The organism is Streptomyces cucumeris, from assembly GCF_024295805.1.
Classification (GTDB): domain Bacteria; phylum Actinomycetota; class Actinomycetes; order Streptomycetales; family Streptomycetaceae; genus Streptomyces; species Streptomyces cucumeris.
The window spans coordinates 285,868-339,094 of record NZ_JANCLX010000005.1 but is presented as its reverse complement, the minus strand read 5'-3'; the positions used below and the strand labels follow the sequence as shown (position 1 = coordinate 339,094).

Genomic DNA, 53,227 nt, shown 5'->3' with positions numbered 1-53,227 from the left:
GGGGTGCCCCCCCCCCCCCCCCCCCCCCCCCCCCCCCGCCGCGCCCCCCCCCCCCCCCGGGGCCCCCCCGCCCCGGCGGCGCAGGGGGCTCCGCATGCCTTCGGGTGACTGCCGCTCCCCTGTCGTCAGCGGAAGGGTCGGAGCCGGGCGAATGCCCCATGCAGGACATCCAGTTGTGAAGTTGTGTTCATGCATTGAAGACATTCGCTGATCCATTGACCCGTTGTGTTCACCTCTTTATGGTCGCTGCGACCGTCATCGGCGAACCACGACGGAGAACAATGACGTACTCCACCCCCCGGCCGCCCCGCGCCGCCCGGCTGATCGCACCGCTCGTCGTCTGCGGGCTGATCGCGGCGGTGCCCACGGCTTCGGCAGGACCCGTGTCCGCACCGTCCGCGGCGGAAGGGGGTGCCGCCGGGTCCTGTACGGATGACTCCGGCGGGCGCCCGTCCGACGGCTGGTCGCTGTCGTCCCACCGGATCGATCCGAAGGACAGCTACCACGCCTACGTCGGCAACGGCTATCTCGGACAGCGGGTGCCGCCCCAGGGCACCGGCTACTCGGGAGGCGGTGACAAGACCGGCTGGCCGCTGTTCACCCCGCGCTACGACGGCTCCTTCGTCTCCGGGCTCTACGCGCACAACAAGAAGACCACCGACGACCGGCAGGTCGCCGCGGCCATCCCGAGCTGGACCACCCTCGAGGTGGCCACCGGGGGCGCCGCGGGCGAGACCTTCGGCCCCGGGACGTCCCCGGGCCGGATCTCCGACTACCGGCAGACCGTCCTGATGCGCTGCGGTCTGGTGCGCACCTCGCTCACCTGGACCGCGTCCGACGGCCGGGCCACCGATCTCACCTACGACGTCCTCGCCGACCGCCGCGATGCCCATGTCGGCGCCGTACGGCTGCGGATGACCCCGCACTGGAGCGGCCGGGCCACGGTCACCGACCGGCTCGACGGACGCGGCGCCCGGCGGCTGACCGGGACCGGCGGCGGTGCCCACCGGGGCGGTTCGGTGGACGTCGGATTCCGCACCGACGGCACCCGTACCGACGGGGCCGTGGCCTCCACCCTGCGCCCCGGCCACGGGGTGCGGGCGCGGGCCCAGGGAACGCCCGGCGCCTCCGGGAAGCTGAGCGCGCATCAGGGTTTGCGCTTCCCGGTCCGGCGCGGCCGTTCCTACGCCTTCACCAAGTACGTCGGCGTCGACACCGCCCTGACCTCCCGCGCCCCGCGCGCCGATGCCCTCGCCGCCTCCCGGCGCGCCGCGGACCGGGGCTGGGACGCGCTGTTCGCGTCGCACACCGCCGCCTGGCGGAAGCTGTGGCGCTCGGACATCGAGGTGGCCGGGCGCGACCAGGCCGAACTGCGCTCCTGGGTGCGCTCGGCCCAGTACGGACTGCTGTCCGCCACCCGTGCCGGATCCCGTAACAGCATCGCGCCCACCGGGCTGACCAGCGACAACTACGGTGGTCTGGTCTTCTGGGACGCCGAGACCTGGATGTACCCCGGGCTGCTGGCCACCCATCCCCAACTGGCCAGGTCCGTGGTGGAGTACCGCTACAAGACCCGCGTGGGCGCCCGGGCGAACGCCCGCAAGCTGGGCTACTCGGGGCTGTTCTACCCCTGGACCAGTGCGAGCAAGGGCGGGCTGTGGACCGAGTGTCATAGCTGGGACCCGCCGCACTGCCGCACCCAGAACCACCTCCAGAGCGATATCGCCCTCGCCGCCTGGCAGTACTACCAGGCGACCGGGGACCGTGGCTGGCTGCGCGACCGCGGCTGGCCGGTGCTCAAGGGGATCGCCGAGTTCTGGGCGGGCCGTGCCACCCGGAACGACGACGGCAGCTACTCCGTCAAGAACGTGGCCGGACCGGACGAGTACAGCAACGGTGTGGACGACGCGGTCTTCACCGACGCGGGCGCCGCCACCGCACTGCGCCACGCCGCTCGCGCCGCCCGGCTGCTGGGCGAGGACGCCCCCGCCGCCTGGACCCGGATCGCCGGCCGGCTGCGGATCCCCTACGACAAGAAGAAGGGGGTCTTCCAGCAGTACCGCGGCTACAAAGGATCGATGATCAAGCAGGCGGACACCGTGCTGCTGATGTACCCGCTCCAGTGGCCCATGAAGGGCCGGACCGCCGCCCGGACCCTGGACTACTACGCCGGGCACACCGACCCCGACGGCCCGGCCATGACGGACTCGGTGCACGCCATCGACGCCGCCGCCATCGGTGAGCCCGGCTGCTCGTCGTACACCTATCTGATGCGCTCCATCAAGCCGTTCGTCCGCGGTCCGTTCCACCAGTTCTCCGAGGCGCGGGGGCGGAAGGCCGGTGCGCAGGACCCGTTGTCCGGTTCCCCGGCGCAGGACTTCCTGACCGGCAAGGGCGGTTTCCTCCAGGTCTTCACCCACGGGCTGACCGGGCTGCGGGCGGAGGAGGACCGGGTGCGGCTGGACCCGATGCTGCCGCCGCAGCTCCACGACGGTGTCACCCTGCGCGGACTGCGCTGGCAGGGGCGCACCTACGAGGTGGCGATCGGCCCGCGGGAGACGACCGTCCGGCTGACCGGCGGTGCGCCGTTCACCATCGAGACGCCGCGGGGCGGGAAGCGGACCGTGCGCCGGGACGCCCCCGCGGTGCTCCCGACCCGCCGTCCGGACCTGAAGCCGACGGACGATCTCGCCCGCTGCGGGAAGGCGACGGCGAGTTCGGAGGAGCCGGGGATGTACGCGGGCGCCGCCGTGGACGGCGGCAAGGCCACCGCCTGGGTGCCGAACGCCGCCGAGGGCACGCTCACCGCCGACCTCGGCCGGGTGGTGCGCGGGGCGAAGATCAGCCCCGAGTGGACCTCGGTGCGGCCCGCCTCGTACCGGGTGCGGACCTCGCTCGACGGGCGCCACTGGCGTCCGGCGGGTGCGGGACCGGCCCGCTACGTCCGGGTGACGGTGCGCTCGTCGGACGACAAGAAGCGGGCGGGCGTCGCGGAGTTGAGGGTCACGCGCGAGCACTGACCGCCCGGCGGCGGCATGCGCAGCGATGGCGTGCACAGGGTGTCAAGAACTGTGCAAGGTATGCCAACGACACCCCCGCCCCCGGCGGGCCATGCTGATCAGGTCAGGTAGGCAGGGTTTCGACGGGGGGAGCCCTGCCTGCCTGCGACCAGCGCCTCCTGGCGGAAGTCCCGGGGCGCGACGCCGTAGGCGCCGCGGAAGGCGCGGCTGAAGTCCGCGGCGTGGCTGAACCCCCAGCGGGCGGCGATGGCGTGGATGGGGGTGGCGCTCTGCGCGGGATCGGCGAGATCGCGGCAGCAGCGCTCCAGCCGCTGGGCGCGGATCCACGCCGAGACGGTGTGGCCCCGCTGTTCGAAGAGGCGGTAGAGGTACCGCAGCGAGATGTGGTGGGCGGCGGCGACCGAGGCCGGGCTCAGCTCCGGCCGGTGCAGATTGCGCTGGACGAAGTCCTCGATCCGCAGGAACAGGGCGCGCCGCCGGCTCTCCGGGGTGACGGCGGTGGTGTCGCGGCCCTCCCCGGCGTCGAGTTCATGCGCGAGCAGCGCGGTGAGCAGATCGAGCAGGACGGTGCCCAGCCGCGGCGCGTCGGAAGGACGCAGCCGGTCGCCCTCGGTCGCCAGCCGGGTGAGGAAGTCGGCGAGCATCGCCCCGATCCCCTCGCGCCCGGACAGGGACCGTCCGAGCAGCCGGTCGAGCTCACCGGGCGGGAACGGCAGCAGTGCGGGGCGGATCGCCACCGACATCTCCTCCACCCGGCCCCGCACACTGGCCCCGTGGTACGGCCGGGAGGTGGAGGTGAGCATGAACTGCCGTCTGCCCAGCGTGGTGTTGCACCCCGCGTGCGACAGATCGGTCTCCCCGCGCACCACCAGCAGCAGGTGGTAGAGCTCGGGGTCCGAGCGCCGTATATGCGCCGCCGACCGGCTGTTCCGCAGGGACGGTACGGAGGTGTAGGAGAGCGAGACCTCGCCCAGACCGACCCCCCGCATAGTGGCGTCGAAGTCGTCCTCGTGGTCCGAGCGCAGCTCCACCGGGATGGACACCTCCTCGGACAGGGCGCGCCACGCCGCGAACCGCTCGGCGGGCGGGATGTTGTCGTAGGCAAGCACCATCCCGGTCATCACCCTCCCGTATCGGGTCATCGCTCGGTGCGATCATCCCGAGCGGCCATCAATGTTTGATGAACGGTTCGGTGGTGAACAGTCCGCATCGGACCGATTCCGCGTGCATCCGTCCGATCCCCCGTGCGCCCTTGTCCGCAATCGTGCGCGGTGCGGCCCCGCCGCCGCGCCGGGCTCTCGGGGTCACAGCGCGGTCAGCACACGGGGGCCGTCCTCGGTGATGGCCACCGTGTGCTCGCAGTGGGCGGCCCGGGTGCGGTCGACGGTGCGCAGCGTCCAGCCGTCGGGGTCGGCGGTGTAGTCGTCCCGCCCGCCGGCCATGAACATCGGCTCGATGGCCAGCACAAGACCGTGCCGCAGCGGCAGGCCGCGGCCGGGACGGCCCTCGTTGGGCACCGGCGGGTCCTCGTGCATCCGGCGGCCGATGCCGTGACCGCCGAAGTCCGCGGGGATGCCGTAGCCCGCGGCACGGCCGACCGCGCCGACCGCGTGCGAGATGTCCCCGAGGCGCGCCCCGACGACGGCCGCCTCGATCCCCGCCGTCAGGGCCCGCCGGGTGGTCTCGATGAGCTGCTGGTCCTCCGGGCGCGGGGTGCCGACGATGAAGCTCACGGCGGCGTCACCGGCCCAGCCGTCCACCGTCGCGCCGCAGTCGATGCTCACCAGGTCGCCGTCGCACAGCCGGTAGTCGTTCGGGATGCCATGGACGATCGCGTCGTTGACCGAGGCGCAGATGACGGCCGGGAAGGGGGTCGGGGCGAACTGCGGGCGGTAGCCGAGGAAGGGGGAGCCCGCTCCGGCCTCGTGCAGCACGGTCCGCGCCGTCTCGTCCAGTTGCCGCAGCGAGACGCCCACCGCGGCGGCCTCCTGGACGGCGGCGAGGGCGGTGGCCACGACCCGGCCCGCCTCGCGCATGGCGTCCAGGGACGCATCGGTCTTGATCTCCACCATGGGGGTGCTGCCTTCCGTCACCGCCGGGGCGAGCCCCCGGCGACCCAATTCTTATACCGGTATTAGTATCACGGTCATGGTGCGCACCCCTCTCACCCCGCTGGAACGTGAACGCGGCCGCTTCCTCGGTGCCCTGCTGCGGCAGGCCCGGGGCGAACGCAGCATGGCCGAGATCGCCGCCGCGGCCGGGATCTCCGCGGAGACCCTCCGCAAGATCGAGACCGGCCGGGCCCCCACTCCCGCCTTCTTCACCATCGCGACCCTGGCCGCCACCCTCGGCCTCGGCATGGACGAGATCGCCACGCGCTGCGCCGCGGTCACCGCGCCACCGGAGGACAGCGCGGCGGCATGATCCGGCCACTCCTGGTGTCCGCCCGGGACGGCTTTTGTTGCGGCAGGATGAAATCCGCCCGGCCGTGTGTTGGTGCCTTCCGGCAGGACTGGAGAGTCGGAGGGACACGGGGTGACGGACGTGGCGGCGGATGAGCCGGGGACACAACAGGGCTGGGTGCGGCGGCTGACCCGCTGGAGCTGGCGGTACCGGCGCAATGTGCTGCTGGCCCTCGGCTCCTCGCTGGGCGGTATGGCCGTCATGGCACTGGTCCCGCTGGTCACCAAACTGATCATCGACGATGTGATCGTCGGCCATGACCGGTCGATGACGCCCTGGGCCACCCTCCTGATCGTCGCCGCCCTCGCGGTCTACGGCCTCACCTACGTCCGCCGCTACTACGGCGGACGGCTCGCGCTCGACGTCCAGCACGATCTGCGCACCGAGATGTACGCCTCGATCTCCCGCCTCGACGGCAGACGCCAGGACGAGCTGTCCACCGGCCAGATCGTCGGCCGGGCCACCAGCGACCTCCAGCTCATCCAGGGCCTGCTGTTCATGGTGCCGATGATGATCGGCAACGTGCTGCTCTTCCTGGTCTCCCTCGTGGTGATGGCGGTGCTCTCACCCCTGCTCACGGTGGTCGCGCTGGCCGTCGCCCCGGCCCTGTGGATCATCGCCTCGCGCAGCCGGGTCCGGCTGTTCCCGGCCACCTGGTACGCCCAGGGGCAGGCGGCGGCCGTCGCCGGAGTCGTCGACGGGGCCGTCACCGGCGTCCGCGTGGTGAAGGGCTTCGGCCAGGAGGGCCAGGAGACCGGCAAGCTGCGCGGGGTCAGCAGGGAGCTGTTCGCCGCCCGGCTGCGCACCGTCCGGCTCAACTCCCGCTACACCCCGGCCCTCCAGGCCGTCCCCGCCTTCGGCCAGGTCGCCATGCTGGCGCTCGGCGGCTGGATGGCCACCCGAGGGCAGATCACCCTCGGCACCTTCGTCGCCTTCTCCACCTATCTCGCCCAGCTCGTGGGCCCGGTCCGGATGCTCACCATGATGCTGACCGTCGGCCAGCAGGCACGGGCCGGAGTGGAGCGCGTCTTCGAGCTCATCGACACCGAACCCGCCATCGCCGAGCGCCCCGACGCCCGCGAGCTGCCCGAGGACGCGCCCGCCACCGTCGAGTTCGACCGGGTCACCTTCGGCTACGACGCCGACCGCCCGGTGCTCTCGGACGTCTCGCTGCGCATCGAACCGGGGGAGACCCTGGCCGTCGTCGGCGCCTCCGGAAGCGGCAAGTCCACCCTGTCGATGCTGCTGCCCCGCTTCTACGACGTGACCTCCGGCGCGGTCCGGGTCGGCGGCCACGATGTGCGCGAGCTGAGCTACGCCTCGCTGCGCGCGGCCATCGGGCTGGTGCCGGAGGACAGCTTCCTCTTCTCCGACACGGTCCGCGCCAACCTCGCCTACGGACTGCCGGACGCCACCGAGGAGCGGATCCGGGCCGCCGCCCGCGCCGCCCAGGCCGACGGCTTCATCGCCGGACTGCCCGACGGCTACGACACCCAGGTCGGCGAGCAGGGGCTCACCCTCTCCGGCGGCCAGCGCCAGCGCCTGGCGCTGGCCCGCGCGATCCTCACCGACCCCCGGCTGCTGGTCCTGGACGACGCCACCTCGGCCGTCGACGCCCGTGTCGAGCACGAGATCCACGAGGCGCTGCGCGGGGTGATGGCCGGGCGCACCACCCTGCTGATCGCCCACCGCCTCTCCACCCTCGCCCTCGCCGACCGGGTCGCGGTCCTCGACCGCGGCCGGCTGGTGGACATCGGCACCGACGAGGAGCTGCGCGGACGGTGCGCGCTGTACCGGCGGCTGCTCACCGACCCGGACGAGCTCGGCGGCGTCAGCCGCGACCCCGCCGGCCGGCCGGTCCCGCGCGGTGGTGACGACCCGGACCACAGCGCCCCGGCGGCGGACCGGACCGACGAGCCCTGGCGGCTGACCGCGGCCGGGGCGTTGGACGGTGAGGCATCGGCCACCGGTCTGGCCGAACCGGAGCTCGACGGCCACCGGGACGCCTCCGCATGCCCGTTCCCGGCCGCCTCCGACGGACCGTCCGCCGACGAGCGGTGCGCCCCCGATCTGGCCGGGCTGACCGCGGCCGCACGGCGGCGTCCGCACGGCGGTGACGACCCCGAGCGGGCCGCCGCGGCCGACGGCGCCGTCCCCGCCGTGACCCCCGCACTGTGGGTGCGGCGCACGGACGAGGAGGACGCACCGGCCGGGCGGGACGGCGCCCCCGCCCCTGCCGCCGCGCCCGCCCCCGGGATCGCCGGGGCGCTCGCCGGGATGCCCGCCACCCCCGATCTGCTCGCCAAGGTCGAGGCCCTGCCGCCCGCCACCGACACCCCGGACGTCGACGAGGAGCGCGCCGTGCGCCCCGAGACGGCGTACGGGCTGCGGCAGTTGCTGCGCGGCTTCGGCGCGCCGCTGCTGATCTCCCTGCTGCTGGTGACCATCGACGCGCTCGCCGGGCTGCTGCTGCCGGTCCTCATCCGGCACGGCATCGACGACGGTGTCCAGCGGCTGGCCCTGGGGGCGGTCTGGGCCGCCTCCGGGCTTGCGCTCGTCGTCGTCCTCGCCCAGTGGGCGGCGCAGATCGGTGAGACCCGGATGACCGGACGCACCGGTGAACGGGTGCTCTACGCGCTGCGCGTCAAGATCTTCGCGCAGTTGCAGCGGCTCGGACTCGACTACTACGAGCGTGAGCTGACCGGCAAGATCATGACCCGGATGACCACGGACGTGGACGCCCTGTCGACGTTCCTCCAGACCGGTCTGGTCACCGCCGTGGTCAGCCTGTTCACCTTCTTCGGCATCCTGGTCGCGCTGCTGGTGATCGACGTCGAGCTGGCGCTGGTGGTCTTCGCGACCCTGCCGCCGCTGGTCATCGGCACCGTCTTCTTCCGGCGACAGAGCGTCAAGGCGTATGAGCTGGCGCGTGAACGGGTCAGCGTGGTCAACGCCGACCTCCAGGAGAGCGTGGCGGGTCTGCGGATCGTCCAGGCGTTCCGCCGCGAGGGCTCGGGCCGGGAGCGGTTCGCCGGGCGCAGCGACGACTACCGCCAGGCGCGGGTGCGCGGCCAGTGGCTGATCTCGGTGTACTTCCCGTTCGTCCAGCTCCTGTCGTCCACCGCCGCCGCGCTGGTGCTGATCGTGGGCGCCGGACGGGTCGGGGACGGCACGCTGACCGCGGGCGCGCTGGTCGCCTACCTGCTCTACATCGACCTGTTCTTCGCCCCGGTGCAGCAGCTCTCCCAGGTCTTCGACGGCTATCAGCAGGCCAGCGTCTCGCTCGGCCGGATCCAGGAGCTGCTGCGGGAGCCGACCAGCACCCCGGCGGCCGGGACACCGCGCACGGTCTCCGCCGTCCGCGGTGACGTCACCTTCGACGAGGTGCGCTTCCGCTACGGCGACGAGGGCGCGGAGGCGCTGTCGGGCGTCTCGCTCACGATCCCCGCGGGCCAGACCGTGGCCTTCGTCGGGGAGACCGGGGCGGGTAAGTCCACCCTGGTCAAGTTGGTGGCCCGGTTCTACGACCCGACCGGGGGCGCGGTCCGCGTCGACGGTACGGACCTGCGCGAACTGGACCTCACCGGCTACCGCAACCGCCTGGGCGTCGTCCCCCAGGAGCCGTATCTCTTCCCCGGTACGGTGCGCGACGCCATCGCCTACGGGCGGCCCGACGCGAGCGACGCCGAGGTGGAGGCGGCCGCGCGGGCGGTCGGCGCGCACGCCATGGTGGCCTCGCTGGACGGGGGCTATCTCCACCCGGTCACCGAGCGCGGACGCAATCTCTCCGCCGGACAGCGGCAGTTGATCGCGCTGGCCCGGGCGGAGCTGGTGGACCCGGACATCCTGCTGCTGGACGAGGCCACCGCCGCACTGGACCTGGCCACCGAGGCCCTGGTCAACCAGGCGACCGACCGGCTGGCGGGACGCCGCACCACCCTGGTGGTCGCCCACCGGCTGACCACCGCGGCCCGGGCGGACCGGGTGGTGGTCCTGGACCACGGCCGGGTCGTCGAGGACGGCACCCATGAGGAGCTGGTGGCGCGGGACGGCCGCTACGCCGCGCTGTGGCGCACCTTCACGGGTGAGGCGGCCCCGGTCGGCGCGTAGGCGGTCTCGCAGGCCGTCATACGTCCCGCGCCGGATGAGCCGACGCGGGGCGCGGCCGGTCCGCTCGTACGGGCCGATCGCCCCCGCCCGCCGTCACTCTCGGCGTTCGTCAGGAGTGACGCTGGGTGAGGGTCAGGGCTCCATCCCGCTGACCCGCGCGATGCCCTCCACCTCCAGGCGGTCCCGCTCCCGCTGCTCGGCCTCGGCGGCCACCCGCTGCTTGTGGCGGTGCAGATAATCGGGGTCACCCGCGCGCTCCTCGGGCACCAGCACCTTCATCCCCTTGGCGTGCGGACTGTCGCCGAGGTCGACCACCACCCGCTCGTCCTGAGAGGTGAGCAGACCGAACAGCACCAGCAGTTCGGCCTGCAGAGCAGGGGTGAACAGCTCTTTCTCCTCCGGTCCCATACCGAGCTCATAGGTGCCCCCACGGACGGCCGGTGATGTGCTCAGCTCGCGCAGCAGCCGCATCAGCAGCTCGAGCGAGCGCGGATCGATCCGTTCCTGCAGTTCCGTCAGATACCGCGTCAGCCGCTCGGCCCGTTCACTCCGGTCGTGCCGTTCGTCTCGGTCCATGTACGCAGCATGGGCCATCACAGCCCGCTACGAAAGAGGGCGGGGGTAACAACTCTCCGTATCCGGACGTGGGTTGGTATGGGGGAGAGACCACTAGCGGGTCCGGGTGTGGCCCGAGTAGGTTCTCGGCGACCTGTGCGAATTCATGGGAAACCAGGGGAAGAAGAAGAGGAGGCCGCATGGGCAAGGCGCTCAGATGGCTGTTGTCGCTGGTGATACTCGTGGGGGCGGCCGGAATGGGGGCGGGGAACGCCTCCGCGCGCCCGGCCGCGCCCCAGCAGTCGGACATCAAGGAACGCGTCCTCGCCATTCCGGGGATGAGCTTTGTCGAGGAGAAGCCCTACGAGGGCTACCGCTTCCTCGTCTTCAACTACACCCAGCCGGTGGATCACCGGCATCCGTCGAAGGGGACCTTCAAGCAGCGGTTCACCCTGCTGCACAAGGCGACCGACCGGCCGACGGTGTTCTACACCTCAGGCTACAACGTCACCACCACGCCGCGCCGCAGTGAGCCGACGCAGCTCGTGGACGGCAACCAGGTGTCGATGGAGTATCGATTCTTCACGCCGTCCCGGCCGCAGCCCGCCGACTGGTCGAAGCTGGACATCTGGCAGGCAGCCAGTGACCAGCACCGCCTCTACCGGGCGCTGAAGCCCGTCTACGGTGAGAGGTGGCTGGCCACCGGCGGCAGCAAGGGCGGGATGACGGCGACCTACTACCGCCGCTTCTTCCCGCGCGACATGGCCGGAACGGTCGCCTACGTCGCCCCCAACGACGTGGTGAACAAGGAGGACTCGGCCTACGACCGGTTCTTCCGCGGCGTCGGCACCGCCGAGTGCCGCTCCAAGCTCAACGCGGTCCAGCGCGAGGCGCTGGTGCGCCGTGACGAGATCGTGGCGCGCTACCAGAAGTGGGCCGACGACGAGAAGCAGACCTTCTCCGTCATCGGCAGCGCCGACAAGGCGTACGAGAACGTGGTCCTGGACCTGGTGTGGGCCTTCTGGCAGTACAGCCTGGAGAAGGACTGCGCGGATGTCCCCGCGGCCACCGCCACGACCGATGAGCTCTATGACTTCATCGACACGATCTCCGGCTTCTCGGCCTACACCGACCAGGGCCTGGAGACCTACACGCCGTACTACTACCAGGCGGGCACCGAACTGGGCTCGCCCACCTTCCGCACCCCCCACCTGGACGGGCTGCTGCGCTACCCCGGCATCTACGCCCCGCGCAACTACGTCCCCCGGGACATCCCCATGCACTTCAAGAACCGGGCGATGCGCGACGTGGACAACTGGGTGCGCCATGACTCGCAGCGGATGATGTTCGTGTACGGGCAGAACGACCCGTGGGGCGCGGAGCCGTTCCGGCTCGGCAAGGGCTCCGAGGACAGTTACGTCTACACCGTCGCGGGCGGCAACCACGGCTCGAACATCGCCGGACTGACCGCCGGTGAGAAGGCCAAGGCCACCGCGGCGGTCCAGCGGTGGGCGGGGGTCTCCCCGGCCGGGAAGCCGCTGGCGCCGTCCGACAAGCGGCTGGACAAGCGGGACGTCGAGCGCCATCCGGTGCTGCGGCCGTAAGCGGTCCGGATCCCTCGTCCCCGTTCCGGCGGGACGGGGGTCCACGGGGCCGGGGGCGGCAGCCCCCGGCCCCTTCCGTTTCTCAGGCTCTCCGCGGTCAGCCGGGTCAGTCGTAGGACAGACCGTGCCCGATCGGGTAGAGCACCCGGGACGGCTCGGCCGCGTCCCGGACCGCCACCGGCAGCCGTCCGCGCGGATCGGTCTTCCCCGCGATCACCCCGGCCGCCGCGCGCAGTTCCACGTCCGTCCACGAGTATGCGGCGAGCGATGCCCCGGGCTCGGTGTCCGCGCCGTGCAGCCGCGCGATGTCGTACGGGTTGCGGACGGCCAGGTGCACCACCGGCGTCCCGGTGGCCACCAGCGCGGCGACCAGGGTCCGCTGCGACGATCCGGCGCCCACGTTGTACGTCGCCACCACCACCGCGTCCCGGTCCCGGGCCTCCGCGACCGCCTCGTCGATCCGGGCGGGCGAGGGGTCCGGCGCGGTGCCCGTACCGGTGGACAGCGCCTCCGCCGTGAAGCCGAGCCCGCTCAGGGCGCGCGCGAGCACGGCCGTGGGCGGCCCGCCGGTGCCGGACGGCGCGGCAGGGTCCACCCCCACCACCAGGACGCGGCGGTGGCGTTTGCGGGACAGCGGCAGCAGCCCCTCGCGGTTGGTGAGCAGCGTGGTGGTGCGGTCGGCGATCCGGTCGGCGGCGGCGCGGTGCTTGGCGGTGCCCACCGTGCGGTCCACCTCCCGCGCGCTGGTGTACGGGTCGTCGAACAGGCCGCGGCGCGCCTTGAGTTCCAGGATCCGCCGCAGCGAGGTGTCGATCCGGGCCTCGGTGATCTCACCCTCCCGGACGGCCCGGTGCATCCCGCGCCAGGCGGCGGCCAGGTCCGGCGGATTCAGCAACTGGTCCACACCCGCCTTGAGCGCGAGCACCGGCACCCGGTCGTCCCCGTACTTCTCCCGTACGCCCTGCATGCCGAGCGAGTCGGTGACCACCACACCGTCGTAGCCGAGTTCCTCGCGCAGCACACCGGTGAGGATGGGCCGGGAGAGGGTGGCGGGGTCGTCGGCCGGGTCCAGGGCCGGGAACAGCAGATGCGCGGTCATGATCGAGTCGATGCCCGCCTCGATGGCGGCGCGGAACGGCGGCGCGTCCAGCCGCTCCCACTCCGAGCGGGAGTGGGTGATCACCGGCAGTCCCACATGGCTGTCCACGGTGGTGTCGCCGTGCCCGGGGAAGTGCTTGGCCGTGGCCGCCACCCCCGCGCTCTGGTACCCGGCGACCTGGGCGGCGACCAGCCGGGCGGCAGCCCGCGGATCGGCCCCGAAGGACCGCACCCCGATCACCGGGTTGGCCGGATTGACGTTGACGTCCGCGACCGGGGCGTAGTCCTGGCGGATGCCGAGGGCGGCCAGTTCGGCCCCGGCGATCCGGCCCGCGGTGCGGGCGTCCTTCGCGCTGCCGCCCGCGCCGAGCGCCATCGCGCCGGGCAGGAGCGTGGCGGGGGCCCCGACACGGGCCACGATGCCGTGCTCCTGGTCCGTGGAGAGCAGCAGGGGCACGGGGGCCCGGCGGTCCCGCAGTGCGGCCTTCTGGATGCCGTTGGAGAGTGCGGCGACCTGGTGGGGATCGCGGATGTTGTGCGTCCAGCCGAAGTAGATGATCCCGCCGACGTGGTACTTGGCGATCAGCTCGGCGGCGTTGGCGACGCCCAGCTCCTTCTGGTTCGCGGCGACATCGGCGGGGTCGGGTGCGGTGGCCGAGTGCCCGTACACCCGCATCACGAAGAGCTGGCCGATCTTCTGGTCGAGCGTCATCCGCCCGATCAGCGCGTCGACGCGGTCGCGGTGCCGGCTACGGGCGGTGCCCTCGCGGCGCGCCGCGGTCCGCTCCCCGGCCGCGCCCGCCCCGCCGCCGGAGCGGGCCGGGGAGGTGGTGGCGGAGGACGGGTGGCGCGCCGGGGCGTTACCGGACGCCCCCGGTGCGCAGGCGGTCGCGGCGGCGGCCACGGTGGCGGCGGTGGCGGCGAGCAGGGCGCGGCGTGACGTGGGCTCGGGCACCCGCACTCCTTCCGTCGGGGTGGAGGGGGCGGCTGGCGGTTGCTATGACACGGTTCAGTGCACAGCGGACCCGGGTCAATGGGAATCGCCTTTTCGGTTCAACTTCGGTCGGGAGAAGACCGGTTCTGATGGAAGTCGTTCCTTCGGTACGGTGAAGACGGCGATCAGATGGAACGGTACGAAGCATTCCGGCGGTGGTGGGGGATGCCGTCCGGCGATGAGGGTCAGCCGCTGACCGGACCGCCGCAGCGTCGCCGACGGCCACTTCGCGCATCCGGTGGTGAGGGACCAGCCCACCAGTGCGGTCCGTGAGAAGTCGGTGGTCCGGGCCGCGTCGGTGATGGCGTCTGCCCGGTTGCCGAAGCGGTGGGCGAAGGCGCTGAGCTCGGCCTCGTTCCGGAGCACGGCGTGGACCTCCGGGACCCCGCCAGAGCCGCTGGTGACATGGGCGGACCCGGTGTCGATCCGCCCGTCGTGACGGGACGGGGAGGTGCCGGAGGCGCTGGGGAAGCTGGCGGAGGGGTGCGTGCCGGGGGCGGGGTCCTGCCGGTCGCAGGCGGCGGAGACGGCGATCAGCGACACGGCCAGCAGCGACGCCGCCACCGCGCGGCGGGCGTGGCGGACGCGGTGGGCCGGTTCCGGGTGCGACGCGGCGCTCTCGCCGTGGTGAGGAGCGGGACTCACCCGCCCATGGTGACAGCGTCTCCCGGCCCGCGCCGGGAACCGGACCTTCTGCCGCGTCAGGCAGGCCAGTGGGCCCGGCCGGGCCGGCGAGCCGAGCCGGGGCGGCCGGGCCATGGAGCCCGGCCGGGGCAGGGGTTCACGTGGTGCGCTGGGGCCAGAGCTCGCGCAGCAGACGGACGGTCTCGGTGATGGCGGGACGGCGGGAGGCGCCGGTGCGCCACAGCGCGTACAGCCGTCGCACCGGGACCGGTTCGAGGGGCACCGCCGTCACCCCCTCCGGCAGCGTGCCGCGCCCCAGACGGGGCATCAGGGCGATACCGAGACCGGCCGCGACCAGCGCGACCTGGGTGTGGTTCTCCGCCGCCTGGTAGGCGAGGTCCGGTTCATGGCCCGTCGCCCGCAGCGTACGGACCAGCCAGTCGTGGCACACCGACCCCGGCGGCTGGCAGATCCAGCGCCGGCCCGGCAGATCGTCGCGGCTCAGCGGGCGCTCCCGGCCGCGTACGGCCAGCGGATGTCCGGCCGGGGCCAGGATGTCGCAGGCGTCGTCCCCGATGACCGCCCGCTCCAGGCCCTCCGGGGCGGGCAGCGGCGCGATGTCCCAGTCGTGGGCGACCGCCATGTCGATCACGCCCTGCGCCACGAGGTCCACCGACAGATGCGGGTCCACCTCCAGCAGCCGGGCGTCCAGCGAGGGGTGCTCCTCGCGCATCCGCGCCAGCACCGGGGGCATCAGACCGCGTGCCGCGGTGGCGAACGCGCCGATCACCAGCCGCCCGGTGGGCCGGCCGCGCCGCTCCTCCAGGGTCGTCTCCGCCTGCTCGACGATGGCCAGCAACTGCTGGGCGGTGGCGGCCAGGTGCCGGGCCGCGTCGGTCAGCGCGATGCCCCGGCCCTGGCGTTCCAGCAGGGTGGTGCGGGTCTCCCGCTCCAACTTGGCGATCTGCTGCGACACCGCGGACGGGGTGTAGCCGAGCGCCGTCGCCGCCGCGCTCACCGACCCGTGCACGGCGACCGCGTGCAGAGCCCGCAGCCGGGCCAGATCCAGCATGGGCCGCCCTCCCTCTCACCGGGTGCGCTGATGGCACCTTTCACATTCGCTGTATCCAACCATGCAGATATCCGCGCTGGTGCTACAAGGTCGAGGGACGTGATCCTCGACCCATGCGACCTGCACACATCGCCCTCGCCGTCCTCGTCGCGGCCGCGTGGGGCGTCAACTTCACGGTGATCGAAGTGGGGCTCGACCACTTCCCCCCGCTGCTCTTCTGCGCCCTGCGGTTCCTGGTGGCCGCGCTGCCCGCGGTGTTCTTCGTCGGACCGCCCAAGGTCGCCTGGCGCTGGGTCCTCGGGGTCGGACTCGCGCTGGGCGTGGCCAAGTTCGGGCTGCTGTTCATCGGGATGCACGAGGGGATGCCCGCCGGTCTCTCCTCACTGGTGCTCCAGATCCAGGCGGTCTTCACCGCGCTCTTCGCCGCCGTCTTCCTGGCCGAACGCCCCACCCGGGTACGGCTGCTGGGCATGGGCGTCGCCCTCGCCGGGATCGCGGTGGCCGCCGCCGACGAGGGCACCTCGGGACCGCTGCTCGGCTTTGTGCTGGTGATCGCGGCGGCGGCCTTCTGGGGCGTCTCCAACGTCCTCACCCGCAAGGCCGCACCGCCGGACGCCCTCGCCTTCATGGTGTGGGTGAGCCTGGTGCCGGTGCTGCCGCTGCTCGGCCTCTCGCTGATGTTCGAGGGCGCCGACCCCGATCTCCAGGCGCTGGCCCGGATCGACTGGGCCGGGGCGGGCACGATCGTCTATGTCGCCTGGGTCACCACCGTGTTCGGCTTCGGGGTGTGGGGTTTCCTGCTGCGTACTTACGACGCCTCGGCGGTCGCGCCCTTCTCGCTGCTCGTGCCGGTCTTCGGGATGTCCTCGGCGGCGCTGGTGCTGGGGGAGGGGATCAGCCCGGCGCGCTGGCTGGCGGCCGCGCTGCTGGTCGGCGGGGTGGCGCTGACGTCGCTCCCGGCGGCCCGGTGGCGCGGGGCGCGCGGGCCGCGCGCGGCGCTCGGGCAGCGTGATGCGTCCGGGCCGGGCCTGCCGCTCGGCCGTTTGCTCAGGCCGCGTCGGCCAGCAGCCGCAGCAGATGCTCGCGGCCCGGAGCGAGCAGTCCCGGCAGCTCCGGAGCCTGCGGGTACCAGCGCTTCTCGTACTCCCAGCACAGCCAGCCGTCCCAGCCCTCACGGCTGAGCAGCTCCACGCACTCGGTGAGCGGCAGCACCCCGGCGCCCAGCGGCAGCGGGGTGGTGTCGTCGGCCGAGGCGATGTCCTTGACCTGCACATAGCCAAGCTGCGGGGCGAGCGCCGGATAGCTGGTCGCGGGGTCCTCCCCGGCCAGCCAGGTGTGCATCACGTCCCACAGCGCCCCGACACTGCCGTGTCCGACGGGCCCGAGGATCCGTGCCGCGTCCGCACCGGCCGGATGCGAGTCATGGGTCTCCAGCAGCAGCCGCACCCCCAGCCCGGCCGCCTCCGGCGCGGCGGCGGCCAGCCGCCGGGCGGCGGTGGCGTCGGCCTCCGCGATGTCCTGGTCCCCGCCGCCGGGGAACACCCGGACGTGGGGCGCGCCCAGATCGTGCGCGAGCCGGACCAGACCGCTCAGCTCGGCCAGCACCGGCTCGTCGGGCCCCGCCGCGGCGACCCGCGCGTACCCGGCCACGGCCAGTACGTCGATCCCGCCCCCGGCGAACTCCTCCACCACCTGCGCCCGCTCCGCGCCCCCGATCCCCGGATGCACCGGCTCCTCGGGATGGGCCCGCAGCTCCACTCCGTGATACCCACTGTCGGCGGCGAGCCGGACCACGTCGTGCACGGCCATACCGGGGACGCCGAGGGTGGAGAAGGCGAGCTTCATGAGGGCTCCGTTGCTCGTCGGGGATCTTCAACGGGACGCTAAGCAGGGGCACGGGCGGGGTCAATCCCGCCGTGCCGGTCGGCCGGGCGACTGCCCGCCCCCGGCCGGCGGACCGGACCCGCCGGGGCGGTGGCTGATCGGGTGCCCGGCCCCAGAGCGTCTATGCGTCTCCGCCGCAGGCGGCGCGGCCCGCCGGGCCCGGCCCGGCAACGCCGGCCGGACGCGATGTCCGCGGCGGGGCCCTGCGGGCGGCATCCCGGCCGCGGGAGCGGGAGCGGGCGGTCGTGCGCCGCGCCCCCGGCGCCGGGGGAGCGGATGGCCCGCCCTCCCCGCGCGCCCGGCGTCCGGCGGCGGAGTGGCGTGGGACGCCGTCCGGGCCCGGCGGGAGTCGCGCGTCCTGCCGGGCGTGACCGTATGGCGGGGGCCTGCGGGTCATGCGGCGGCCCCGCACTGCGGAAGGTGCGGGCGAAACCCTGGCTCTGGCGTGCGTGTGCGCCCTGCGGGCCGGGTCGGCCGGGGAGCGAGCGGTGTTGTGTCCGCGCTCCGGCGCCGGGGAAACGAAGGGCCCGGCCCTCCCCCGCGGGCCGTGCGCCCTGCCGGGCCTTCGCGGCGTGACCGTATGGCGGGGGCCTGCGGGTCATGCGGAGGGTGCGGGCGTAACCCTGGCTCCGGCTGCGGGGCGTGCGCGGGCTGGGTCGGCCGGGGAGCGGTCATGTGTCCGCGTCCCGGTGCTGCCGGAAGCCCCTCCGCTTTCCCGCGACCGTCCGGCGGCGGGGTGGCGCGGGCGTCGTTCCGGCCCTCGGTGCGGGCCGTGCGCCCTGCCGGGCCTTCGCGGCGTGACCGTAGGGCGGGGCCCGCTGGTCATGCGGAGGGCACGGGCGTAACCCTGGCTTCGGCTGCGGGCCGGGTCGGCCGGGGAGCGAGCGGTCATGTGTCCGCGTCCCGGTGCCGGGGAAGGGCCCGGGCCTCCGCCGCGGTCCCTGTGCCCGGCGGCGTGGGCGGCGCGGGACGCGGGCCTGGCCAGGGCGGGAGTCGCGTGTCCTGCCGGGCCTTCCGGCGTTCCGCCGTGTGACCGTACGGCGGGAAGCCTGTCGGCCAGCGCGGCGGCCCCGCGCCGCGGGTGCGGCCCTGGTCGCCGCCGGGCGTGTGGGCTCCCGCCTCGCCCGGGGCGACGCGCTCGCACCCGCGGTTCCGCTCAGGACGTGGTCAGGCGCCAGAGGGAGGTGACTTCTGCCGCGCGGGCCGCGTGGAGGGGGTCGTCCGGGGCGGTCGCGCGGGGGTGGACGGGGCGGGTGTCGTGGCGGGCCCGTACCGTCAGGCCCGCCCCCTCGATCGCGGCCAACAGCTCCGCGCGCGACCGCAGTCCGAGGTGCTCGGCCAGGTCGGACAGGATCAGCCAGCCCTCCCCGCCCGGGGTGAGATGCGCGGCGAGGCCGTCCAGGAAGCCGTGCAGCATCCGGCTCCCGGGGTCGTACACCGCGTACTCCACCGCGGAGGAGGGGCGTGCCGGGACCCAGGGCGGGTTGCAGACGACCAGCGGGGCGCGGCCCGGTGGGAAGAGATCGGCCCGGACCACCTCCACCCGGTCGGACAGGCCCAGCCGGGTGACGTTCTCCCGGGCGCACACCAGCGCCCGGGGGTCCTGGTCGGTGGCCACCACCCGGGCGATCCCGCGGCGCGCCAGTACGGCCGCGAGGACACCCGTGCCGGTGCCGATGTCGAACGCCGTCCCGCCCGGGGGCAGCGGCGCGTCGGCCACCAGGCCGACGTACTCGCCGCGCACCGGGGAGAAGACCCCGTAGTGCGGATGGACGCGGTCGCCGCCCAGCGCCGGTACCTCGACGCCCTTGCGACGCCATTCGTATGCGCCGATCAACCCCAGTAACTCGCGCAGCGAGGTGACCGACGGCGCGTCCGAGGAGCCGTACGCCGCGGCGCACGCCTCCCGTACGTCGGGCGCACGGCGCAGCGGTACGCCGAAGTCGGCGTCCAGCGGCACGAGCAGCATGCCCAGCAGGCGGGCCCGCCGGGACTGCGCCTGGCGGTGCCGGTGGAACGCCTCGGCGGGAGAGGCGGGGGAGCCCGCCGGGACCCGCCGCCCCCGCGCCCGGCGCGGGCCCCGGTCGACCCGGCGGGCGACCGCCGTCAGTAGCTGCCGCGCGCCCCGGTAGTCGCCACGCCACAGCAGCGCCGTGCCCTCGCAGACCATCCGGTAGGCGGTGTCGGCGGCCGTCCGGTCGTCGGCGATCTCGACCCGCGCGGGCGGTGGGGTGCCGCTCTCGGAGCGCCAGTGGGCGGAGTGGGACCGGCCGTCCTCGGTCCAGTGGATCCAGTGGATGACGTGCTGCGTGGTCAGGGGACACCCTTTGCTCATGCGCGCGCTCACGCGCGTCCGTGTGGGCCGATCCTCGCCGCCCCGGCACAGCCGCGCGAGCGGTTTTCCGGACGGGTGCGCCGGACGGGTGACGGGGTGATCCACAAGACACGGCCTGAGCCAACCCGCCAGAGGGGAGCGTTACGTGAGAGGGCGTCAGCCGCGCGGCGTCAGCCCCGCGGCGGCGGCGCCGTGGACGCCCGCGCCATCAGCTCGCCGCGCACCATCGCCACCCCGCCCGGCGGCTGCGGTTCGCGCCCCAGCGCCAGCCGTCCCGCCCGTATGCCCGCCTCGTGCAGCGGCAGCCGGACCGTGGTGAGCGAGGGCACCGCGTCCGCGCTGAACGGCAGATCGTCGAAGCCCGCGACCGACACGTCCTCGGGTATCCGCCGCCCCCGGTCGCGCAGCGCCGCGCAGACGCCGAGTGCGATGGTGTCGTTGGCGGCGACGATCGCGGTCAGGTCACCGTCCCTGCGCAGCAGTTCGAGGGTGGCGTCATAACCGGAGGGGCGGTCGTACAGACCGTGCACCGTGAGCCGCTCGGCGTCCTCGTCCAGCCCGGCCGCGGCCAGCGCCGCGAGGTGGCCCTCCAGCCGGTGGCGGGTGGTGGTGCGCTCGGACGGTCCCGCCACATAGCCGATCCGCCGGTGGCCGAGGGTCACCAGATGCTCGGTCAGCCGGCGCGCCCCGCCCCGGTTGTCGAAGGCGAGGGTCACCGAGTCCTCCAGCGGCGGACGTCCGCACAGCACCACCCGGGTGCCGGAGGCGGCCAGCCGGGAGACCTTGGTGGCCACCGCGGCGGCGTGATCGGGCTGTTCGGCCGCGCCGCCGGTCAGCACGACGGCCGCCGCGCGCTGCCGCTGGAGCAGGGTGAGGTACATCAGCTCACGCTCGGGCGACCCGCCCGTACTGCAGATGACGGCCAGCTTCTCGCCCCCGCGCCCCGGTCCGCCGCCGGGCGCGCCCATCTCGGACTGCACCGCGCCCGCGATGATGCCGAAGAAAGGGTCGGCGATGTCATTGACCAGGACCCCGACCAGATCGGACGTGGCAGCGGCGAGAGCGCTTGCCGGGCCGTTGACCACGTACTCCAGCTCATCGACGGCACGCAGCACCCGGGTCCTGGTGGACTCGGCGACCGGGTAGTTGCCGCTCAGGACACGCGACACGGTGGCCGCCGAGACCCGAGCCCGAGCCGCCACATCGGCCAGGGTCACTGCCATGTTTCCTCCGTCGGTTGGTCACCGGGTGGTACGCCGGACGCGCCGGTGGGGCGGGCTCCATGGTCTCACTGCCCACCGTCACCGTGGCCGGGATCGGGGGCGTTGGCCCAACCGTTGCGGTCCGACGTCCGGTCGGCGCCACCCGGCACCGGACCCCGTCACATGGCGCGAACTGTCCGATGACGACCGGGGTGTCCCATCTGTACAGGGTGATGGGGGGAGACTAGCGTGAACGACCCCGAAAGCGCTTACCGTGCCGTCCCGTGAGGAGAAGAAGCCACGTGACACGCAAGACCGTGCGGATCGCCATGAACGGTGTGACCGGCCGGATGGGCTACCGCCAGCATCTCGTCCGGTCCCTGCTCGCCCTGCGGGAACAGGGCGGACTCGACCTGGGCGACGGCCGGGTGCTCTGGCCACGGCCCCTGCTCGTCGGCCGCCGGGAGGACGCCCTGAGGGCGATCGCCCAGCGCCACGGCCTCGATCCCGTCGCCGACGTGTCCACCGATGTGGACGCCGTACTGGCCGACGAGAGTGTGGACATCTACTTCGACGCACAGGTCACCGCGGCCCGCGAGGACGCGCTGAAGAAGGCCATCGCGGCGGGCAAGCACATCTACACCGAGAAACCCACGGCCACCGGTCTGGACGCGGCGCTGGCACTGGCCCGCCAGGCGAACGCGGCGGGGGTCCGGCACGGGGTCGTTCAGGACAAGCTCTTCCTGCCCGGACTGCTGAAGCTGAAGCGCCTGGTCGACGGCGGATTCTTCGGCCGGATCCTTTCGGTGCGCGGCGAGTTCGGCTACTGGGTCTTCGAGGGCGACTGGCAGGACGCCCAGCGGCCGTCCTGGAACTACCGCGCGGAGGACGGCGGTGGCATCGTCACCGACATGTTCCCGCACTGGGAGTACGTACTGCACGAGCTGTTCGGCCCGGTGCGCAGCGTCCAGGCGCAGTCCACCACCCACATCCCCACCCGCTGGGACGAGCGGGGCAAGCCGTACGACGCGACCGCCGAGGACGCCGCCTACGGCATCTTCCGCCTGGAGGGCGGCGCCATCGCGCAGATCAACTCCTCCTGGGCGGTCCGCGTCCACCGCGACGAACTGGTGGAGTTCCAGGTGGACGGCACCGAGGGCTCGGCCGTCGCGGGGCTGCGCGGCTGCCGCGTCCAGCACCGCTCGGCCACCCCCAAACCGGTCTGGAACCCCGACCTCCCGGCCACCGAGTCCTTCCGCGGCCAGTGGCAGGAGGTCCCGGACAACGAGGAGTTCGACAACGGCTTCAAGACACAGTGGGAGCTGTTCCTGCGCCATGTGGCGCTCGGTGAACCATGGCGCTGGGACCTGCTGGCGGGCGCCCGCGGTGTCCAGCTCGCCGAACTGGGGCTGAGGTCATCGGCCGAGGGCCGCCGGCTGGACGTACCGGAGCTGACCCTGTGATCCTCCGCCTCCCCGCGCCGGGCGGCGGGACCCGCCCCCACCGGCCGTGCGCCGAACCCGCCCGGTTCGCCCCGGGCGGCGCCCCGCTCACCTCCCGGGTGGTCTTCGCGGCCGCCCATGTGGTCGCCGATCCGTACGCCGACACCGCACCCGGCGGTCCGGCCGCCGTGGACTGGGACGCGACCCTCGCCTTCCGCCGCCATCTGTGGTCCCACGGACTGGGCGTGGCCGAGGCGATGGACACCGCCCAGCGCGGCATGGGGCTGGACTGGCCGGTGGCCGCCGAGCTGATCCGCCGCTCGGCCGCCGAGGCACGGGCGGCGGGCGGACGGCTCGTATGCGGCGCGGGTTCCGATCAGCTCGCCCCCACCGAGCGGTCCTACGGGCTGGACGAGGTGCGCGCCGCCTATGAGGAACAGCTCGCCGTCTGCGAGGAGTCGGGGGCCCGCGCGGTGCTGATGGCCTCCCGCGCGCTGGCCGCCGCGGCCAGGGGTCCGGAGGACTACCTCGAGGTCTATGGCCGTCTGCTGAAGCAGGTCGCAGAACCGGTCGTACTGCACTGGCTGGGCCCGATGTTCGACCCGGCGCTGGAGGGCTACTGGGGCGACGCCGACCCGGACGCCGCGGCCCGCACCGTACGGGAGCTGATCGCCGCCCATCCGGAGAAGGTCGACGGCATCAAGATCTCGCTGCTCGACGCCCGCCGCGAGATCGGGCTGCGGCGGCTGCTCCCCGACGGGGTGCGCTGCTACACGGGCGACGACTTCCACTACCCCGAGCTGATCGAGGGCGACGGCCACGGCGCAAGCGACGCCCTGCTCGGGGTCCTCGACCCGCTGGGGCCGGTGGCGGCCGAGGCGGTCCGCGCACTGGACGCGGGGGACGCGCCGGGGTTCCGCGCGCTGCTCGATCCGACGGTGGAGCTGGCCCGCCACCTCTTCCAGGAGCCCACCCGCTTCTACAAGACCGGGGTGGTGCTGCTGGCGTGGCTGGCCGGACACCAGTCCCACTTCACCATGGTCGGCGGCCTCCAGTCGGCCCGTTCCCTGCCGCATCTGGCGCGCGCCTACGAACTGGCCGACGGCCTCGGTCTGTTCCCGGATCCGGAGGCGGCCGCGGCGCGGATGCGGCATCTGCTGAACGTCCAGGGGGTGGCCCAGTGAACGGCCGGAACGGGCTGGAGCGGCTGAGCCTGAACCAGGAGACCATCCGCCAGTGGTCGCTGCCCGAACTGGCCGAGGGGTGCGTGGCGGCCGGTGTGCCCGGTGTCGGCCTGTGGCGGGCACCGGTCCGGGCCTACGGGACCGAGGCGGCCGCGCGGCTGATGCGCTCCGCCGGACTGACCGTCACCTCGCTGTGCCGGGGCGGTTTCCTCACCGCCCTCGACCCGGCCGGGCGGACGGCCGCCCTGGACGACAACCGCGCCGCGATCGACGAGGCCGCCGCCCTCGGCACCGGCACCCTCGTCCTGGTCTCCGGCGGCCTGCCGCCCGGCAGCCGCGATCTGTCCGGCGCCCGGGAGCGGATCGCGGACGCGCTGGGCGAGTTGAGCCCGTACGCCGCCGAGCGCGGGGTGCGGCTGGCGGTCGAACCGCTGCACCCCATGTTCGCCGCCGACCGCTGTGTGGTCTCCACCCTCGCCCAGGCGCTGGACCTGGCCGAGCGGTTCCCGGCCGGGCGGGTGGGCGTGGTCGTGGACACCTACCACCTGTGGTGGGACGACACGGTGGCCGCGCAGATCGCCCGGGCGGGCGCCGGGGACCGGATCGCCGCCTTCCAGGTCGCCGACTGGATCACCCCGCTCCCGGCGGGGGTGCTGCTGGGCCGCGGCCAGCTCGGGGACGGCTCGATCGATCTGCGCTGGTTCCGCGAGCGGGTCGACGCCGCCGGGTACGACGGGCCCATCGAGGTCGAGATCTTCAACCCGGCGCTGTGGGAGCGGGACGGCGCCGAGGTGCTGGCGGAGGTCGCCGAACGCTACGCGTCCTCGGTGCTGCCCTCGCCGTCCCGGTCACCGCTGCCGCCCGATCCGGTGGGCTGACCGGAGGACGCCCGGGCGGCGACCATGACCTCGGACACGTACTCCCGCACCCGGAGGGTCGCGGTGCCGCTGGTGTAGAGCCCCATCCCCAGCATGCCGACCGGCACCGAGGCCGCGAGGATCCCGGTCATGGTCGTCCAGGGGCGTTCCCGCTCGCAGTCCTCGTAGACGCGGTCGCGGAAGGCGGGCGCGTCACAGTGGTTGGAGTACTCCCCGGTCTCGAACGGGGTGAACATCAGCACGGCCAGGAACGCCCAGCTCAGTCCGGCGAGGAACAGCATTCCCAGCCCGGTGGCCCGCATCCGCTGTGCCCGTGCCACCCACGCCGTGCTCTCGACCGCCCCGTTCATGTCCACCCTTCCGTCGGAACGCAAAGGCCACGAACATAACAGGCGGTCCAGCGCGGCGAATTGGTGCGTCGGCGGCCCGGGCCGCGGCCCGGCTACCGGTACGTCGGGACCGCGGAGGTGGGCGGCGGGCCCCCCGTCCGGGACGGTGAGGCGGACGGGTCGGTGGAGGGCGTCGGTGTGGGCCGGGGGGTGGCCGGGGCTTCGGAGGTACGGGGGTCGCGGGCGGGCGGTGCCGGACGGTCCCGGTCCGGTCCGGAGCCGGTGGGCAGCAACAGGACGCAGACCACCACCACGGCCGCCGCGGCCACCAGCACACCGGCCGCGACCCGCCGGATCCGCCGCGTACCCCAGGCCGGGCCCGTGGGCGGGGCGGCCGGGCCGAGGGAGTGCGGAGTGATGAGCCGGGCGCGGGCGTCGAGCGCGGCGCGCAGCCGGGTCTCGACGGCACGGGGCCGGTCCGCCGCACCGCGCGGGGGAGTACTCATCCGTCCGCCTCCAGCAGTTTCTCCAGGGTGTCCAGCGCGCGGCTCGCGGTGGACTTCACGGTGCCCCGGGACACGCCCAGCGCCTCCGCTATCTGTGCCTCGGTCAGATCGGACCAGTAGCGCAGGACGAGGACCTCGCGCTGCCGCTCGGTGAGCCGCACCAGCGCGTCCAGGACCTCCCCGTGCTCCTCGGCGAGCAGCATCCGTTCGTCGACCGGCGCCCCTTGGGCGTGGTGCGGCGGGGTGTACGCCCGTGCCGTGCGCCGCCGGCGCAGCACCGAGCGGGCGGCGTTGATCACCGCCGTGTGCAGATAGGCGTGTGCGTCCTGGAGGCTGTCCAGGCGTGCGCCGTGTCTGCGGCAGACAGCGGCGAAGGCGTCCTGGACGACGTCCTCGGCGGTGTGCCGGTCGTCCACCAGGGAGACCGCCAGCCGGACCATGTCCAGCCGCCGGGCCCGGTACAGATCGTCCAGGGTGGGCCGCGGTCCGGTGTCGCGGCCCGGCCGGACCGGTCCCAGCAGCCGCAGCCGCCGCTTGTCGGCGACTCCGTCCGCCTCGGCGGCCGGTGGTCCCGCGCGCCGGTCCGGGGCGGTACGCGCCCGGCGCAGCAGCCGGGTCCACCAGCCCGCGCGGTGGAGCCCCGGCAGGAAGTACGTGAGTTGCATCGTCCTCGTCCACCTCTGAGGGGCAGGGCCGAACGGTATCCGGCCCCGCCCCGTCGCGTCACCGGCCGTTGGACCTGGTGGGGCTCGCCGACGGCTTGGGTTCGGCGGGCTTCGGGGTGGGCGTCGCCGACGGTGCGGGCCTGGTGGGCGAGGCGGAGGGCCTGGGCTCGGCGGTCCTGGTCGGGGTCGCCGACGGCTTGGGCTTGGCCGTGGAGGTGGCGGGCTCGGGCTTGGCGGGCGCCTCCGTGCGACTCGGACGCGGCTTGGCGCCGTCGTCACCGCCGGTGGCGTGGGCGGCGATCCCGCCGCCCAGGATCAGGACGAGTCCGGCACTGGATCCCAGGACCCAGGTGCGCAGCGGGCGACGCGAGAGACGGGAACGGTGGAGCTGCATACGGAACGACTCCCGGAGTGAGGGGAACGGGTCGGTGAGAGGCGGACCCGGGCCGTGACCGCGCCGTGGAAACCCGCCTTCACCCCACCAGACGTGCGGCCCCGACCGGGGTTGTCGCACCGCCGGGAAATTGTTCTCCGGGCCGCCGCTCCCGGCCCGGAGCGGGCCGCGGCGGCTGACATTGCGTAACAGATCGATAACTCGCGGAAATCGTGCAACCCTTCCCGGCCCCGGCGGGTCGTACGGTGCGTCGGGCTTCCTGGGAGGGATCCGGGGGGATCGAGAGGAAGCCCTGGGGGAGGGGAAACGAGGGGCCCGGTCCATGGACCGGGCCCCTCGAAGTGCCTTTCGGCAGCCTCAGAACGGCACCCCGCACCGCAGCAGCACATTGGCGTACGGCCGTGCCTCCCCGGTGCGCACCACCAGCCGCGCCCGGCCGGTCAGCGCCTTCAGCTCCTCGTGCGGCACCAGCGTCAGCGACGCGTCGGGGAACAGCCCCTCCAGCAGCGCGGTCGCCTCCTTGTTGTGGTTTCGCACCTCCCGCGCGGCCGAGGCCCCCTCGACCACCAGCTCGTCCAGCAGCCCGGTCAGCACCTGCTCGAAGGACGGCACACCCAGGACGAGGGCGAGGTCGACGACGACCGGGGCGTCCGGGCCGGAAGGGATCGGCAGCCCCGCGTCGCACACCATCACGGTGTCGGTGTGGCCCAACCGGGCCAGTCCGGCGCCGAGGTGGCGGTTGATGATTCCAGCCCGTTTCACAGCCGCGCCACGTCCTCGGCGGTGGGGAAGGACTGCTGGGCACCGGCCCGGGTCACCGCGGCGGCGCCCACCCGCACCGCGAACCGCACCGCCGCCTCCAGACCGTCGCCGACGCCCAGGCGCCAGGCGAGCGCCCCGGTGAAGGCGTCCCCGGCGCCCGTGGTGTCCACGGCCTTCACCGGGAGGCTGTCCACCAGGACCGTACGGCCGCCCTCGGCCACGAGCGCGCCCTGTTCGCCCAGGGTCACCACGACCGACCGCGGGCCGCGCGCCAGCAGGGCGGCCGCCCACTCCGCGGGCTCGGCGGAGCCGCCCGCCGGATCGCCGTCGAGCAGGAAGCGCGCCTCGTGCTCGTTGACCACCAGCGGATCGCAGACGGCCAGCACCCCGTCGGGCAGCGGCGCGGCGGGCGAGGGGTTCAGCACCACCCGCGGCCCCGGCCGCCCCTCCGCGCCCGCTGCGGCGGCGCGCACCACCTCGGCCACGGTCTCCAGCGGGATCTCCAGTTGGAGCGAGACCACCCGGGCGGCGGCCAGCAGCGGGGCGGCGGCCCGTACGTCCTCGGGGGTGAGCCGGGCGTTGGCACCGGGGGAGACCACGATGCTGTTGTCACCGGACGGATCCACCGTGATCAGCGCGACCCCGGTGGGTGCCCCTCCGGTGAGCATCCCGGAGGTGTCCGCCCCGGCCGTCCGCAGTGAGTCCAGCAGCAGCCGGCCGTGGTCGTCGTCGCCGACCCGGGCCAGCAGGGCCGTGCGGGCCCCGAGCCGGGCGGCGGCGACGGCCTGGTTGGCGCCCTTGCCGCCCGGGTGGACGGCCAGGTCGGAACCGAGGACGGTTTCGCCCGGTCCCGGGCGGCGCTCGACCCCGATCACCAGATCGGCGTTGGCGGATCCCACGACCAACAGGTCGTAGTCGTGCATCGTTACGTCCCTTCGCATGACGGGTGCCGGGCGGCGCGTCCCGGGCTCACTTGGCCGCGACGACCTTCACCGGCACCTTGACCGTCTTGTCGACGTCCTTGCCCTTGGCGGCCCGGATCGCGTTCCGCACGGCCATCTTCCCCAGCTCGCGCGGCTGCTGGGCGACGGTCGCGGCGAGCGTGCCGTCCTTCACCGCCTTCAGACCGTCCGGGGTGCCGTCGAAGCCGACCACGTCGACGGACTTGCCCGCCTTGGGGCCGAGCGCCTTGACCGCGCCGAGCGCCATCTCGTCGTTCTCGGCGAAGATCCCGTCCACACCGGGGTGGGACTGGAGCAGGTTGGTGGTCACGTCCAGTGCCTTGGCCCGGTCGAAGTCGGCGGGCTGCTTACCGACCACCTCGATGCCCGGGTACGCCTTCAGGCCCTCCGAGAAGCCCTGGCCGCGCTCACGCGAGGCCGAGGTACCGGCGACGCCCTGGAGCACCAGGATCTTCCCCTTGCCGCCGAGCCGTTCGGCCAGCGTCTTCGCGGCCAGCTTGCCGCCCGCGATGTTGTCCGAGGCCACCAGTGTCTCGATGCTGGCCTTGTTGACGCCGCGGTCGGCGGCGAGCACCGGGATACCGGCCTTGTTGGCCGCCTTGACGGACGGGCCCGCGGCATCGGAGTCGACCGGGTTGATGATGATCGACTTCATGTTCTGGCTGGTGAAGTTCTGGATCTGATTGGCCTGCTGGGAGGCGTCGTTCTGGGCGTCGGTGACGGTCAGGCTCACCCCGGCGGCCTTGGCCTCCTCCTGCGCACCCGCCTTGAGCTGTACGAAGAAGGGGTTGTTGAGCGTGGAGACCGACAGCCCCATCTTGGTGCCCTTGCCCCCGGAGTCGCCCGAGTGCAGGAAGGAGGAGGCGAGCACCACGGCGCTGACGGCCACCGCCGCCACCGCGAACCGCCCGGCCGTCGCTGCCGCTCTGCGGCCCGGCCCCTGCGGTCCTCCGGCGGACGCGCCGGGGGCGGCGGGACGGGAGCCCGCACGGCGGCGCAGGGTGTCGAGCAGCACCGCGAGCGCGATGACCACACCGATGACGACCTGCTGCCAGAAGGCGGACACCTCCAGCAGGTTGAGCCCGTTGCGCAGCACCGCCAGGATCAGCGCGCCGATCAGCGTGCCGGACGCCTTGCCGACGCCGCCGGACAGGCTCGCGCCGCCGATGACCACTGCGGCGATGGCGTCCAGTTCGTAGCCGACCGCGGCCTGCGGCTGGGCCGAGGACAGCCGGGAGGCGAGCACGATGCCCGCGACGGCGGCGAATCCGCCGGAGAGCGCGTAGATGACGAGCTTCTGGCGCGCCACGCGGATCCCGGAGAGCCGGGCCGCCTCCTCGTTGCCGCCGATCGCGTACATCGCGCGGCCCGCGTAGGTGCGGCCGAGGACTCCGGCGGTGAGCAGACCCATCACGATCATCACGATGACCGGGACCGGCAGCCAGCCGCCGAGGGTGTCACCGAGTCCGGAGACCGCGTCGGGGACGGCGATCGGGCTGCCCTGGGAGATGACCAGCGCCAGACCACGGCCGATCGAGAGCATCGCCAGCGTGGCGATGAACGGCGGCAGTTTGCCGTAGGAGACCAGCGCGCCGCTGACCAGACCGCAGGCGATGCCCGTACCGACGGCGAGCAGCGCCGCCAGCCAGACCGGCAGCCCCTGGGAACTGGCGGACCAGGCCAGCACGGTGGCCGAGAGCGCGGCGACCGAGCCGACGGACAGGTCGATGCCGGCGGAGACGATGACGAAGGTGACACCGAAGGCGAGGATCGCGGTGACCGCCGCCTGGACACCGACGTTCAGGAGATTGTCGGTGGTCAGGAAGTCGCCGGAGAGCAGCGACATCGCCGCCACCAGCAGTACCAGGGCGCTCAGCGCGCCGTTGTCGAGCAGCACACGGCGCAGCACCGCCGGGCCCCCGGGGTCCTTTGTGACGTGAGGCGTGTCAGTTGCCACGGGGTCCCTCCTTTTCCGTGACGCCGACTCCTTCGTCGGCGCCCTTGACGTCCTTCACTGCCAGGGCCATCACGGCGTCCTGGGTCGCTTCGTGCGCGGTCAGCTCACCGGCGATCCGGCCCTGGGCCATGACCAGGACCCGGTCGCTCATCCCCAGCACCTCGGGCAGATCGCTGGAGATCATCAGGACCGCGTGGCCCGATGCGGTGAGTTCATTGATGAGCTGGTAGATCTCGACCTTGGCGCCCACGTCGATACCGCGGGTCGGCTCGTCGAGGATCAGCACCCTGCTGTCGGCGAGCAGCCACTTGCCGATGACGACCTTCTGCTGGTTGCCGCCGGAGAGGGTGCGCACCCGCTGGTCGAGCCCGGCCATCCGGACGGCGAGCTGCTCCGCGACGCGCTCGGCGGCGCGCCGCTGCGCGGCCCGGTCGACCAGGCCCGCGCGGGTCGCGGAACGCAGGCTGACCAGGCCGAGGTTCTCCTGTACGGAGGCGTCCAGCAGCAGCCCCTGGCCCTTGCGGTCCTCCGGTACCAGACCGACACCGGCGGCCATCGCGGCCACCACGTCATGGCGGGGCAGCGGGGCGCCCGCCACCTCGACGGTGCCCGAGTCGTAGGGGTCGGCGCCGAACAGCGCCCGCACCACCTCGGTACGGCCCGCGCCCACCAGACCGGCCAGGCCCACCACTTCACCGGCGCGCACCTCGAAGCCGATGTCGTGGAAGCTGCCGTCGCGGGTGAGCCCCTCGACCTTCAGCAGCGGCTCACCGGCGTCGGCGCGTTCGCGCGGGTACTGCTGCTCGATGGAGCGGCCGACCATCAGCCGCACCAGCTCGTCCTGATCGGTGGCGGCCGGGACCTGGGTGACGCTGCGGCCGTCGCGCAGGACGGTCACCCGGTCGCCCAGGGCGGCGATCTCCTCCAGGTGGTGGGTGATGAAGACGATGCCCACCCCGTCCTCGCGCAGCCGGCGCACGATCCGGAAGAGCTTGTCGACCTCCTCGGTGGTGAGCACCGCGGTCGGCTCGTCCATGATCAGTACGCGTGCCTCCAGGCTGAGCGCCTTGGCGATCTCGACCATCTGGAGCCGGGCGATGCCCAGGTCCCGCACCCGGGTGCGGGGGGAGACGTCCACCCCGACGCGGGCGAGGAGTTCGGCGGCCCGCTCGTACATCGTGTGGCGGTCGATCATGCCGAAGCGGCGCGGCTGGCGGCCCAGGAAGATGTTTTCGGCGACGCTGAGGTCGGGGACGAGGTTGAACTCCTGGTAGATGGTGGCGATACCGAGCCGTTCGGCGTCCTGGGCGCCGTCGATGCGCACCGGGGCGCCGTCGACCAGCACACGGCCGCCGTCCGGGCGGTGGGCGCCGGAGAGCATCTTGATGAGCGTGCTCTTGCCCGCGCCGTTCTCGCCCAGCAGGACGTGCACCTCACCGCGGCGCAGGTCGAAGTCGACGCCGTCCAGCGCGACCACACCGGGGAAGGTCTTGCGGACGCCCTCCATCCGCAGCAGTTCGGACTCCGGGCGCGACGGCTCCTCGGTGACACGGGACGTCGTGCTCATGGCTTGCTCCCTTCGGGCTCGCCGCACGAGCGGCGGGTGACCAGGCGGGCGGAGAGGGTCACCGACTCCGCGGGACGGCCCTCGACGAGGTCGACCAGCGCGCGGACGGCGGCGTGGCCGAGTTCCCCGGTGGGCTGGGCGATGGCGGTGATGGGCGGATCGGTGTGGACGAACCAGGGGATGTCGTCGAACGCGGCGAGCGCGATGTCGCCGGGCACCCGCAGGCCCCGTGCGCGGATCTCGTCCATCGCCCCCAGCGCCATCAGGTTGTCCGCGGCGAAGATGGCGTCCGGGGGGCGCGGCAGATCGAGGAACCGGGCGGTGACCCGGCGTCCGCTGTCCGCCTGGAAGTCGCCCTGGCCGATATGGCCGTCGTCCAGCGTGAGGCCGAACTCCCGCAGTGCCGCCCGGAAGGCGTCCACCCGCTCACGTCCGGTGGTGGTGGCCGCCGGGCCCGCGATGATGGCGAGCCTGCGGTGGCCGAGCGCATGCAGATGGGCCACCAGATCGCGGATGGCGTCCCGGCCGTCGGTGCGCACCACGGGCACCGACGCCAGGCTCTCGTCCTCGATCCAGCGGTCGACGAAGACCATGGGCGTACCGGTACGGGCGGCGTCCAGCATCATCGGCGAGCCGCCGTCGGTGGGGGAGATCAGCAGCCCGTCGATACGGCGGTCCATCAGGGTGCGGACGTGGTGATCCTGGAGTTCGGGCCGCTCATCGGCGTTGCCGATCACCACGCTGTAGCCCAGGTCGCGGGCGGCGTCCTCGACGGAGCGGGCCAGCTCGGTGAAGAAAGGATTCAGCACGTCACTGATGACCAGTCCCAGGGCCCGGGTCTGGTCGGTGCGCAGCGAGCGGGCGACGGCGTTGGGGCGGTAGCCGAGGTCGGCGACCGCGGCGAGTACGCGCTCCCGGGTGTCGGCGCGGACGGAGGGGTGTTGGTTGAGCACCCGCGAAACCGTCGCGACGGACACCCCGGCCCGTTGCGCCACGTCCTTGATGGCCGGCATCGTCCACCTCCTCGTGGAATCGATTACACGGAGGATTGGAATCGATTACACGGGACATCGACAAGAGCTCGGTCCGCCCCGAAACCGGATCGTGATACTCCGCGATGATCGGCCCCGGCGGTCCGTCCCGGCCGGTTGTCCACAGCCGCCGACCGTCGGCGGACCGGCTGTCGGGCCCCGGCGGTACGGTCGGTCCATGCTCAAACTCGCGGTGGTCGAAGGGGTTCTGGAGCGGATCACCTACGCCAATGAGGAGAACGGCTACACGGTCGCGCGGGTCGACACCGGCCGTGGCGCGGGCGATCTGCTGACCGTCGTGGGCTCGCTGCTGGGCGCCCAGCCGGGCGAGTCACTGCGGATGGAGGGCCGCTGGGGCTCCCATCCGCAGTACGGCAAGCAGTTCACCGTGGAGAACTACACCACCGTCCTCCCCGCCACCGTCCAGGGCATCCGCCGCTATCTGGGCTCCGGTCTGATCAAGGGGATCGGTCCGCGGATCGCCGACCGGATCACCGAGCACTTCGGCGTCGAGACCCTGGACGTCATCGAGCAGCGGCCGGAGCGGCTGATCGAGGTCCCCGGGCTCGGCCCCAAGCGCACCAAGATGATCGGCGCGGCCTGGGAGGAGCAGAAGGCCATCAAGGAGGTCATGATCTTCCTCCAGGGCGTCGGCGTCTCCACCTCCATCGCGGTGCGGATCTACAAGAAGTACGGAGACGCCTCGATCTCCGTGGTGAAGAACGAGCCGTACCGGCTGGCGGCCGACGTCTGGGGCATCGGCTTCCTCACCGCCGACAAGATCGCCCAGTCCGTCGGCATTCCGCATGACAGCCCGGACCGGGTCAAGGCCGGTCTCCAGTACGCCCTGTCCCAGTCCACGGACAACGGCCACTGCTATCTCCCCGAGGAGCAACTGATCGCGGACGCGGTGAAGTTGCTCCAGGTCGACACCGGCCTGGTGATCGACTGCCTGGGCGAGCTCGCCGCCGAGGAGGGCGTGGTGCGGGAGCGGGTCCCCGCCCCGGACGGCGGCGATCCGGTCGCGGCGGTCTATCTGGTCCCGTTCCACCGCGCGGAGCTCTCGCTGGCCGGTCAGGTGCGGCGGCTGCTGCGCACCGAGGAGGACCGGATGCCCGCCTTCCAGGGGGTGGACTGGGAGAAGGCGCTGACCTGGCTGGCCGGCCGCACCGGCGCCGAGCTGGCCCCCGAGCAGCGGGAGGCGGTGCGGCTGGCGCTCACCGAGAAGGTCGCGGTGCTCACCGGCGGCCCGGGGTGCGGCAAGTCCTTCACCGTCCGGTCCGTGGTGGAGCTGGCCCGCGCCAAGAAGGCCAAGGTGGTGCTGGCGGCCCCCACCGGCCGGGCCGCCAAGCGGCTCGCCGAGCTGACCGGCGCCGAGGCGTCCACCGTCCACCGGCTGCTGGAGCTCAAGCCCGGCGGGGACGCCGCGTATGACCGGGACCGCCCGCTGGACGCCGATCTGGTGGTGGTCGACGAGGCCTCCATGCTCGATCTGCTGCTGGCCAACAAGCTGGTCAAGGCGGTTCCGCCGGGTGCGCACCTGCTCTTCGTCGGCGATGTGGACCAGCTCCCCAGCGTCGGTGCCGGGGAGGTGCTGCGCGATCTGCTGGCCCCCGGCGGCCCGGTCCCCGCGGTGCGGCTGACCCGGATCTTCCGCCAGGCCCAGCAGTCCGGTGTGGTCACCAACGCCCACCGGATCAACGAGGGGGTGCCGCCGCTCACCCAGGGGCTCTCCGATTTCTTCCTCTTCGTGGAGGACGACACCGAGGAGGCCGGGCGGCTCACGGTCGATGTCGCGGCCCGTCGCCTGCCCGCCAAATTCGGTCTGGACCCCCGGCGTGACGTGCAGGTTCTCGCCCCGATGCACCGCGGTCCGGCGGGCGCGGGCGCGCTGAACGGACTGCTTCAGCAGGCCATCACCCCGGCCCGCCCGGACCTCCCGGAGCGCCGTTTCGGCGGCCGGATCTTCCGTGTCGGCGACAAGGTGACCCAGATCCGTAACAATTATGAGAAAGGGGCCAATGGAGTCTTCAACGGCACGGTTGGAGTCGTCACCTCCCTCGACACCGACGAGCAGCGGCTGACCGTGCTGACGGACGAGGACGAGGAGGTGCCGTACGACTTCGACGAGCTGGATGAGCTGGCTCACGCCTATGCGGTGACCATCCACCGCTCGCAGGGCAGTGAGTACCCGGCCGTCGTGATTCCGGTGACCACCGGAGCCTGGATGATGCTCCAGCGCAACCTGCTCTACACCGCGGTGACGCGCGCCAAGCGCCTTGTGGTGCTGGTCGGCTCGCGTCGCGCGCTCGGGCAGGCGGTGCGTACGGTTTCGGCGGGAAGGCGCTGCACGGCACTGGACCACCGGCTCGGCGGCCAAGGACGGGTCGAGGATGCCCACAGGGTTTCCGAACGATGACGAACGGGGCAGGATGGGCGTGAAAGCGGCACTGAGTGCCGCCAAAAGGCCCTTTGGCCGACCCCGAGTGCACGTCCATCGTCCGGATGGGGGAAGGTGGGGGGAGTCAGGGCACCTCGAAGAAGAGAACCAGGACGTCGGTGAGGGATGACGTGAGCGACAACTCTGTAGTACTGCGGTACGGGGACGGCGAGTACACCTACCCGGTGGTCGACAGCACCGTCGGCGACAAGGGCTTTGATATCGGCAAGCTGCGTGCCCAGACCGGTCTGGTGACCCTGGACTCCGGTTACGGCAACACCGCCGCGTACAAATCCGCGATCACCTACCTCGACGGTGAGCAGGGCATCCTGCGCTATCGCGGCTACCCCATCGAGCAGCTGGCGGAGCGCAGCACGTTCCTGGAGACGGCCTTCCTGCTGATCAACGGTGAACTGCCCACGGTGGACGAACTGGCCACCTTCCGCGAGCAGATCACCACGCACACGCTGCTCCACGAGGACGTCAAGCGCTTCTACGACGGCTTCCCGCGCGACGCCCACCCGATGGCCATGCTCTCCTCGGTGGTCAGCGCGCTGTCGACCTTCTACCAGGACAGCCACAACCCCTTCGACGAGAAGCAGCGCGACCTCTCGACGATCCGGCTGCTGGCCAAGCTGCCGACCATCGCGGCGTACGCCTTCAAGAAGTCGGTCGGCCACCCGTTCGTCTACCCGCGTAACGACCTCGGCTACGTCGAGAACTTCCTGCGGATGACCTTCTCGGTTCCGGCCCAGGAGTACGAGCTCGACCCGGTCGTCGTCAGCGCCCTCGACAAGCTGCTGATCCTGCATGCCGACCACGAGCAGAACTGCTCGACCTCCACCGTGCGGCTGGTCGGCTCCTCGCAGGCCAACATGTTCGCCTCCATTTCGGCGGGCATCAGCGCCCTGTGGGGCCCCCTGCACGGCGGCGCCAACCAGTCGGTGCTGGAGATGCTCGAGGGCATCCAGGCCGCGGGCAGCGATGTCGACACCTTCATCCGCAAGGTGAAGAACAAGGAAGACGGCGTGAAGCTCATGGGCTTCGGGCACCGCGTCTACAAGAACTTCGACCCGCGGGCGAAGATCATCAAGTCGGCGGCGCACGATGTCCTCTCCGCCCTCGGCAAGTCGGACGAGCTCCTTGAGATCGCCCTCAAGCTGGAGGAGCACGCCCTCGCCGACGACTACTTCGTCGAGCGCAAGCTCTACCCGAACGTGGACTTCTACACCGGTCTGATCTACCGGGCGATGGGCTTCCCCACCGAGATGTTCACCGTGCTGTTCGCGCTCGGCCGGCTGCCGGGCTGGATCGCGCAGTGGCACGAGATGATCAAGGAGCCGGGCTCCCGTATCGGCCGCCCGCGCCAGATCTACACGGGCGTGGTCGAGCGCGACTTCATCCCGGTCGAGCAGCGCTGAGCGCAGTCTCTTCCGTCTCTGAGTGCCCCGCTCTCCCGGCGCATGCCGGAAGGGTGGGGCACCGTTGCGTCTCCGGACTCGCCCGGTTCCGGGCGAGTGAGGCGAAGGGGCGAGCCCGGTCGACCGTCGACAGGGGCTTCAGCGCCCCGGAGCAGAACCGAGCCCCCAAAAAAATCAGAAAGCGCCCCGCTTCCGATCCCCCCACGGGTCGGAGCGGGGCGCTTCCCATGTCCCGGTTCGGATTCCCCCCACGGGATCCGGCCGGGCGTCCACGGGCCGCACAGGCGGCATTGCGGCGCGATCTGCCGGGACGAGTACCTACGGGAGGGCCGCTCAAAGCTCCCCGAGTACCTCGCCCCGGCCACGCGTAGCGGGATTCATCCCCCAAGACGAATCCCCACCGTCCCATTAGACTCGCGACCCCCCGAAATGGTTACGTTCGGTTGCCTGTGATCTGCGTCTCTTGCCATAACGGGCGTACAAGGGCAAGAGCCTCGATTTGAAGATCGAGGCTCCCATGTATGGGTGTTGTGCGGCTTATGGGGAGCCGGTGAAGCTATGTGGATGCCGTGAAGGCCCGCAGTCGCAGGCTGTTGGTGACGACGAAAACGGATGAGAACGCCATGGCCGCTCCGGCGATCATCGGGTTCAGCATCCCGGCCGCCGCGAGCGGCAGCGCGGCGACGTTGTAGCCGAACGCCCAGAAGAGGTTGCCCTTGATGGTGGTGAGCGTCCGGCGCGCCAGCCGGATCGCGTCGGCCGCCACCCGGAGGTCGCCGCGGACCAGGGTCAGGTCCCCCGCCTCGATGGCCGCGTCGGTGCCGGTGCCCATGGCGAGTCCGAGGTCGGCGGTGGCCAGCGCGGCCGCGTCGTTGACGCCGTCGCCCACCATGGCGACCGTACGGCCCTCGCCCTGGAGCCGCTTGACGACATCGACCTTCTCTTCGGGCAGGACCTCGGCGATGACCTCCTCGACGCCGATCTCGCGCGCCACGGACTCGGCGACCAGCCGGTTGTCCCCGGTCAGCAGGACCGGGGTGAGACCGAGGGCGCGCAGCTGGGTGACGGCGTCGGCGCTGGTCTCCTTGATCGCGTCGGCGACCAGCAGGATGCCGCGCGCCTCGCCGTCCCAGGCCACGGCGACGGCCGTATGGCCCTCCGCCTCGGCGGCGGCCTTGGCGGACGCGAGCTCCTCGGGCAGTTCGACGGCCCACTGGCCGAGCAGCTTCTCCCGGCCCACGAGCACCTTGTGCCCGTCGACCACGCCCCGGACGCCGAGGCCCGCGACGGAGGTGAAGCCCTCGGGCACCGGGAGGGAGCCGACGCGTTCGACCGCGCCGTCCGCGATGGCGCGGGCGACCGGGTGCTCGCTGGCGTGCTCCACGGAACCGGCGAGGCGCAGCAGCACCTCCTCGTCCGTGCCGGGTGCGGTGACGACGCCGCGCAGCCGCATCCGGCCGGTGGTGACGGTGCCGGTCTTGTCCAGGACGACGGTGTCGACCCGGCGGGTGGACTCCAGTACTTCGGGGCCCTTGATGAGGATGCCGAGCTGGGCGCCGCGGCCGGTGCCGACCATCAGGGCGGTCGGGGTGGCCAGGCCCAGCGCACAGGGGCAGGCGATGATCAGGACGGCCACGGCCGCGGTGAACGCGGCGGTCGCGTCGCCGGTGGCGACCAGCCAGCCCAGCAGGGTGCCGAGGGCGATGAGCAGCACGATCGGCACGAAGATCCCGGAGATCCGGTCGGCGAGCCGCTGCACCTCGGCCTTGCCGTTCTGCGCGTCCTCCACCAGCTTGGCCATCCGGGCGAGCTGGGTGTCGGCGCCGACGCGGGTGGCCTCCACGACGATGCGGCCCGCGGTGTTGACGGTGGCGCCCGCGACCGCGTCGCCGACGACGACGTCCACCGGTACCGATTCGCCGGTGAGCATCGAGGCGTCCACGGCGGAGCCGCCCTCGACGACCGTGCCGTCGGTGGCGATCTTCTCGCCGGGGCGGACCACGAAGCGGTCGCCGGCCGCCAGCTCGCCGACCGGGACGCGGACCTCCCGGCCGTCGCGCAGGACGGCGACGTCCTTGGCGCCGAGCTCCAGCAGGGCGTGCAGCGCGGCTCCGGCCGCCCGCTTGGACCTGGCCTCAAGGAAGCGGCCCAGGAGGATGAAGGTGGTCACTCCGGCGGCGGCCTCGAGGTAGATCGAGGACGAGCCGTCGGCGCGGGAGACGGTGAGGTCGAAGCCGTGCCGCATCCCGGGCATGCCCGCGTGTCCGAAGAACAGGGCCCACAGGGACCAGCCGAGGGCCGCCAGGGTGCCGAGCGAGACGAGGGTGTCCATGGTGGCCGCACCGTGCCGGGCGTTGCTCCAGGCGGCCTTGTGGAAGGGCGCGCCGCCCCAGACGACGACGGGCGCGGCGAGGGTGAGCGAGAGCCACTGCCAGTTCTCGAACTGGAACGAGGGCACCATCGCCAGCACGACGACGGGCAGGGACAGGGCGAACGAGATGAGCAGGCGGCGGCGCGGGGCGTCCGGCCGGTCCTCGTCGTGGCCGGGGCGGTCCGCGGCCCCGCCGGGAGCCTCGGTGGCCGCGGCCGGGGGCACGGGCTCGGGCGGGCGGGGTTCCTCGGCGGTGTAGCCGGTTCTGACCACGGTGGCGATCAGGTCCGTCACCTCGACCCCGGCCCCGTAGGACACCTTGGCCTTCTCGGTGGCGAAGTTGACCGTGGCGGCCACCCCGTCGATGCGGTTGAGCTTCTTCTCGATGCGCGCCGCGCAGGAGGCGCAGGTCATACCGCCGATGGCGAGTTCGACCTGTGCCGTGTGCCCGGCTTCGGAAGCCGTGCTGGTCATGTCTGGGTCTCCTGGGAGGAGGGCCGGTGCCGTACGGCGTCTGTATCAGCAGGGCGGTACGGCCCGGCGGGAGGAGTCGGGGGTGCTCAGGCCCGGCCGGCGAGCTCGTAGCCCGCCTCGTCGACGGCGGCGCGGACGGCCTCGTCGTCCAGCGGGGCGGCGGAGACGACGGTGACCTGTCCGGTGGAGGCCACGGCCTTCACGGAGGAGACGCCGTCGAGGGCGCCGAGCTCCTCGGTGACGGCGCCCTCGCAGTGGCCGCAGGTCATTCCGGTCACCTGGAGGACGGTGGTGACGCCGGAGCCGGTGTTCGCCTCGGAGCTCATGGACTTTCTCCTGTGGGGTGGGCGTGATGGTCGGGACGCAGGAGACGCCGGATGCCCCAGGGTCTCCTGACTCTCATAACTCTATACCCCTAGGGGGTATTCCCGGAAGCCGGAGGTGCGCCGGATCGTGAACAGCGCGCCACGCCCGCGCGCGCTCCCCTTCCGTGCAGGGCGCGCCCGGGGTGGTGGTGGCGGATCAGGGTCAGCGGACGGGGCTGCCCTCGGTGCCGATGATCGGCGCGAGATAGCGGTACAGGGCGTCCTTGGTCTCGGTGATGTACGCCCGCTGCTCCGCCCCCTCATGGGCCAGGATCACATCGAGACCGGCCTTGAACAGGTGGAACGCCATGGTGGCGGTACGGGTGCGGCGGTCGGCGGGCAGTTCGGGATGGCGCAGTCCGAGCAGCTCCTCCACCCGGGACTGAAGGGTGAGGTGCAGTGCGTCATGCTCCTCGACGACCGGGCCGGGGGTGTCCGTGGAGTTGATCAGCGCGAGGAAGGCGGGATTCGCGCAGTTGAACTCGATCATCGGATCGAGGACCGCGTCCAGCATCTCGCCCAGCGGCAGCGCGGCGTTCTCCACCGTGAAGACCAGGCCGTGGGCCTGGCGCATCTGATGGGTCAGCCGCTCACCCAGTTCGACCGCGATGGCCTCCTTGTTCGGGAAGAACTGGTACAGCGTGCCCGGGGAGACGCCCGCCTCGCGGGCGATCGCGTTGGTGCTCGCGCCGGCGTAGCCGTTCTGGCAGAAGACGCTCGCGGCCGCGTCGAGCAACTGCTGGACCCGGCGCTCACCGCGCGCCTGCCGACGGCGCGGCTTGGCGGCTCCCTCGGCCTGGGCTGCCTTGCTCTCGGTCACGCGCAATCTCCGGATCTTCGTGTTCGATTGACAAACGCGAGTGCTCACTCGCATTCTTGTGAAACGCGAGTGATCGCTCGTGTTTGCCAGTCTATGGCAATCAATGACCCATGCTGCCTGCCCAAACGTCGTGCGGTGGCCTGGGCACAGGTGAAGGGGACACCGTGCCATGACCACTGTCAACCATCCGTCGGGGGACCGGATCGGAGGATGGACCCGCCTGGTCACGGCGCGCCCCCGGCTCTCCTTGCTGCTCGCTCTGCTCTTCACCGCGCTCACCGTGGTCGCGGGCAGCGGTGTCGCCGACCGGATGGGCAGCGGGGGCTGGGAGGACCCGGCGTCCCAGTCCACCTATGCCACCAAGGCGTTGGAGAAGCACTTCCCGACCTCCCAGCCCAATCTGATCCTGCTGGTCGACAGCGGCAAGGCCACGGTGGACGATCCGGCGGTGGCCGCCGAGGGGCGGGCGCTGGCGAAGAAGCTGGCCGAGGAGGAGTCCGTCACCGGCGTCACCTCCTACTGGGACACCGGTGCGCCCACCCTCCGGCAGCGTGACCGCGGCGAGGCGATCATCGCCGCCCGCGTCACCGGCGACGAATCCGCCGCCAACGAGGCGCTGGAGCGGATCGCCCCGCGCTACCGGGGGGACCACGGCCCGGTCGAGGTGTCGATCGGCGGTCTGGTCGCGGTCCGCCATGAGCTCCAGACCACCATCCAGGAGGATCTGCTGCGGGCCGAGATGATCGCCCTGCCCATCACCCTGGTCCTGCTCGTCATGGTCTTCGGCAGCGCGGTGGCCGCCCTGCTGCCGCTCGGCGTGGGCATCATCGCCATCCTGGGCACCAACGCGGTGCTGCGCGGTCTCACCGAGTTCACCGATGTCTCGGTCTTCGCGCAGAACCTGACCACCGCACTCGGCCTCGGACTGGCCATCGACTACGCCCTGTTCATCGTGCGCCGCTTCCGCGAGGAGCTGGCCACCGGTGCCGAGCCCCTGCCCGCCGTGGCGGCCACCCTGCGCACCGCCGGGCGCACCGTGCTCTTCTCGGCGCTGACCGTCGCGGTCTCGCTCGCCGCCATGCTGGTCTTCCCGCAGTACTTCCTGCGCTCCTTCGCCTACGCGGGGATCGCCGTGGTGCTGATCGCCGCAGGTGCCGCCCTGGTCGTGCTGCCCGCGGCGCTGGCGCTCCTCGGCGACCGGGTCAACTCCCTCGATCTGATGAAGCTGTTGCGCCGCGGACGCCCCGCCCGTACCGGTGAACCCGGCAAGGGATGGGGGTGGCTGGCCCGGCTGGTGATGCGGCGCGCACCGCTGTTCGCGCTGGCCACCGTCGCCGGTCTGGTGGCGCTCGGACTGCCCTTCCTGAAGGTGGAGTTCGGCACCGCGGACGACCGCCAGCTTCCCCGGAGCGCCGAATCGCATGTGGTCCAGCAGCACATCCGGGACGGCTTCCCCGGAGGGCCCGGCGGCGCCGTCGAGATCATCGCCGAGGGCCGCCCCGGCACCCGTGCCCTCGCCGACTACAGCACCGAGCTCTCCGCGCTCCCCGATGTGCGGCGGGTGGACGGTCCGGCGGGCCAGTTCGCGGGCGGCCGTCAGGTGGCCCGGCCCGGTCCGGCCGAGGCGGCCCGCGCGGCCGAGGGGAGCGCGTATCTCACCGTGCTGACCAAGGGAGAGGCGGTGGACGCCGCGAGCCAGGACCTGGTGCGTGACATCCGCGCCCAGCACCCCCCGTTCCAGGCTTCGGTGACCGGCACGGCCGCCGTCCTGGTGGACACCAAGGACTCCATAGCCGACCGGCTGCCCTGGGCGGCCGCGATCATCGCCATCGTCACCCTGCTGCTGGTCTTCCTGCTCACCGGCAGTGTGCTGATACCGATCCAGGCGGTGCTGCTCAACGCCCTCAGTCTCACGGCGATGTTCGGCGCCATGGTGTGGGTCTTCCAGGACGGCCATCTGTCCGGTCCGCTGTCCTTCACCTCCACCGGCGATATCGAGACCACCCTGCCGGTGCTGATGTTCTGCGTCGCCTTCGGACTCTCCATGGACTACGGGGTCTTCCTGCTCTCCCGGATCAAGGAGGAGTACGACCGCACCGGGGACCATGCGGCGGCCGTGGAGTTCGGGCTGCGGCGCACCGGCGGGCTGATCACGGCGGCCGCGCTGATCCTGGCCGTGGTGATGGTCGCCATCGGCACCTCGCGGGTCACCAACACCAAGATGCTGGGGCTCGGTATCGCCCTGGCGGTGCTGATGGACGCCATGGTGGTGCGCAGTCTGCTGGTGCCCGCGGTGATGCGGCTGACCGGCCGGGCCACCTGGTGGGCACCGGGCCCGCTGCGGCGGCTGCACGCCAGGATCGGGCTGAGCGAGGGGGAGTCCGCCCCCGTCCGGAGCGGTGACGACGGGGAGGAGCCCGGGCCCCGCAGCGAGGAGGAGCTGCGGGACCCGGTCCGCGCGGGGCACTGACGCCTTCCGGAAGGGGGTGCACGGGGTGCACCCCCTTCCGGCGGGGCGCCGGGGACAGCATGTGCCGGTGTGCGAGCGGGCACCGTCCGCGCGGGTCTTGGTGGCGCGGACGCTAAGGAGCGCCGCGCCGTCCGCGCCGGTTGCCCGGTCTGCGGGCCACCCAGGCGCGGACGGTGTCCGCGTACCAGTACGGCTTGCCGCGCTCCACCAGATCGGGGGGCGGCAGCAGTGCGTGTTTGCGATACGACCGTACGGTGTCGGTCTGGACCCCGATATGAGCGGCGATGTCCTTGTACGACCAGAGCCTCCGGTCGGTCATCTTTCGAGCCCTTCCCGCAGCCACCGCGACCACGGCCCCGGTGGGGCCGTCGGGGGAGCCACGGCGGACCTGCTGACGATCTCTCAGCCTGTGTCCGGTGAACGACAGTGCGTGATCGTGGGTCAGGGGCTGTTGAACACCTGTGACGAAGCCGTGTGGAGATGTGACGGCTGTGACACCGGAGTGACAGTGGCGCTCAGGCCCCCAGCTCGGCCATCCGTTCGGTGATCTCCGCCAGTCGTACCGGACGGTGCTCCAGCCGGGACAGTTCACATGCCTCGGCCACCAGCAGGGCGTAGAGCGCCTGCTGACCGGAGCAGGGGTTGGGCGCCGCGCCCCGGGCCGCCCGTACGAAGGCGGCCAGCTCCGCCCGGTAGGCGTCCTCGAACCGCTCAAGGAAGTGCGCCCAGGGGCGGCCGGGACTGGCGGGCCCGCCCGGTTCGGCCGAGGTGAAGGGCGTACGGCCGTCCAGCCCCACCACCAACTGGTCGCGCTCACCGGACAGTTCCATCCGCACGTCGTACCCGGCGCCGTTGTAGCGGGTGGCGGTCGCGGTCACCAGCGTGCCGTCGTCCAGCGTCAGCAGCGCCGCCGCGGTGTCCACATCGCCCGCCTCCCGGAAGAACGCGGCGCCGTCCGCCGAACCGGACGCGAACACCTCCACCACCTCCCGCCCGGTCAGCCAGCGCACGGCGTCGAAGTCATGCACCAGACAGTCCCGGATCAGTCCGCCGGAGTGCGGCAGGAACTCCGGCGGCGGGGGAGCGGCGTCCGAGGTGATGGCCCGGATGGTGTGCACCCGGCCCAGCCGCCCTTCGCGCAGCGCCTCGCGCGCGGCCCGGTACCCGGCGTCGAACCGCCGCTGGAAGCCCATCTGGAGCATGGTCCCGGCCGACGCGACCTCGCTGAGCGCCCGGACGGTGCCCGCCAGGTCCAGGGCGATGGGCTTCTCGCAGTAGGCGGGCAGTCCGGCCCGCGCCGCCCGGGTGATCAGTTCGGCGTGCGAGGCGGTCGCGGTGGCGATCACCAGCGCGTCGATCCCGCCGCTGAAGACCGCGTCCACCGAGGCCGCGGCGGTCACCGGTACGGCGGCGTCCGCGTCGATCCGCGTGGCCAGTTCGGCGGCCCGCGCAGGGTCGGCGTCCCCGATCAGCAAGGCGTCGACGCCGTCCGTGGCGGCGAGGGCGGCGGCATGGAAGGAGCCGATCCGCCCGGCGCCGAGGAATCCGATGCGCATGGTGTCTTCCCGTCCGAAAGGGGTGGGGCCGAAGGAGCGGGCCCTGAAGGGGTGAGGAGGGGGCCGGGCCCGTGGCGGAAGCCGGGGTCAGCGGTAGAAGGCGGGGCGCTCGATCATCTCCACGGGGGTGCGCTCACCGGTCTTCTGCGCGCGCAGCCCCGCCTCGCAGACGGCCGCCGCCGCATAGCCGTCCCAGGCGCTGGGTCCCTCGACCTCCCCGCGGCGGGTGGCGTCGACCCACGCCTGTACTTCCCGGTCGTACGCCTCCGCGAAGCGGGCCACGAAGTCCGGGGCGATCCCACCGCCCCAGCCGCCGGGGCGGTTGACCAGCATGCCGTGGGCGTCACCGACCCGTGCGGTGCCGCGTTCGCAGACCGCCTCGGTCTGCACCTGGTAGCCGAAGCCGCAGGTGGCGAACATCTCGACGTTGACGAGCGCGCCACCGCTGGTCTCGAAGATCACCAGCTGGGGGTCGCTCAGCCCCTCGGGCGCATGCGAGTTGGGCGTCGGCTTGAGCACGGTCACCGTGGTGATCTCCTGCTCCAGCAGCCAGCGCGACTGGTCCATCTCATGCACCACCGAGTCGCTGATCAGCATCTCCGTGGTGAAGTACGGATGGGTCGAGGCATTGCGGTGGCGGCAGTGCAGCATCAGCGGACGGCCCAGCTCACCGGTGGCCAGCAACGCCTTGAGCTCCATGAACTCGGTGTCGTAGCGGCGCATGAACCCGACCTGGACCCGGCGGTGGCCCAGCCGCTGCTCGGCCTCCAGCACCCGCAGCGCGGAGGCCGCGTCCGGGGTGAGCGGCTTCTCGCACAGCACCGGCAGATCCCGCTCGAACGCACTGAGCAGCGCGGCCTCATGCGCGGGCCCGGGGGAGGCGATCAGCACCGCGTCCACCCCCGGCGCGTCCATCGCGGCCGCCGGATCGGTGAACGCCCGGCACCCCTCGGCGGTGTCGGCCACGGACTTCGCGCGCGCCTCGTCGATATCGACCACGGCGGCCACCCGGGCGCCGCTGATCACCTCATCGATCCGGCGGACGTGGTCGGCGCCCATCTTGCCGGTCCCGATGACGGCGATGCCGAGCGTCCCCTGCTGGGTCATATGCGAGTTCCTTCTCTTTCTGCCGGTGCGGTCTGCCGGTGCGGTCTGCCGTGCGGTGGTGGTCGGGACGGGGGTCAGGCGCCGCAGGAGCGCAGGAAGCGACGGGTGCGCTCGGCGATCGGGAACGGCTGGTCGGGCGGGCAGGGGTACATGTCCTGCTCGACGATGGCGAACAGGTCCACGTCCAGCTTCTGGGCGGCGGCGAGGACCGGCTCCAGCGCGGGCACCCCGTCCGGCGGTTCGCACATCACCCCGCGCTGGACGGCCGGGCCGAACGGCACCCCGTTCTTCACCACATCGGCCAGGATCTCCGGGTCCACCTGCTTGAGGTGGAGATAGCCGATGCGCTCGCCGTAGGTCTCGATCAGCTTGACGCTGTCGCCGCCGCAGTAGGCGTAGTGCCCGGTGTCCAGGCAGAGGTTGACCAGGTCGGAGTCGGTCGCGTCCAGGAAGCGGGCGACGTTCTCCTCGGTGTCGATGTGGGTGTCGGCGTGCGGATGGACGACGATCTCCAGACCGTAGGCCTCCCGCACCTCACGGCCGAGCCGCTCCATCCCGGTGGACAGATGGCGCCACTGCTCGGCGGTCAGCTCCCGCGGCTCGATGATCTCGGCGGTCTTGTCGTCCCGCCAGAAGGAGGGGATGACCACCAGATGCCCGGCGTTCATCGCCCGGGTCAGTTCGGCGACCTGGGAGACATGGGCCCAGGTGGCGTCCCAGACATCGGGTCCGCGGTGCAGTGAGGTGAAGACGGTGCCCGCCGAGACGGTGAGCCCCCGCCGGGTGGTCTCCTCGGTGAGCCGGGCCGGGTCGGTCGGCAGATAGCCGTACGGGCCCAGCTCGATCCAGGAGTAACCGGCCTCCGCGACCTCGTCGAGGAAGCGCTGCCAGGGGACCTGCTGCTCGTCGTCGGGGAACCACACCCCCCATGAGTCGGGGGCCGAGCCGACCCGGATGCGGTCCAGGGCGGGTACGGGAGAGGCGGCGGCAGTCATGGGAGGGGTCTCCTCTCGCCGGTCATCGGCGACCGGGGAAGGGGGCGGTGCGGATTCCGGTGCTCGCTGGCGGACGCGCGTCCGCGTCGTACTGTTTTGGGCAGCTTCACGGTCCGGGCGGGCGGTCGTCAAGGGTTGGTCAGGACATTCGGACGTCATGTCAGGAAGGGGGGAGGGTGTATGCCTCATGCGCCGGGCGACTGCACCGCCTCCGGCAGCTCCTCCACATCCACCCCGCGGACCTGCGCGAGCTCGTGCTTGAGGGCGGCCAGTTCGGCGCCGCCGGCCATATGGTTGGTCAGCTCCTCGAGGGTGACGTCCTCGCGGGCGGCGTTGAGCTCCAGGGCGCCCAGCCGGAGTACCGAGAAGTGGTCACCGACCATATAGGCGTGGTGCGGGTTGTGGGTGATGAAGATGACGCCGAGGCCGCGCTCACGCGCCGCCGCGATGTACTTCAGCACCACCCCCGACTGCTTGACGCCGAGCGCCGCGGTGGGCTCGTCCAGGATCAGCACCCGGGCGCCGAAGTGGACGGCCCGTGCGATGGCCACGGACTGCCGCTGACCGCCGGAGAGGGTGCCGATGGGCTGCTCCAGGTTGTCGAGGTGGATGCCCATGGCGGACAGCTCCTCGCCGGTGGTCCGCTTCATCCGCTCGATGTCCAGGCGGCGGAACGGCCACGGGCCCTTGGTCAGCTCCGAGCCGAGGAAGAAGTTCCGCCACACCGGCATCAGCGGCACGGTGGCCAGGTCCTGGTAGACGGTGGCGATACCGAGGTCCAGGGCCTCGCGGGGGTTGCTCAGCCGCACCGGCCGACCGTCGACGAGGTAGTCGCCCTCGTCGTGCTGGTGCAGTCCGGACACGATCTTGATCAGGGTGGACTTCCCGGCGCCATTGTCGCCGAGGACGCAGGTGACCTTGCCCGGCCGGACGTCGAGGTCGATGCCCTGAAGGGCACGGACCGTGCCGTAGAGCTTGCCGACGCCCTTCAGCCGGACGACCGGTTCATCGGTCCCGCCGGTCGCGGCGGTGTCCTTCGATACCACGGTGATCACCTCCTGGCGGCCTGACGGCGCACCCACAGATTGACGAGCGTCGCGAGCAGCAGCATCACGCCCACGAAGAACTTGAACCAGTCGGGGTTCCAGTTGGCGTAGACGATGCCCTGGTTGACCATGCCGAAGATGAAGGCGCCCAGGACCGCGCCGATCGCCGAGCCGTAGCCGCCGGTGAGCAGACAGCCGCCGATCACCGCCGCGATGATGTAGTAGAACTCGTTGCCGACGCCCTCGCCCGCCTGCACGGTGTTGTACTCGAAGAGCAGGTGCATACCGACGAACCAGGCGGCGAAGCCGACGGTCATAAAGAGGGCGATCTTGGTGAGGTTCACCGGGACGCCGACCGCCCGCGCGCTCTCCTTCGAACCGCCCGCCGCGAAGATCCAGTTTCCGAACTTGGTGCGCAGCAGCACCCAGGTGGCGATGGCCGCGAAGGCCAGCCACCACAGCACGGTCACCTTCACATCGACGCCCAACACGGTGACCTCGGAGGCGAAGACCGATTTGGCCTGCTCGAAGCCGTCCATGTCATTGATGGTGTCGGTGGCGACATTGCCGGTGAGCAGTTTGGTGACGGCCAGGTTGGCGCCCTGGAGCATCAGGAAGCTGGCGAGGGTGACCAGGAAGCTGGGCAGTCCGGTGCGGATCAGCAGCAGTCCGTTGATCAGGCCCACTCCGAGCGAGACCAGCAGGGCGACGATCACGCCCACCCAGACATTGGTGGTGAGCTGGAAGCTGAGCATGGAGGCGGCCAGTGCCGAGGAGGTGACGGCGACCCCGGCCGACAGGTCGAACTCGCCGCCGATCATCAGCAGGGAGACGGCGAGCGCCATGATCCCCATGGTGGACGCCTGGTAGAGGACGGTGGCGAAGGAGTCGGCCTGCCGGAAGGTGGGGGCGACCACGAAGAAGAAGACATAGACGCCGACGGCCGCGACCAGTGCCCCGATCTCCGGCCGGGCCAGCAGCCGCCGGGCCAGCGAGCGTTCCGCTGCCCGGCGCTTCGGCTCCGGGGCGGGGGAGACCGGCGGCGTGGCCGCCGCCGGTGTGACGGTATGGGTCATCGCCGGATCACCGCGTCCCCTTCTGTGCGAACTTCGCGATGGTGTCCACGTTGTCCTTGCTGACGAAGGCCGGGCCGGTCAGCACCGGCTCCTCGCCACCGCCGCTGAAGTTGCCGTTGTTCCGGTAGAGCCACATGGAGTCGATCGCCAGATAGCCCTGGAGATAGGGCTGCTGGTCGACGGCGAATTCCACGTCCCCGCTCTTCACGGCGGCGACCAGGTCCTTGTTGAGGTCGAACGTGGCGACCTCGGCATCACCGCCCGCCTCCTCGGCGGACTGCACCGCGGTCAGCGCGAACGGGGCGCCGAGGGTGACCACATGGTCGATGCTGGAGTCCTGCTTGAGCTTGGCGGCGATGGTGGACTTCACCGACGGCATATCGGTGCCGTTGACATAGAGGATGTCCGTCTTGCCGTTGAAGGTCTTCTTCACACCCTCGCACCGGGCCTCCAGGGCGACATGGCCCTGTTCGTGGATCACACAGATGTTGTGCTTGGCCTTCACCTCGTTCAGCCGCTTGCCGAGCGCCTCGCCGGCGATGGACTCGTCCTGCCCGAAGTACTCCAGCAGGCCCATGTCCTTCCACTGGTCCAGTCCCGCGTTGAAGGCGACGACCGGGATCCCGGCCTTCCTCGCCTTGGCTATCGCGCCCTTCATCGCGTCCGGCTTGGCCAGCGTGATGGCGATCCCGTCGACCTTCTGGTTGATGGCGTTCTGGACCAGGTTGGCCTGGTCCGCGCCGCTGGGATTGCTGGAGTAGACGAGTTCGATGTTGTCCTTGGCCGCCGCGGACTTGGCGCCCTTGCGGACGGTGTCCCAGAAGGTGTCGCCCGGTGCCGCATGAGTGATCATCGCGATCTTCAGCCGGGGGGTGTTCGCCTTTCCGGCGGCGAGGTCGTCCTCGGCTTCCTGTGCCTTTTTGCCGCCTTGACTGCTGCATCCCGCGGCGAGGAGGACGGTTGCGGTGGCGAGCGCGGCGAGTCCCGCTCCGCGGCGTCGGTTGATTCTGAGGTCCATCGGTTCCAGCACCTCTCAAGCCAGGTCCGTTGTTCACACGGCCGTTGCAGAACGGGAGCCAACTCCTCCGGGCCATCGACTGTCAAGGGTTTGTCATGACAACATTTCATCTGGACGTAACGACGCGATAACGCCTCCGGGCCTCACTTCGTCCTCACGTCCGAATGTAAGGACAAAGTCTTGACAGCGGGCCCGGAGCACGTCTAGACCTGAAGGGGCCGGGCGTTGTCCGGCGCTTTCGCACTCCCACCCTGAGCTGCGTCTTTTCCCGAAGGGGCACGCATGAGTGAGCCGTACGACCTGATCACGATGGGCCGGATCGGAGTGGATCTCTATCCGCTCCAGACCGGTGTCCCTCTGCCGCAGGTCGAGTCGTTCGGAAAGTTCCTCGGCGGTTCGGCGACCAATGTCGCCGTCTCCGCCGCTCGCTTCGGCCGCCGTTCCGCGGTCATCAGCCGCACCGGCGCGGACCCCTTCGGCGACTACCTCCACCAGGAGCTGCGGGCGTTCGGGGTGGACGACCGGTTCGTCACCCCGGTCGAGGAGTACCCGACGCCGGTCACCTTCTGCGAGATCTTCCCGCCGGACGACTTCCCGCTGTACTTCTACCGCCGTCCCAAGGCGCCCGATCTGGAGATCCACCCCGGTGAACTGGACCTCGACGCGATCCGCGCGGCCCGGATCTTCTGGATGACCGGCACCGGGCTGAGCGAGGAGCCCAGCCGCACCAGCACCCTGGAGGCGCTGGCCGCCCGCGGCGGGAGCGGCACCACCGTCTTCGACCTCGACTGGCGGCCGATGTTCTGGCGCGACCCGGACACCGCCCGCCCCTTCTACGCCGAGGCCCTGCGCCACGCCACGGTCGCCGTCGGCAACGTGGACGAATGCGAGATCGCCACGGGCGTCCGCGAACCCACCGCCTGTGCCGAGGCGCTGCTCGCGGCGGGTGTGGAACTGGCCGTCGTCAAACAGGGACCCAAGGGCGTCCTCGCCGTGCACCGCGACGGCACCACCGCCGAGGTCCCCCCGGTCCCGGTGGAGGTGGTCAACGGGCTCGGCGCGGGCGACGCGTTCGGCGGTGCCCTGTGCCACGGGCTGCTCGCCGGCTGGGACCTGGAACGGATCATGCGGTACGCCAACGCGGCGGGCGCCATCGTCGCGTCCCGGCTCGCCTGCTCCTCGGCCATGCCGACGGCGGGCGAGGTCGAGGCCCTGCTCACCGAAGGCTGACGCCGACCGCGGTGCGGAAAAGAAGGAAGGGTAAGACCTCTTGAGCATCAGCATCTCCGACCTCGTCACGGTGCGCACCCGCCACCCCGAGGCCATCGCCGAGGCGGCCGCCCGACGGGCCCGTCGCCCCCTCATCGGTGACAGCGGCCGGCTGATGATCGTGGCGGCCGACCATCCGGCGCGCGGCGCCCTCGCCGTCGGGGACCGCAGACTGGCCATGGCCAACCGGTTCGAGCTGCTGGAGCGGCTGTGCACGGCGCTGTCCCGCCCCGGTGTGGACGGGGTGCTCGCGACCGCCGACATCCTGGAGGACCTGCTGCTGCTCGGCGCCCTCGAGGGCAAGGTCGTGATGGGCTCGATGAACCGCGGCGGGCTGGCCGGCGCCACCTTCGAACTCGACGACCGGTTCACCGGACACCGGCCCGAGGACCTCGCCCGGCTCCGGTTCGACGCGGGCAAACTGCTGCTGCGCATCGACTACGCGGACGCCGGTTCGCTGACCACCATGACCAGCACCGCCCGTGCCATCGACGCGATGGCCGCACACCGGCTGCCGGTCTTCGTCGAACCGTTCATCTCCCGCCGAATAGACGGCCGGGTCCGCAACGACCTGAGCGCCGAGGCCGTCACCCGGTCCATCGCCATCGCCTCCGGACTCGCCGGGACCTCCGCCTACACCTGGCTGAAGGTGCCGGTGACGGACGATCCCGAGGAGATGGCCGCGGTCATGGAGACCAGCACCCTTCCGGCGGTACTGCTCGGCGGTGAGGTGGGAAGGGACCAGGAGGGGGCGTACGAGAGATGGCGCAAGGCGCTGCGGCTGCCCACCGTCCAGGGCCTGGTCGTCGGCCGCTCACTGCTCTATCCGGCGGAGGGCAGCGTCGAGACCGCTGTGGATACCGCCGTCGGACTGCTCTGACACGCCCCGCACCACGGGCCCCGTCCCTGGAGGAAAGGCAGAAACTGACGTCATGACCAGCAGCGATCCTTCGACCGGTTTCCATGTGCGGGCCGGTGAGGCGGCCGGCGGTCCCCATGTCGTGGACATCGGCCCCGAGCGGGCCGGCTGGGGGTACTCCGCGCTGCGGGTGCTCGAGCTGCCGCCCGGCGGTTCACACTCCCTGGCCACCGGCGACAGCGAGTGGATCCTGCTGCCGCTCAGCGGCGGCTGCACGGTGGACACCGAGGGGGAGGTCTTCGAACTCCACGGCCGGGAGAGCGTGTTCAGCGGGGTGAGCGACTTCGTCTATCTGCCGCGCGACGCGCACGCCCGGATCGCCACCGGCGCGGGCGGCCGCTTCGCACTCGCCGGCGCCCGCTGCGAGCGCAGACTGCCCGCGCGCTACGGCCCCGCCTCGGACGTGCCGGTCGAGCTGCGCGGCACCGGCAACTGCTCACGCCAGGTGAACAACTTCGGCGCCGCCGGGGTCTTCGACTGCGACAAGCTGATCGCCGTCGAGGTGCTGACCCCGGGCGGCAACTGGTCCTCCTACCCGCCGCACAAGCACGACGAGTGCCGCCCCGGTGAGGAGAGCGAACTCGAGGAGATCTACTACTTCGAGATCGCCGCGTCCCACGGCAGCGAGGGCGTCGGCTACCAGCGGGTCTCCCCCTCCGGCCGCGGCCGTGGCACCGATGTGCTGGCCGAGGTCCGCACCGGTGACACCGTGCTGATCCCGGACGGCTGGCACGGCCCGTCCATCGCCGCCCCCGGCCACACCATGTACTACCTCAACGTCATGGCGGGCCCGGAGGAGGAGCGCTCCTGGCTCATCTGCGACCACCCCGACCACGCCTGGATCCGCTCCACCTGGCCGGACCAGCCCGTCGACCCCCGACTCCCGCTCTACGAAGCCCCCGATGGAGGCCCCCGATGAACGCCTCGGCAGTGCGCCGCCTCACCGTCGCCCAGGCCCTGGTGGAGTTCCTGGCCCACCAGTACACCGAGCGCGACGGGCAGCGGCACCGCCTGATCAACGCCACCTGGGGCATCTTCGGCCACGGCAACGTGGCCGGGATCGGGCAGGCCCTCCTGGAATCCGGTCCGGACGCCATGCCCTACCTCCAGGGCCGCAATGAACAGGCCATGGTGCACGCGGCCGTGGGCTTCGCCCGGCAGTCCAACCGGCTCTCCGCCCAGGCGGTCACCACCTCCATCGGCCCCGGTGCGACCAATCTGGTCACCGGTGCGGCGCTGGCC

Annotated in this window: 42 protein-coding genes and 1 pseudogene (1 of these 43 cut by a window edge); 15 read left to right on the top strand and 28 right to left on the bottom strand. The window is 72.2% G+C overall.

Annotated features, from left to right (window positions below; all coding sequences use genetic code 11):
- Nucleotides 1-281: 281 nt before the first annotated feature.
- A complete protein-coding gene (locus NMK44_RS10335; RefSeq protein ID WP_254740675.1) occupies nucleotides 282-3,020 on the top strand; it encodes a glycosyl hydrolase family 65 domain-containing protein in 2,739 nt (912 codons plus the stop codon).
- Between the two features lie 98 nt (nucleotides 3,021-3,118).
- Here the strand turns inward: NMK44_RS10335 and NMK44_RS10330 are convergent, their stop codons facing one another.
- Entirely contained in the window at nucleotides 3,119-4,141 is a 1,023-nt protein-coding gene (locus NMK44_RS10330; protein ID WP_254740673.1) for an AraC-like ligand-binding domain-containing protein, read from the bottom strand.
- A gap of 183 nt (nucleotides 4,142-4,324) precedes the next feature.
- The gene (gene map, locus NMK44_RS10325; protein WP_254740672.1) at nucleotides 4,325-5,092 is read right to left on the bottom strand and encodes a type I methionyl aminopeptidase; all 768 of its coding nucleotides are present in this window, start codon (nucleotides 5,090-5,092) and stop codon (nucleotides 4,325-4,327) included.
- 76 nt (nucleotides 5,093-5,168) lie between these two features.
- Here map and NMK44_RS10320 point away from each other — a divergent pair, with 76 nt between their 5' ends.
- Together NMK44_RS10320 and NMK44_RS10315 are read left to right on the top strand one after the other, a co-directional pair.
- A complete protein-coding gene (locus NMK44_RS10320; RefSeq protein WP_254740671.1) occupies nucleotides 5,169-5,444 on the top strand; it encodes a helix-turn-helix domain-containing protein in 276 nt (91 codons plus the stop codon).
- A gap of 111 nt (nucleotides 5,445-5,555) precedes the next feature.
- On the top strand, nucleotides 5,556-9,593 hold the full coding sequence (locus NMK44_RS10315) for an ABC transporter ATP-binding protein (RefSeq protein WP_254740670.1): 4,038 nt from the start codon (nucleotides 5,556-5,558) through the stop codon (nucleotides 9,591-9,593).
- A 132-nt stretch (nucleotides 9,594-9,725) separates the two neighbouring features.
- Here the strand turns inward: NMK44_RS10315 and NMK44_RS10310 are convergent, their stop codons facing one another.
- On the bottom strand, nucleotides 9,726-10,169 hold the full coding sequence (locus NMK44_RS10310; RefSeq protein ID WP_254740669.1) for a hypothetical protein: 444 nt from the start codon (nucleotides 10,167-10,169) through the stop codon (nucleotides 9,726-9,728).
- 179 nt (nucleotides 10,170-10,348) lie between these two features.
- Between NMK44_RS10310 and NMK44_RS10305 the strand changes: the two genes are divergently transcribed.
- Entirely contained in the window at nucleotides 10,349-11,752 is a 1,404-nt protein-coding gene (locus tag NMK44_RS10305) for a S28 family serine protease (RefSeq protein ID WP_254740667.1), read from the top strand.
- Nucleotides 11,753-11,858: 106 nt separating this feature from the next.
- On the opposite strand, the gene NMK44_RS10300 is transcribed toward NMK44_RS10305, so the two are convergent.
- The 3 genes from NMK44_RS10300 to NMK44_RS10290 all read right to left on the bottom strand — a co-directional run bounded on the left by NMK44_RS10300 (nucleotide 11,859) and on the right by NMK44_RS10290 (nucleotide 15,540).
- A complete protein-coding gene (locus NMK44_RS10300) occupies nucleotides 11,859-13,805 on the bottom strand; it encodes a glycoside hydrolase family 3 protein (RefSeq protein WP_254740665.1) in 1,947 nt (648 codons plus the stop codon).
- Between the two features lie 75 nt (nucleotides 13,806-13,880).
- Complete coding sequence (locus NMK44_RS10295) at nucleotides 13,881-14,489, bottom strand: hypothetical protein (RefSeq protein WP_254740663.1); 609 nt, start codon at nucleotides 14,487-14,489, stop codon at nucleotides 13,881-13,883.
- Between the two features lie 136 nt (nucleotides 14,490-14,625).
- Entirely contained in the window at nucleotides 14,626-15,540 is a 915-nt protein-coding gene (locus tag NMK44_RS10290) for a LysR family transcriptional regulator (protein ID WP_254740661.1), read from the bottom strand.
- A 113-nt stretch (nucleotides 15,541-15,653) separates the two neighbouring features.
- Between NMK44_RS10290 and NMK44_RS10285 the strand changes: the two genes are divergently transcribed.
- Nucleotides 15,654-16,721 carry an EamA family transporter gene (locus NMK44_RS10285; protein ID WP_428849360.1) on the top strand — a complete coding sequence of 356 codons (1,068 nt, stop codon included), beginning with the start codon at nucleotides 15,654-15,656 and terminating at the stop codon, nucleotides 16,719-16,721.
- On the opposite strand, the pseudogene NMK44_RS10280 reads toward NMK44_RS10285, so the two are convergent.
- From NMK44_RS10280 to NMK44_RS10270, 3 genes and pseudogenes are all read right to left on the bottom strand, one after another.
- Nucleotides 16,711-17,349: pseudogene (locus NMK44_RS10280) on the bottom strand (sugar phosphate isomerase/epimerase family protein); the annotation flags it as partial. The gene NMK44_RS10285 and the pseudogene NMK44_RS10280 sit on opposite strands and share 11 nt — an antisense overlap.
- Before the next feature lie 1,231 nt (nucleotides 17,350-18,580).
- Nucleotides 18,581-19,759 carry a methyltransferase gene (locus tag NMK44_RS10275; protein ID WP_254740657.1) on the bottom strand — a complete coding sequence of 393 codons (1,179 nt, stop codon included), beginning with the start codon at nucleotides 19,757-19,759 and terminating at the stop codon, nucleotides 18,581-18,583.
- A gap of 170 nt (nucleotides 19,760-19,929) precedes the next feature.
- Nucleotides 19,930-20,982, bottom strand: coding sequence for a LacI family DNA-binding transcriptional regulator (locus NMK44_RS10270; protein WP_254740655.1), 1,053 nt, complete (start codon nucleotides 20,980-20,982; stop codon nucleotides 19,930-19,932).
- A gap of 281 nt (nucleotides 20,983-21,263) precedes the next feature.
- On the opposite strand from NMK44_RS10270, the gene NMK44_RS10265 reads away from it, so the two are divergent.
- From NMK44_RS10265 to NMK44_RS10255, 3 genes are read left to right on the top strand one after another with little or no spacing between them, the layout of a single operon-like run.
- Nucleotides 21,264-22,424, top strand: a complete 1,161-nt coding sequence (locus NMK44_RS10265) for a Gfo/Idh/MocA family protein (RefSeq protein WP_254740653.1) — start codon at nucleotides 21,264-21,266, stop codon at nucleotides 22,422-22,424.
- The gene (locus tag NMK44_RS10260) at nucleotides 22,421-23,587 is read left to right on the top strand and encodes a dihydrodipicolinate synthase family protein (protein WP_254740651.1); all 1,167 of its coding nucleotides are present in this window, start codon (nucleotides 22,421-22,423) and stop codon (nucleotides 23,585-23,587) included. The genes NMK44_RS10265 and NMK44_RS10260 overlap by 4 nt, the downstream gene beginning before the upstream one ends.
- A complete protein-coding gene (locus NMK44_RS10255; RefSeq protein WP_254740649.1) occupies nucleotides 23,584-24,465 on the top strand; it encodes a sugar phosphate isomerase/epimerase family protein in 882 nt (293 codons plus the stop codon). The genes NMK44_RS10260 and NMK44_RS10255 overlap by 4 nt, the downstream gene beginning before the upstream one ends.
- On the opposite strand, the gene NMK44_RS10250 is transcribed toward NMK44_RS10255, so the two are convergent.
- The 9 genes from NMK44_RS10250 to NMK44_RS10210 all read right to left on the bottom strand — a co-directional run bounded on the left by NMK44_RS10250 (nucleotide 24,402) and on the right by NMK44_RS10210 (nucleotide 32,620).
- On the bottom strand, nucleotides 24,402-24,815 hold the full coding sequence (locus NMK44_RS10250) for a hypothetical protein (RefSeq protein WP_254740647.1): 414 nt from the start codon (nucleotides 24,813-24,815) through the stop codon (nucleotides 24,402-24,404). The genes NMK44_RS10255 and NMK44_RS10250 overlap by 64 nt on opposite strands.
- Nucleotides 24,816-24,907: 92 nt before the next feature.
- Nucleotides 24,908-25,300, bottom strand: coding sequence for a hypothetical protein (locus tag NMK44_RS10245; protein WP_254740645.1), 393 nt, complete (start codon nucleotides 25,298-25,300; stop codon nucleotides 24,908-24,910).
- A complete protein-coding gene (locus NMK44_RS10240; RefSeq protein WP_254740643.1) occupies nucleotides 25,297-25,965 on the bottom strand; it encodes a sigma-70 family RNA polymerase sigma factor in 669 nt (222 codons plus the stop codon). The genes NMK44_RS10245 and NMK44_RS10240 overlap by 4 nt, the downstream gene beginning before the upstream one ends.
- Nucleotides 25,966-26,023: 58 nt before the next feature.
- Nucleotides 26,024-26,359 carry a hypothetical protein gene (locus NMK44_RS10235; protein WP_254740641.1) on the bottom strand — a complete coding sequence of 112 codons (336 nt, stop codon included), beginning with the start codon at nucleotides 26,357-26,359 and terminating at the stop codon, nucleotides 26,024-26,026.
- 357 nt (nucleotides 26,360-26,716) lie between these two features.
- On the bottom strand, nucleotides 26,717-27,121 hold the full coding sequence (rbsD, locus tag NMK44_RS10230) for a D-ribose pyranase (protein WP_254740639.1): 405 nt from the start codon (nucleotides 27,119-27,121) through the stop codon (nucleotides 26,717-26,719).
- On the bottom strand, nucleotides 27,118-28,044 hold the full coding sequence (gene rbsK / locus NMK44_RS10225) for a ribokinase (RefSeq protein WP_254740637.1): 927 nt from the start codon (nucleotides 28,042-28,044) through the stop codon (nucleotides 27,118-27,120). The genes rbsD and rbsK overlap by 4 nt, the downstream gene beginning before the upstream one ends.
- Nucleotides 28,045-28,090: 46 nt before the next feature.
- Nucleotides 28,091-30,040: an ABC transporter permease/substrate-binding protein gene (locus NMK44_RS10220; protein ID WP_254740635.1), complete on the bottom strand. Its 1,950-nt coding sequence runs from the start codon at nucleotides 30,038-30,040 to the stop codon at nucleotides 28,091-28,093.
- Nucleotides 30,030-31,607 (bottom strand): sugar ABC transporter ATP-binding protein, encoded by a 1,578-nt coding sequence (locus tag NMK44_RS10215; protein WP_254740633.1) that lies wholly within the window; start codon nucleotides 31,605-31,607, stop codon nucleotides 30,030-30,032. The genes NMK44_RS10220 and NMK44_RS10215 overlap by 11 nt, the downstream gene beginning before the upstream one ends.
- Entirely contained in the window at nucleotides 31,604-32,620 is a 1,017-nt protein-coding gene (locus NMK44_RS10210; protein WP_254740631.1) for a LacI family DNA-binding transcriptional regulator, read from the bottom strand. Before NMK44_RS10210 ends, NMK44_RS10215 begins: the two co-directional genes overlap by 4 nt.
- A 196-nt stretch (nucleotides 32,621-32,816) precedes the next feature.
- On the opposite strand from NMK44_RS10210, the gene recD2 reads away from it, so the two are divergent.
- Both recD2 and NMK44_RS10200 read left to right on the top strand, forming a co-directional pair.
- On the top strand, nucleotides 32,817-35,057 hold the full coding sequence (recD2, locus tag NMK44_RS10205) for an SF1B family DNA helicase RecD2 (protein ID WP_254740629.1): 2,241 nt from the start codon (nucleotides 32,817-32,819) through the stop codon (nucleotides 35,055-35,057).
- 152 nt (nucleotides 35,058-35,209) lie between these two features.
- Nucleotides 35,210-36,499, top strand: a complete 1,290-nt coding sequence (locus tag NMK44_RS10200) for a citrate synthase (RefSeq protein ID WP_254740627.1) — start codon at nucleotides 35,210-35,212, stop codon at nucleotides 36,497-36,499.
- A gap of 556 nt (nucleotides 36,500-37,055) precedes the next feature.
- Here NMK44_RS10200 and NMK44_RS10195 read toward each other — a convergent pair.
- From NMK44_RS10195 to NMK44_RS10185, 3 genes are all read right to left on the bottom strand, one after another.
- Nucleotides 37,056-39,344: a heavy metal translocating P-type ATPase gene (locus NMK44_RS10195; protein WP_254740625.1), complete on the bottom strand. Its 2,289-nt coding sequence runs from the start codon at nucleotides 39,342-39,344 to the stop codon at nucleotides 37,056-37,058.
- Between the two features lie 86 nt (nucleotides 39,345-39,430).
- On the bottom strand, nucleotides 39,431-39,670 hold the full coding sequence (locus NMK44_RS10190) for a heavy-metal-associated domain-containing protein (RefSeq protein WP_254740623.1): 240 nt from the start codon (nucleotides 39,668-39,670) through the stop codon (nucleotides 39,431-39,433).
- A 202-nt stretch (nucleotides 39,671-39,872) separates the two neighbouring features.
- Nucleotides 39,873-40,529 carry a TetR/AcrR family transcriptional regulator gene (locus NMK44_RS10185; protein ID WP_254740621.1) on the bottom strand — a complete coding sequence of 219 codons (657 nt, stop codon included), beginning with the start codon at nucleotides 40,527-40,529 and terminating at the stop codon, nucleotides 39,873-39,875.
- A gap of 169 nt (nucleotides 40,530-40,698) precedes the next feature.
- Here NMK44_RS10185 and NMK44_RS10180 point away from each other — a divergent pair, with 169 nt between their 5' ends.
- On the top strand, nucleotides 40,699-42,999 hold the full coding sequence (locus NMK44_RS10180) for an MMPL family transporter (RefSeq protein WP_254740619.1): 2,301 nt from the start codon (nucleotides 40,699-40,701) through the stop codon (nucleotides 42,997-42,999).
- A gap of 112 nt (nucleotides 43,000-43,111) precedes the next feature.
- On the opposite strand, the gene NMK44_RS10175 is transcribed toward NMK44_RS10180, so the two are convergent.
- The 7 genes from NMK44_RS10175 to NMK44_RS10145 form a co-directional block, all read right to left on the bottom strand.
- On the bottom strand, nucleotides 43,112-43,318 hold the full coding sequence (locus NMK44_RS10175) for a MerR family transcriptional regulator (RefSeq protein ID WP_254740617.1): 207 nt from the start codon (nucleotides 43,316-43,318) through the stop codon (nucleotides 43,112-43,114).
- 196 nt (nucleotides 43,319-43,514) lie between these two features.
- Nucleotides 43,515-44,555: a Gfo/Idh/MocA family protein gene (locus NMK44_RS10170; RefSeq protein ID WP_254740615.1), complete on the bottom strand. Its 1,041-nt coding sequence runs from the start codon at nucleotides 44,553-44,555 to the stop codon at nucleotides 43,515-43,517.
- An 87-nt stretch (nucleotides 44,556-44,642) separates the two neighbouring features.
- Entirely contained in the window at nucleotides 44,643-45,662 is a 1,020-nt protein-coding gene (locus tag NMK44_RS10165; RefSeq protein ID WP_254740613.1) for a Gfo/Idh/MocA family protein, read from the bottom strand.
- A gap of 74 nt (nucleotides 45,663-45,736) precedes the next feature.
- Nucleotides 45,737-46,657, bottom strand: coding sequence for a sugar phosphate isomerase/epimerase family protein (locus tag NMK44_RS10160; protein ID WP_254740611.1), 921 nt, complete (start codon nucleotides 46,655-46,657; stop codon nucleotides 45,737-45,739).
- Between the two features lie 185 nt (nucleotides 46,658-46,842).
- Nucleotides 46,843-47,712, bottom strand: coding sequence for an ATP-binding cassette domain-containing protein (locus tag NMK44_RS10155; protein ID WP_254740609.1), 870 nt, complete (start codon nucleotides 47,710-47,712; stop codon nucleotides 46,843-46,845).
- Nucleotides 47,709-48,779, bottom strand: a complete 1,071-nt coding sequence (locus NMK44_RS10150; RefSeq protein WP_254740607.1) for an ABC transporter permease — start codon at nucleotides 48,777-48,779, stop codon at nucleotides 47,709-47,711. The genes NMK44_RS10155 and NMK44_RS10150 overlap by 4 nt, the downstream gene beginning before the upstream one ends.
- A 7-nt stretch (nucleotides 48,780-48,786) precedes the next feature.
- Nucleotides 48,787-49,797: a sugar ABC transporter substrate-binding protein gene (locus NMK44_RS10145; RefSeq protein WP_254740605.1), complete on the bottom strand. Its 1,011-nt coding sequence runs from the start codon at nucleotides 49,795-49,797 to the stop codon at nucleotides 48,787-48,789.
- 282 nt (nucleotides 49,798-50,079) lie between these two features.
- On the opposite strand from NMK44_RS10145, the gene iolC reads away from it, so the two are divergent.
- The 4 genes in view from iolC to iolD are tightly spaced (at most 52 nt apart) and all read left to right on the top strand, a layout consistent with a single transcriptional unit that may run on beyond the window.
- Complete coding sequence (gene iolC / locus NMK44_RS10140; protein ID WP_254740603.1) at nucleotides 50,080-51,027, top strand: 5-dehydro-2-deoxygluconokinase; 948 nt, start codon at nucleotides 50,080-50,082, stop codon at nucleotides 51,025-51,027.
- Nucleotides 51,028-51,067: 40 nt separating this feature from the next.
- A complete protein-coding gene (locus NMK44_RS10135) occupies nucleotides 51,068-51,946 on the top strand; it encodes a Cgl0159 family (beta/alpha)8-fold protein (protein ID WP_254740601.1) in 879 nt (292 codons plus the stop codon).
- 52 nt (nucleotides 51,947-51,998) lie between these two features.
- Nucleotides 51,999-52,904 (top strand): 5-deoxy-glucuronate isomerase, encoded by a 906-nt coding sequence (gene iolB / locus NMK44_RS10130; protein ID WP_254740599.1) that lies wholly within the window; start codon nucleotides 51,999-52,001, stop codon nucleotides 52,902-52,904.
- Nucleotides 52,901-53,227 carry the beginning of a 3D-(3,5/4)-trihydroxycyclohexane-1,2-dione acylhydrolase (decyclizing) gene (iolD, locus tag NMK44_RS10125; protein ID WP_254740597.1) on the top strand. The gene runs 1,560 nt beyond the window's last position, so 327 of the gene's 1,887 nt are visible here — the first part of the coding sequence; its start codon is at nucleotides 52,901-52,903; the stop codon falls past the right edge of the window. The genes iolB and iolD overlap by 4 nt, the downstream gene beginning before the upstream one ends.

Bases quoted from the DNA above. Each gene is read 5' to 3' on its own strand.
- NMK44_RS10335 (WP_254740675.1), top strand. From the start codon at position 282: ATGACGTACTCCACCCCCCGGCCGCCCCGCGCCGCCCGGCTGATCGCA.
- NMK44_RS10330 (WP_254740673.1), bottom strand. From the start codon at position 4,141: ATGACCGGGATGGTGCTTGCCTACGACAACATCCCGCCCGCCGAGCGG.
- map (WP_254740672.1), bottom strand. From the start codon at position 5,092: ATGGTGGAGATCAAGACCGATGCGTCCCTGGACGCCATGCGCGAGGCG.
- NMK44_RS10320 (WP_254740671.1), top strand. From the start codon at position 5,169: ATGGTGCGCACCCCTCTCACCCCGCTGGAACGTGAACGCGGCCGCTTC.
- NMK44_RS10310 (WP_254740669.1), bottom strand. From the start codon at position 10,169: ATGGACCGAGACGAACGGCACGACCGGAGTGAACGGGCCGAGCGGCTG.
- NMK44_RS10305 (WP_254740667.1), top strand. From the start codon at position 10,349: ATGGGCAAGGCGCTCAGATGGCTGTTGTCGCTGGTGATACTCGTGGGG.
- NMK44_RS10290 (WP_254740661.1), bottom strand. From the start codon at position 15,540: ATGCTGGATCTGGCCCGGCTGCGGGCTCTGCACGCGGTCGCCGTGCAC.
- NMK44_RS10285 (WP_428849360.1), top strand. From the start codon at position 15,654: ATGCGACCTGCACACATCGCCCTCGCCGTCCTCGTCGCGGCCGCGTGG.
- NMK44_RS10275 (WP_254740657.1), bottom strand. From the start codon at position 19,759: ATGAGCAAAGGGTGTCCCCTGACCACGCAGCACGTCATCCACTGGATC.
- NMK44_RS10270 (WP_254740655.1), bottom strand. From the start codon at position 20,982: ATGGCAGTGACCCTGGCCGATGTGGCGGCTCGGGCTCGGGTCTCGGCG.
- NMK44_RS10250 (WP_254740647.1), bottom strand. From the start codon at position 24,815: ATGAACGGGGCGGTCGAGAGCACGGCGTGGGTGGCACGGGCACAGCGG.
- NMK44_RS10245 (WP_254740645.1), bottom strand. From the start codon at position 25,300: ATGAGTACTCCCCCGCGCGGTGCGGCGGACCGGCCCCGTGCCGTCGAG.
- NMK44_RS10240 (WP_254740643.1), bottom strand. From the start codon at position 25,965: ATGCAACTCACGTACTTCCTGCCGGGGCTCCACCGCGCGGGCTGGTGG.
- NMK44_RS10235 (WP_254740641.1), bottom strand. From the start codon at position 26,359: ATGCAGCTCCACCGTTCCCGTCTCTCGCGTCGCCCGCTGCGCACCTGG.
- rbsK (WP_254740637.1), bottom strand. From the start codon at position 28,044: ATGCACGACTACGACCTGTTGGTCGTGGGATCCGCCAACGCCGATCTG.
- NMK44_RS10215 (WP_254740633.1), bottom strand. From the start codon at position 31,607: ATGAGCACGACGTCCCGTGTCACCGAGGAGCCGTCGCGCCCGGAGTCC.
- NMK44_RS10210 (WP_254740631.1), bottom strand. From the start codon at position 32,620: ATGCCGGCCATCAAGGACGTGGCGCAACGGGCCGGGGTGTCCGTCGCG.
- recD2 (WP_254740629.1), top strand. From the start codon at position 32,817: ATGCTCAAACTCGCGGTGGTCGAAGGGGTTCTGGAGCGGATCACCTAC.
- NMK44_RS10195 (WP_254740625.1), bottom strand. From the start codon at position 39,344: ATGACCAGCACGGCTTCCGAAGCCGGGCACACGGCACAGGTCGAACTC.
- NMK44_RS10190 (WP_254740623.1), bottom strand. From the start codon at position 39,670: ATGAGCTCCGAGGCGAACACCGGCTCCGGCGTCACCACCGTCCTCCAG.
- NMK44_RS10180 (WP_254740619.1), top strand. From the start codon at position 40,699: ATGACCACTGTCAACCATCCGTCGGGGGACCGGATCGGAGGATGGACC.
- NMK44_RS10175 (WP_254740617.1), bottom strand. From the start codon at position 43,318: ATGACCGACCGGAGGCTCTGGTCGTACAAGGACATCGCCGCTCATATC.
- NMK44_RS10170 (WP_254740615.1), bottom strand. From the start codon at position 44,555: ATGCGCATCGGATTCCTCGGCGCCGGGCGGATCGGCTCCTTCCATGCC.
- NMK44_RS10165 (WP_254740613.1), bottom strand. From the start codon at position 45,662: ATGACCCAGCAGGGGACGCTCGGCATCGCCGTCATCGGGACCGGCAAG.
- NMK44_RS10160 (WP_254740611.1), bottom strand. From the start codon at position 46,657: ATGACTGCCGCCGCCTCTCCCGTACCCGCCCTGGACCGCATCCGGGTC.
- NMK44_RS10150 (WP_254740607.1), bottom strand. From the start codon at position 48,779: ATGACCCATACCGTCACACCGGCGGCGGCCACGCCGCCGGTCTCCCCC.
- NMK44_RS10145 (WP_254740605.1), bottom strand. From the start codon at position 49,797: ATGGACCTCAGAATCAACCGACGCCGCGGAGCGGGACTCGCCGCGCTC.
- iolC (WP_254740603.1), top strand. From the start codon at position 50,080: ATGAGTGAGCCGTACGACCTGATCACGATGGGCCGGATCGGAGTGGAT.
- iolB (WP_254740599.1), top strand. From the start codon at position 51,999: ATGACCAGCAGCGATCCTTCGACCGGTTTCCATGTGCGGGCCGGTGAG.